This is a genomic window from Actinoplanes sp. KI2 (assembly GCF_025630775.1).
Taxonomy (GTDB): Bacteria; Actinomycetota; Actinomycetes; order Mycobacteriales; family Micromonosporaceae; genus Actinoplanes.
The window spans coordinates 55891-112665 of record NZ_JAOSZE010000033.1; the positions used below are offsets into that span (position 1 = coordinate 55891).

A 56775-nucleotide genomic window follows, 5' to 3' on the forward strand; every position below is an offset into this window, starting at 1 on the left:
CCGGCGCGCCGGGCAGGCCGTCCTCCTCGAGCAGCCGGCGCAGATCGCCGAGGACGACCTCGGTGTCGTGGGTGGACAGCCGGTCGGCCTGGTTGAGCACCACGATCGTCACACCGGTGTGCTCGCGGAACTGGGAGAGATAGGCCTGATGCAGGATCCGGTCGCCGTACTTCTGCGGGTCGACCACCCAGACCACCTGGTCGACCAGGCCGAGCAGGCGGTCGACCTCGAGCCGATGGCTGCGCTCGATCGAGTCGAAATCGGGCAGATCGAGCAGGACGAGCCCGCGCAGGGCGGCCTCGTCGTCGCCGTCCAGCGCGCTCTCCCGGATGAAGCGCTGCCGTGGCAGCACCCCGATCCAGTCGAGCAGCTGGTTGGCCGGCTCGAGCGGCCCCCAGACGCAGGCGTGCGCGGCGCCGGTGGTCGGCCGGCGCACCCCCACCGGCGAGAGCTTGAGCCGGGCGAGCGCGTTGAACAGGCTCGACTTGCCGCTGCCGGTGCTGCCGGCCAGCGCCACCACGGTGTGGTCGCGGGAGAGGGACAGGCGGTTGCCGGCCCTTTCGACCAGCGTGTGCGCGGCGACCAGGTCGGCGTCGGGCAGGTAGGGATCCACCAGACGCAGGAACTTGGCCAGCGCCTGGAGGCGCTGGACCAGCTCCTCGGCGTCCACCCGGCCGTCGGTACCGGTCAGCGCCCCACGCACCTTCTCAATCAAGCTCATGTCGCGCTCCCCGTCAACGCGAGGTCGGCCCGGGCGGCCTCCACGTCGCGCGCGGCCCGGCGCAGGTCCGCCGCCGGCGCCAGATCGATCCCGATCGCCGAGGTGCGGTCGGTGTAGCGGGCCGCCTCGGCGTCGAGCAGCTCGCCGATCCGGAACAGCAGGTCCTCCCGGGCCCGGTTGGCCAGCCCGCGGATGGCCTGGTCGCCGAAGACGGCCTCGAGCACCTTCTGCGCTGCGACGGTGGTGCCGACGCCCGCCGCGATCTCCAGCCCGGTGGGTATGAAGGCGGTCGAGGTGAAAACGGCGATCATGACGGCGAGCCCGGCGCCGTTGACCGCGTAGGCCGCGCCGCGTGCCACCACTCTCTTCTCCGCGCTCTGCTCGCGGACCAGGCCGAGCACCCACTGCTGCCAGTCACGGACCAGCCGGTCGGCGCGCTCGGGCAGATCGGCCGAGGGGCGCTGCAACTCGGGGGCGAGCAGCGCGGCGCCGGCCGGATGCGCCTGCCAGCCCGAATACGCCTGCTCGGCGGCGTCGGTCGCCACCCCGCGCAGCAGCGTGACCAGCTGCGACTCCAGGGCGGTCTGCAGGTTGCGGCCCGGCAGCGGGCGACCGGTGACCGCCGACACCAGCCGGTCGCGCAGCAGGCCCACCCGGTTTTCCAGGGTGCGCATGAACTCGCCGGTGCCGACGAACTCCTGCCAGCGGGCGAGCACCTCGCCGCGCAGCAGCCGGCCGTCGCGCAGGCCCTCGACCACGGTCTGCCGCGCGGTGCGGTAGGCGACCGTCACCCGCTCGTCCAGCGCGTGGGCGGCCACCGCCTGCTCGTCGGCGGCGTCGGCCAGGCCCTCGACGGCCGGCCCGAGCGCGGCGAGCGCACCGTCGAGCGTCTGGCGCACCACCGCCGACCGGGCTGTCGCGGAGGCCGCGAGCTGACCGAACCAGTCGTGCAGCGGCCCGATCACGTCCTCGGCGATCAGCCCCTGACCGTCCAGGGTGGTCTCCGGGAGCACGAACAGCGGGGCGGCGCCCAGGTTGCGTGCCGTCAGCATCTCCCGCAGGTGGGCGGTGACCTCGCCGGCCGCCTCGCCCGGCACCCGGTCCAGCACCAGCGCGATCACGGTGCCGCGCAGCCGGGCGGTGGTGAGCAGCTCCCAGGGCACGTTGTCGGCGTATCGGGCCGCCGTGGTGACGAACAGCCACAGGTCGGCGGCGGCGAGCAGTTGCGCGGCCAGCTTGCGGTTGCCCTCGACCACCGAGTCGATGTCCGGGGCGTCCAGGAAGGCGAGGCCGGAACCGAGCGCGGGGGCGGAGACGATCTGCAGCGTACGGGGGTCGGCACTGGACTCCGGCGTGCGGACCAGTCCCGGCAGCAGCTGGCCCTGGCGGAACCACGGCAGGTCGGACGGGTTGCTGACCAGCACCGGCGAGCGGGTCGTCGGGCGCAGCACGCCGGCCTTGCTGACCGGCGCCCGGACCAGGCTGTTGACCAGGGTCGACTTGCCGGCGCCGGTGGAGCCGCCGACCACCACCAGCAGCGGCGCGTCCAGCCGGGCCAGCCGGGGCAGAAGGTAGTCGTCGAGCTGGGCGACGAGCGCGGCGCCGACCCGGCGAGCCTCGTCGGCCGAGGGCATGACCAGCGGGTACGGCGCCCCGCCGATCGCGGCCCGCAGGTGGCTGAGTGCCGTGGCGAGCCGCCCGAGCGCGGCCGGCGGCTCGGCGATGGCCGGCTCGTCGACGAACGGCTCGACGGCGGTCGAGGATGCGGTGATCGTCGTCTCATCCGCGGCGGCGTTTTGTCCGCTTTCCGGGTCGGATGAATTCTCGGTTACCGGCGGGTGGTCATCGGGCTCGACGGTCGCTGCCGGTAACTCGATCTTGGAATCCTGATCACCCTCCGCGATCACGTCATCGGATGCGGACGACGCTTCGCCCGGAGGATCGGGCTGTGGATTATCAGCCTTTAGTCCTTTTTTGGGCGGCGGCTGGGGCGGTTGGATGGGGGACACGACGGCTTCCGTAGGATCAGTGTTGTCACCGGCATCGGTCGAAACCGTGCTCGTCATGCCGTTCTCGTCCGATCCGGCAGGCTCTTGCGTTGCGGCGCCCACGGCGGATAGGGCCGATGGACCGACCGCGTCACCGTGCGTCGTCACGGGTAAAGAGTGCCTGATCTATGCATGCAGGACAACAGGTGCCGGTATGCCGTGACCGGACAGGTATCTACCGAAGTGCTGGCGGCGAACGCACTTGCGCCGAGTTGGCTCAACTTCGGTTTGACGGTTGGCGGGCCCGTGGCATCATTGAGTCGGTTCCACTCAACCTTGTCCTGAAGTGAGGAACACCATGGCACGTGCGGTCGGCATCGACCTCGGCACCACGAACTCCTGCGTCAGCGTTCTGGAAGGAGGCGAGCCCACCGTCATCGCCAATGCGGAGGGCTCCCGGACGACTCCGTCGATCGTCGCCTTCGCCCGTAACGGTGAGGTGCTTGTCGGCGAGGTCGCCAAGCGCCAGGCGGTGACGAACCCGGACCGGACCATTCGCTCGGTCAAGCGGGAGATCGGCACCAACTGGTCGATCGACATCGATGGCAAGAAGTACACCCCGCAGGAGATCTCGGCGCGGGTGCTGATGAAGCTCAAGCGCGACTCCGAGGCGTACCTCGGCGAGCAGGTCACCGACGCGGTCATCACCGTCCCGGCCTACTTCAACGACGCGCAGCGCCAGGCCACCAAGGAGGCCGGCGAGATCGCGGGGCTGAACGTCCTGCGGATCGTCAACGAGCCCACCGCCGCGGCCCTCGCGTACGGGCTGGACAAGGGCTCCAAGGAGCAGACCGTCCTGGTCTTCGACCTCGGCGGCGGCACCTTCGACGTCTCGCTGCTCGAGCTCGGCGATGGCGTCATCGAGGTCAAGTCGACCTCCGGCGACAACCACCTGGGCGGCGACGACTGGGACCAGCGGATCATCGACCACCTGGTCAAGACCTTCCGCGGCGAGCACGGCATCGACCTGGGCGCCGACAAGATGGCCCTCCAGCGTCTGCGCGAGGCCGCCGAGAAGGCGAAGATCGAGCTGTCCGCCGCGACCACCACGAGCATCAACCTGCCGTACATCACGGCCGGCCCGGACGGCCCGCTGCACCTGGACACGTCGCTGTCCCGCGCCGAGTTCCAGCGCATGACGCAGGACCTGCTCGACCGCTGCAAGGGCCCGTTCGAGTCTGCGATCAAGGACGCCGACGTCAAGCTGTCCGACGTCGACCACGTCATCCTGGTCGGCGGCTCGACCCGGATGCCGGCGGTCGCCGACCTGGTCAAGAGCATGACCGGCAAGGAGCCCAACAAGGGCGTCAACCCGGACGAGGTCGTCGCCGTGGGCGCCGCGCTGCAGGCCGGCGTGCTCAAGGGTGAGGTCAAGGACGTCCTGCTGCTCGACGTGACCCCGCTCTCGCTGGGCATCGAGACCAAGGGCGGCATCATGCACAAGCTGGTCGAGCGGAACACGACGATCCCGGCGCACCGCTCCGAGGTCTACACCACCGCCGACGACAACCAGCCCTCGGTGCTCATCCAGGTCTTCCAGGGCGAGCGCGAGATGGCGGCGTACAACAAGAAGCTCGGCACCTTCGAGCTCAGCGGCATCGCGCCGGCTCCGCGCGGGGTACCGCAGATCGAGGTCTCCTTCGACATCGACGCGAACGGCATCGTGCACGTGTCCGCCAAGGACCTGGGCACGGGCAAGGAGCAGAAGATGACGATCACCGGCGGCTCGGCGCTGCCGAAGGACGACATCGAGCGGATGATGCGCGACGCGCAGGACCACGCGGACGAGGACAAGAAGCGCCGCGAGGACGCGGAGACCCGCAACCTGGCCGAGCAGCTGCAGTGGCAGACCGAGAAGTTCCTGGCCGAGAGCGGCGACAAGCTGTCCGAGGACAGCAAGAGCAAGATCAGTGACGCGCTCGGCGAGCTGCGCGGCGCGCTCGGCGGCTCCGACATCGAGAAGATCAAGTCGGCCCACGAGCGGCTCTCGCAGGTCTCCCAGGAGGCCGGCTCGCAGCTCTACTCGCAGGGCGGTGACGGGACCCAGGCGGCCACCGGCGGCGCCGACGGTACCCAGGCACCCGGGGGCGCGACCGGCGCCGGCCCGGCGGCCGGTGGTAACGGTGGCGACGACGTCGTGGACGCCGAGATCGTGGAGGACGACAAGAAGTGACTGCCGCGGACGACGAGAACGACGGTCAGGCGACCGAGCGGGTCGTCATCCGGGACCGCCGCAAGATAGATCCGAAAGCCGAGGTGAAGGCGAAAGGCACCGCCACGGTCAAGGAGAAGTCGACCGGCGGTGCCCACCGCGCCGCCGAACCGGAGGACGGCGCCGCGGTCCCCGCGGATGAGGAGCCCAAGCAGCCTGCCCTCGGGGCCGAGCTGGAGGCGTTGCGAGGCGAGCTGGACGAGCGCACGCACGACCTGCAGCGGATCACGGCCGAGTACGCCAACTACCGCAAGCGGGTCGACCGGGACCGGGCGGCCGCCGCCGAGCTCACCACGGGAGCGGTGCTCACCGCGCTGCTGCCGGTGCTCGACGACATCGACCGGGCCCGGGAGCACGGCGACCTGGTCGGTCCGTTCGCCTCGGTGGCGGAATCGCTCACCGCGGTGACCGGCAAGCTCGGGCTCATCGCCTTCGGCGAGAAGGGCGACCCGTTCGACCCGAACCGCCACGAGGCGGTCGCGCACCAGACGTCGGCCGACGTCACGGAGCCGACCTGCGTCGAGGTGATGCGCCGGGGTTACACGCTGGGTGAGCGGCTGCTGCGGGCCGCCCTGGTCGCGGTGGCCGACCCGGAGTGATCTCACAGGCTCGTCCCGCCCACCGCCATGCGGTGGGCGGGACTACCGCTAGGCGGAGGTGGACGAGATGAGCTCGAAGGACTGGCTCGAGAAGGACTTCTACGCCGTCCTGGGCGTGAACAGATCCGCCTCAACCGACGAGATCAAGAAGGCGTACCGCAAGCTTGCTCGCGATCTGCACCCCGACCGGAACCCGGACAACCGGGAGGCCGAGGAGAAGTTCAAGGCCGCCTCCGAGGCGTACGACGTGCTCTCCGACGACAAGAAGCGCAAAGAGTACGACGAGATGCGCTCGCTGTTCGGCTCGGGCGCGTTCCGTCGTGGGGCACGCTCCGGTGGTCAGCAGTTCGACCCGTCCGACCTGTTCGGCGGGTTCTCCAACGCGGGCGCGGCGGGCGGCGCGGGCGACCGGCGCTTCGGTGGCGCCGGCTTCTCGGACATCTTCAGCTCGATCTTCTCGGGTGGGGGTCCGGGCGGCGGCGCGGCCCGGCGCGGCCCTCGCCGCGGGCGGGACGTGGAGACCGAGGTGACCCTCGACTTCGTCCAGGCCGTACGCGGCACGACGTTGCCGCTGACGCTGCGGTCGGCCGGCGAGTGCGACACCTGCCACGGCAGCGGGGCGAAGGCCGGCACCTCGCCACGGACCTGCCCGCAGTGCCACGGCAGCGGCCTGATCTCGCGGAACCAGGGCTCGTTCAGCTTCTCCGAGCCGTGCCGGGAGTGCCAGGGCGCCGGGACGATCGTCGACGAGAAGTGCGCCGAGTGCCGCGGCACCGGCGGGGTCACCAAGACCCGCACGATCAACGTCCGCTTCCCGGCGGGCGTGGCCGACGGGCAGCGGATCCGGCTCAGCGGCCGGGGCGAGCCCGGCGACCGCGGCGGTCCGGCCGGCGACCTGTACGTGCAGGTCGGCGTGCGGCCGGACGAGATCTTCGGGCGCAGCGGGGACGACCTCACGCTGACCCTGCCGATCAGCATCGCCGAGGCGGTGCTCGGCGCCGACCTGCGAGTGCCGACGCTGGACGGCCCGGTCACCATGCGGGTGCCGCCCGGCACGCCGAGCGGGCGCAAGCTGCGGGCCCGGGGCAAGGGTGTGGCCCGCAAGAACGGACCACCCGGTGATCTGATCGTCACGGTCGACGTGCAGGTGCCGGATGGTGTCACGGGGGAGGCACGCGATGCGCTGGAGCGTTTCGCGAAACTGACCCCGCCGGCCGGGCGGGAACGGCTCGAAGCGCGTGTGCGCAAGGGCAGTTGAGACCTGATCGGGAGGTGGCACATGTATGAAGAGATCCACATCTCGGTGGAGCAGGCCTCCGACGCGAAGGTCTTGATCATCTCGGTGGCCGCGCGGATGGCCGGGATGCATCCCCAGACCCTTCGCCAGTACGACCGGCTCGGGCTGGTGCAGGCCGGCCGGGCGGGCGGCGGCGGCCGGCGGTACAGCGAGCGGGACGTCGCGCTGCTGCGTGAGGTGCAGCGGCTGAGCCAGGAGGACGGCGTCAACCTGGCCGGGATCAAACGGATCATCGGCCTCGAGCAGATGGTCGGTGACCTGCAACAGCAGTTGCACGAGATGCAGGTGCAGCTCGAGCAGGCGTACGCCCGGATCGCCCAGTTGGAGAGCCCGTACGCGGGCGGTGACCTGGTCCGCCAGGAGCGCCCGTCAACCGCCCTCGTGGTCTGGCGCCCGCGCCGAGCCGCGGACAAGTAGCCCTCAGCAAGCAAAAGGCGGCCCCACCGGGGCCGCCTTTTCGATCTCTGCTGATCAGCGCCCTAACGTGCCGCCGCCGGTTGAGCGGCCGAACATGGCCAGGCGCCGGGGGTGGCGGACCAGGCCGCCCTCGATCCACTCGGAGTAGTCGAAGGCCTCGGGCCGGCTCATCAGCACGCGGCAGTTGTGCGCCCAGATCGACATCGGCTCGTCGCCGACCTCCTCGGCGCGCTCGATGTATTTCTTGAGGCGGCGCTTGCGCTGGTTGGACGCGTTCTGCCGGACGCCGTCGGCGGCGTAGATGTACATGCAGTGCTGGGCGAAGCGACGCGCCGGGCACTGCCTGTCCATCGCCAGCTCGAAGAGAGTGGGCGCCAGGACGTCACCGGAGATCAACAGATCCCAGTCGGGGGGCATGGCGTCGAGAGGCACCGACTCGGGGTGATAAGCCCATGCCTGTAGCTCCTCCGGTCGAGGATCGACCGGGTTGGCAAACCCGTAGAAAGCCGACTCACGCACTGTCACGCCGCCGCCCCGCCGTAAAGTCCGAATAACACACAGTTTCCGGAGCCGAACGCTAGCGTGCCGCAAGGTACTTCGGAAGTGTTAGAGGGTCACAATCGGATACTACTTAGTAGCATTGAGCAGCCTCGCCCGTGGCGTCAGTCACCCGCGGGCAGGGGCTGCGTCGGCGGACGGCGTACGGTCGTCCTCCGGCGGACAATCTTTTTGAACCACCGGTAATCGGGCAGCCGTGCCAGCTGTGGACCCGCGATAACCGTGATCAACACGTACGCGGTCGCGAGCGGCGCGAGGCGGGGCTCGACGCCGGAGACCACGGCGAGCCCCGCGATCACCACCGCGAACTCGCCGCGCGGCACCAGCGCGAGGCCGGCGCGCAGCCGCCCGGGCAGCGCGATGCCCGCCCGCCGGGCCGCGAGATAGCCGGTCAGCACCTTGGTCGACATGGTCAGGACGGCCAGGCCGAGTGCCGGCAACAGCACCGGCGGGATGTCGGCCGGGTCGGTGGACAGGCCGAAGAAGACGAAGAAGACCGCGGCGAACAGGTCGCGCAGCGGCGAGAGCATCTCGGTGGCGTGGTGGGCGACCGGGCCGGAGAGCGCGATGCCGACCAGGAACGCGCCGACCGCCGCGGAAACCTTGAGCTCGGCGGCCACCCCGGCCACGAACAGGGTCAGGCCGAACACGCTGAGCAGCAGCGCCTCGGGGTCCTGCACCGAGATGAACTTGCTGATCGTGTTGCCGTAGCGGATCGCCACCACCAGCACCGCGATCACGGTGACCACCGCGACCGCGAGGGTCTTGGCGCCGCCGGCCATGCCCGCGCCGGCCAGCATGGCGGTGACCAGCGGCAGGTAGAAGGCCATCGCCAGGTCCTCGATGACCAGCACGGAGAGGATCACCGGCGTCTCGCGGTTACCGAGCCGGCCGAGATCGCCGAGGATCTTGGCGACGACGCCCGAGGAGGAGACCCAGGTGATGCCGGCCAGCACCAGCGCGGCCTGCCAGCTCCAGCCCATCAGGAACGCGATGGCGGCCCCGGGTAGGGCGTTGAACAGCGCGTCGAACACTCCGGCCGGGGCCGCGTCGCGCAGGTTGCCGATCAACTCGGCGGCCGAGTACTCCAGGCCCAGCATGACCAGCAGCAGGATTACCCCGATCTCGGCGCCGACCTGTATGAACTCCTCGCTGGCCGAGAGCGGGATGAGCCCGCCGCGGCCGAACGCGAGGCCGGCCAGCAGGTAGAGCGGGATCGGGGAGAGGCCGATCGAGCGGCCCAGCCGACCGAGCATGCCCAGCACGAAGAGCAGCGCGCCGACCTCGATGAGGAGGATCGTCGTCGTACTGTGCACCGTTTTTGGCCTTTGTCCGGGGTTCGCCGCGGCAATCAGTCGGCGGTGTCGCCGGCCAGGATGGCGGTGACGCCGTCCAGGCCCTGGCGCGTGCCGACGGCGACGACCACGTCGTTCGCCTCGAAGACGAAGGACGGCCCGGGTGAGGCGATCACCTCGCGGTCGCGCAGCACGGCCACGATCGACGCGCTGGTCCGGGTCCGCGTCCGGGTGGCGCCCAGGGGGCGGCCCACGAACGGCGACCCGGCCGGCAGCGCGATCTGCTCGGTGAGCAGGCCGGCCGCCTGCTGGCGCAGACCGGCGAGCTGGCCGAGCATCAGCGACGCGCCGAGCACGTCGGCGAGCGCCTCGGCCTCGTCGTCGGTCAGCGGGATGCTCGCCAGGCTGGAGTCCGGGTCGTCCACGTCGTAGAGGACCAGGTCACGGCGGCCGTTGCGATGGGAGACCACCCCGACCGTACGGCCGCTGGAGGTCACCAGGTCGTGCCGGACGCCGATACCCGGCAGCGGAGTCTGTTCCACCCGAACGCGCACGCCTGCCACCGTACTGGTCCTTTCCCGGGCCTCCTTCGACTATGCGAGATATGCCCGACCTATGCGGCGGAAATCGCCGGTTCCCGCGGGGCGATCCGTTGCTCGGGGCGAACCCGGCCGCTGGTGATCAGCAGGAGCAGGCCGGCCGCGCAGAGCACCAGGTTGAACGCGTACGCGAAGCGGAAGTCGAAGTGCTGGGCCAGGCCGAAGAGCGGTGCGGCCAGGATCTGGCCGAGCGGAAACGTGTTGGTGACCATGGTGGTGGCCCGGCCCGGGTGGGCGGGCATCAGATCCTGCACGTACGAGATGCCCAGCGCGCCGACCGTCGAAATGACCATGGCCTGCAACACCTGCGCGGCGGCCAGCGTCCAGACGTGCGTCGCCGACACCGCGATCGCGTGGTACGCGACCGCGCAGAAGATGCCCACGAAGATCAGCCGGCGCACCGGGACTCGGGTGGCGAGCCAACCCAGGGCCAGCATCATCGGGATCTCGAGCGCCGCGCAGATACCCAGGATCAGGCCGGCCTGGCGGATCGAGCCGCCCAGGTCGTCCTGCACGAACAGCGGCATGGCCTGGACGTTGAGCGTCGACGCGGTGCTGACCGCCACGAAGCTCCCGATGATCAGGAAGAGCCCGGCGGGGCGGGTCGTGGTGGCCCCCGACGGGCCCGGGTTCTCCGCGCCGTCCGTGGGACCAGGCGCCGGTAGCGGCACCGCCTTGGGCAGGGTGCCCACGATCAGGAGGGCGCCGAGCAGGTAGAGGACGGCGGCCAGGCCGTAGGTCCAGCCGAAGCCGTGTGCGGCGAGGATCAGGGCGGCCAGCGGCGGGCCGCCGACCCAGGCGGCCGAGAAGAGGGTGCGCAGCGCGCTGATCCCGAACGCGGCCCGGGACGGGTCGTTCCGGTGGAGGACCTGCCGCGCGTACGCGAAGCTCTGCGGAAAGAGTGACCCGGCAACCGCGGTGAGCGTGACGGTGACCGCAAGCACCGCCCAGTAGTCGCGCAGTACGGCCGTGAGCAGGGCGCCGACGGCTCCGGCGAGCGCCGCGACGATCATCAGTTGGCGCCGGATCGGACGGCGGTCGGAGGCGCGGCCGATCAGCCAGGACACCGCGACGCCGGCGATCGGCGTGACGATCAGGAAGGCGGTGGTGCGCACCGGGCCGGCGTGCACACCCTCGGTGAGGAAGAGGGCGAGGTACGGCCCGACGAACGACGTGCCGAGGCCGACCACAATGAAGATGAGGGAGAGCGGGAGAAGCCGGCGGGTCAGGGGTGCTACGGCCATGATTCTTAACCGTACGGCGAGACCGGGGGGCGGCCGGAAGCGTTGGTGTCCACCGTCACGGTCGTTCTACCAGTGACGTTGTCGAGGTGGACCTAGGCTCTTAGAGTTGAGTGGAAGTCGCTCAAGTCTTCCGATCAGGGGAGCGGATGAACGCCGAACGTTTGACCACCAAGAGCCGCGACGTCATCACCGGCGCGGTCGCCGACGCGGGCCGTCGGGGCCACGCCACGGTGGAGCCGTGGCACCTGCTTCTCTCGCTGCTCGACACCGGCGGGTCCACCGCGCCGGCCCTGCTGCGCACGGTCGGTGCCAACCCGGCCGACGTGCGCCGGGCCGCGGTGCGCGCCGTCGAGCAAATCCCATCGGCCCGCGGCGCCAGCACCGCCGAGCCGAGCCTGTCCCGCGAGTTCGTGAACGCGATCGGCGAGGCCGAGCTCATCGCCCAGCCGCTCGGCGACGAGTACGTGTCCACCGAGCACCTGCTGGCCGGCCTCGCCCGGGTCGGCGGCGCGGTCGGCCGGGCGCTCAAGGGCGTCGGCGCCACCGAGGAGTCGCTGGTCGCGGCGTTTCCCCAGGTGCGCGGCGGCGAGCGCCGGGTGACCACCGCCGACGGCGAGCAGACCTACCAGGCGCTGGAGAAATACAGCATCGACCTGACGGCTCTCGCCCGCGCGGGCAAGATCGACCCGGTGATCGGCCGCGACGCCGAGATCCGCCGGGTCGTGCAGGTGCTCTCCCGGCGTACCAAGAACAACCCGGTGCTGATCGGCGAGCCCGGCGTCGGCAAGACCGCGATCGTCGAGGGGCTGGCGCAGCGGATCGTGGCCGGCGACGTGCCCGAGACCCTGCGCGACAAGAAGCTGGTCTCGCTCGACCTGGGCGCGATGGTGGCCGGCGCGCAGTACCGCGGCCAGTTCGAGGAGCGGCTCAAGAGTGTCCTCGAGGAGATCCGCGGCTCCGACGGGCAGGTCGTCACCTTCCTCGACGAGCTGCACACGGTCGTCGGCGCCGGCAAGGGCGAGGGCTCGATGGACGCCGGCAACATGCTCAAGCCGATGCTGGCCCGCGGCGAGCTGCGGATGGTCGGCGCCACCACGCTCGACGAGTACCGCGAGCACATCGAGAAGGACCCGGCGCTGGAGCGGCGCTTCCAGCCGGTCGTGGTCGGCGAGCCGACCGTCGAGGACACCATCGGCATCCTCCGCGGGCTCAAGGGCCGGTACGAGGCGCACCACCGGGTGCAGATCACCGACGCCGCCCTGGTCGCCGCGGCTGCCCTCGCCGACCGCTACATCAGCGACCGGTTCCTGCCCGACAAGGCGATCGACCTCATCGACGAGGCCGCCTCCCGGCTCCGCATGGAGATCGACTCCCGGCCGGTCGAGCTCGACCAGCTGCAGCGCACGGTCGACCGGATGCGGGTCGAGAAGCTGGCACTGGAGAAGGAGACCGACCCGGCCTCCCGCGACCGGCTGGCCCGCCTCGAGCGCGACCTGGCCGACCGGGAGGAGGAGCTGACCGCGCTGAATGCCCGGTGGGAGCGCGAGCGTGGCGGCCTCAACCGGGTCGGCGAGCTCAAGAAGCGCCTCGACGAGACCCGCGCCGAGCTGGAGCGGGCGCAGCGCGACGCCGAGTGGGAAAAGGCGTCGAGGCTCCAATATCAGGAGATCCCCGCGCTCGAGCACGAGATCGCCAGCGCCGCGGCCGTCGACGAGGAGGAGAAGACCGAGCCGCCGATGGTCAAGGAGGAGGTCGGCGCCGACGACATCGCCGAGGTCATCTCCTCGTGGACCGGTATCCCGGCGGGCCGGATGATGGAGGGCGAGACCGCGAAGCTGCTGCGGATGGAGGAGTCGCTCCAGGCCAAGGTCATCGGTCAGCGCGAGGCGGTGGCCGCGGTGGCCGGCGCGGTCCGGCGAGCCCGGGCCGGCATCGCCGACCCCGACCGGCCGACCGGCAGCTTCCTGTTCCTCGGCCCGACCGGCGTCGGCAAGACCGAGCTGGCCAAGGCGCTCGCCGGGTTCCTCTTCGACGACGAGCGCGCGATGGTCCGGATCGACATGAGCGAGTACGGCGAGAAGCACTCGGTCGCCCGGCTGGTCGGCGCCCCGCCCGGCTACGTCGGCTACGAGGAGGGCGGGCAGCTCACCGAGGCGGTGCGGCGCCGGCCGTACAGTGTGGTGCTGCTCGACGAGGTGGAGAAGGCCCACCCGGACGTCTTCGACGTGCTTCTGCAGGTGCTCGACGACGGGCGGCTCACCGACGGGCAGGGCCGGACCGTCGACTTCCGCAACGCGATCCTGGTGCTCACCTCGAACCTGGGGTCGCAGTCGACCGACTTCACCATGGGCGACGAGGAGCGGCGGGACGAGGTGCTGGCCGTGGTGCGGGCGCACTTCAAGCCCGAGTTCCTGAACCGGCTGGACGACATCGTCGTGTTCCACGCGCTGACCAAGGAAGACCTCACCGCGATCGTGGACATCCAGCTCAGCAGATTGCGTACGCGGCTGGCCGACCGGCGGTTGCGGCTCGAGGTCACGCCGGCCGCGGTCGACTGGCTCGGCGAGCACGGGTACGACCCCATCTACGGCGCCCGGCCACTGCGCCGGCTCGTGCAGTCGTCGATCGGTGACTCGCTGGCCAAGGCGCTGCTCGCCGGCGAGATCCGGGACGGCGACACGGTGATCGTCGACATCGGCGCCCACAAGGAAGGGCTCATGGTCTCTCGCGCCTGACGCGAAACGGCCCCGGGGTTTCCCCCGGGGCCGTCTTCTTTACTGCTGCGTCTCTCGCTGCCGGTAGGCCTCCGTCATCAGGACGTCGGTGACGTGGTGCTCACCCTCCTCCGACCAGATCCGGATGCCGTCGCGGTGCAGTTGGTATCGGACGTCTTTGAACCTGGTGCGGGTGTCGTCATGGTGAACGACGGTCAGGGTGTCGGCGTGCGGCATGGGACTCACCGGTCCTTAACAGGTCTGAGGCGGCCGCGGTGTGGTCACGCGGCCTGCGTAATGGGTTGGGTGCCCGGATGCGGTCTGCCTCGGCCCCGGCTATGCGGTGGCGGGGCGGGCGACTCCTGCGGACACGGGGCGCCGGAGGACTGTGCTGCTCCGGGTGCGCCACGATGGGACAGTGTAGGGCTTCTCGGCCCGTGCGCGCCGCCCCTCGACCAGGCGACCCCTTTTCGGATATTTCGGCTATTGTCGCTCGATACTGCTCCAAACGCTGCCCGCGCGGCGCGGTCGCGAATGTGGCGGAACATCGATACCGTTAGTGGATCAAGATAGGGGGAACAGTGACCGTTCCGAGCTATGCGGCGCCCGGATTCCCGGCGCCCGCCCCCAAGACGCGTCCCGCGGTCGTGGCGGTCGCGTCCTACCTGCTCTACCTGGTGGCGGCCCTCGAGGTGATCAATGCGATCCTCGTCTTCGCCACGCTGAACGCGGTCCGGGACGCCCTCAACGACCTGTACGCCAACACGTCGCTCAAGGATGACGGCGGCACCGTGCTGGCGGTCGGGTACTCGATCGGTGCGGGGGTCAACGTCCTGTTCGCGGTCGGCTTCGTGATCCTCGGCCTGCTCGACAGCCGGGGCAAGAACCCGGCCCGGATCGTGACCTGGGTGGTCGGCGGCATCTCGCTCTGCTGCGTCGGGGCGGGGCTCGGCAGCGGCGCGCTCACCGGCTCGCTGGAGAGCAGCTCCGGCAGCCGCACCGGGCCGACCCAGTCGGAGATCCAGGCGCGACTGGACGGCGCGCTGCCGTCCTGGTATTCGCCGGTGTCCACGACGATCACCGTGCTCACGCTGCTCGCGATCCTGACGGCGATCATCCTGCTGGCGCTGCCGGCGTCGAACGAGTTCTTCCGCAAGCCGGCGCCGGGGTGGGAGGGGGCGGTGGGCTATCCGGGGTACCCGGCTCCGGGGCAGCCCGGTTACCCGGCTCAGCCCGGGTATCCCGCGCAGCCTGGCTATCCGGCTCAGCCTGGCTATCCCGCTCAGCCCGGGCATTCGGCCCAGCCTGGCTATCCGGCTCAGCCTGGGTATCCCGCGCAGCCTGGCTATCCCGCGCAGCCGGGTGGTCCCGCTCAGCCTGGAAATCCGGCGTATGGGCAGCCCAATCCGTATGGGCCGCAGGGGCAGCCGGGACAGCCGGCGCCCGGGCTGCCGGCCTATCCGGGGCAACCCGTTTCTGGCCAGCCCGCCTATCCCGTTTCCGGCCAGCCCGGCCAGCCCGGCCAGCCCGGCCAGCCCGGCCAGCCCGCGTCCGGGCCACCGAGCTATCCCGGGCCGGCGGCCGAGCCGCCCACCACGCAGCTGCCGCCGGGTCAGCTGCCGCCGGGTCAGCTGCCGCCGTATCCGAGCTCGGCCGAGCCGACGACGAACCTCGCGCCGGAGCAGGTCCCGCCCAGCGAGCCGACGACGAACCTGGCGCCGCCCAGCGAGCCCACCACCAACCTGGCGCCGCCCAGCGAGCCGACGACTCGGCTTTCGCCCGGCTCCGCGGATCCGACCACCAACCTGTCTCCCGGCCAGGCGCCGTCCGACGACGAGCAGCCGCCTCGGCCGCCCGCCGACCCCACCTGACCTGCTCGGCCCTGTGCCCCGCCCGCTTCGGAGGGCGGGGCACGGTTGTGTCGGTGGGCGGGTTCCGCCGCGATCAGGCGGCGGCGCGGGTAGGTTCGGGCGCAACGGAACACCGTGGGGAGTCGTCGATGTCGTACCCAACCATGCCGCCTCCGGCGATAACGCCGACCGCCGCACCGGCCGCGCCCGCCGGTCGCCCGCCGGTCGTGTCGGTCGCAGCCGTCCTGCTCTGGGTGATGGCCGTGGTCGGGCTGATCTACGGAATCGCGACGATCGCCGTGGTGCCGGGCACGATCGACCGCTTCCGGGCCGCCATCGACGGGACGACGAGCTCGTCCAACGGCGGCACCGACCCGGAGACCTACGTCGCCGTCGTCTGGCTGGGCGCGGCGGTCGGGCTGGCGCTCGGGGTACTCCTGTTCGCGCTCTACGTGATGCTCGGCATCGCCCTGCGCAGGGGCAGCAACGCCGCGCGAATCACCACCCTGGTCTGCTGCGGCCTGGGCGCGGTCGCCGGCGCGGGTGCCCTGATCACGGTGGCCGTGCTGCGAAGCGGCGACGCCTCGCCCCACTCGGTCGGCGAGCAACTGTCCCAGGCCTACCCGAGCGGCTGGCTCGGCCTGAACGTCACGCTCGCCGCGGCACAGATCGTCGCGTACGCGCTGGTGGCGGTCCTTATTCTGGCCGCGCCCAAGGTCTTCTTCCGACGCCCGGTGTCCCTGGGCGCGCCGTCGACCGCCCTCCCGCGATACGGCAGCGCCAACGCGTCGGCCCCGGGATACGGCGCGGCGCCCGGCTATCCCGCGGTCTCCGGCTATCCACAGCCCGCGCCGGCTCCCGGCTATGGTCCGACTCCCGTCTTCGGTGGCCCCGCCCCGGTTCCCGCCCCGCCGACCGTGGCTGGTTACGGCCCGGCGTCGGCACCGCCTGCCGTGGGTGGCTACGGCCCGGCCTCGGCTCCGCCTGCCGTCTCGGTGCCGCCCGCCCCCGGGGGAGAGCCTTACTCGCAGGCTTCGGGAGCCGCGCCCTACCCGCCCGCTCCTGGCTCCGGGCCCTATCCGCCGGCTCCTGGCTCCGGGCCCTATCCGCCGGCTCCTGGCTCCGGGCCCTATCCGCCGCAGGCTCCCGGCTATGGTCCGCCGCCGGTTGCCGGGCCGTGGGCGTCGCCGGCCGCGTATGGCTACTCCGGGCCGCCCGTCCCGCCGGCGCCAGCAGGTTACGGCCCGCCCGCCTACGGCCCCGGCTACCCGGTAGCTCCGTCCGGACCGGAAACGGGCTCGGATTGGACGCGACCGCCCGCGACCAATCCGGAGCGGCCCGCCGATCGGGCAGCGACCAATCCGGAGCAGCCCGCCGATCCGGTGGCGACCAATTTGGAACAGCCCGCCGCTGCGGCGGCGACCAATCTGGAGCAGGCGACCGTCCTGGTGGCGACAAGCGGCGGAATCAGCGCGGCCGTGGAAGAACCAGCGGGGGCTGAGGGTAGCTCGGTGGAGAGTGCGAGCCCTCCGGCGGCTGCTGCTGGTGCGGCACCATCAGCCGACGGCACGGTGAATCGCGAGAGCGGCCCCACGACAGGGGAGAGCGGCTCGGCGGCCTCGGAAGGCGGTTTGGCGGCCGGGAAGAGTGAAGCGGCCGGGAAGAGTGAATCGGCCGGGAAGGGTGAAGCGGCCGGGGAGAGTGAATCGGCGCCGGAAGACAGCTTGGCGGCGGTGGAGAGCGGCTCGGCGGCACCGGAAGACAGCTTGGTGGCGAGGGAGAGCGACTCGAGCTCGACTCAGGACAATGCGCAGGCGCCGGAGCCGGCCGAGGATTCGCCGTTTGCACGGCCCGCCGGGTTGGGCGCCGACCGGTCGTTCGCTCGGACGGGCGACACCGGGGCGGGCGAACCCCCGAACCAGACCGACGAGCCGGCCCGCCCGGCAGCGGCCGCGGACGAAGATTTTTGGGCCCGGCCGGCGGAGTAACTGCTCACGGGGCGTCTCGTATCGACCGCCGTGGGTCACCCGAACGGGTAACTTTCGCTGTGGGTGACGTCACTCTATCGGCTGTCCGGGCAGGTCTTACCCACCGGTCGGAGGGTGTTTTTCGCTGAATGGGTAAACGTCCGTTCGCGCGATTCACAGCACCCTCTCAGCGCCACGGTCGGGTGATCTGTCGGCTCGCCGACCTGCGACGGGGCACATAGGAGCTTTGAGCTGCATCGATGCTTCCCGGAACGGGCGAAAGGGACTGCGGTAATAGTTAGGTTTATTTTCAGATTCACCCAAAGCCGTGTGTCAATAGTCGCCTTCCGCCCCCGCGGGGCGAAAGGTGCGTGTTTCGTTCCAGCCAGTACGCTCGATGTATGGAAGCACGCCACGACCTGGGTAAATTCATCACTGAATTGCCCGTCGCGGAGCGTGGCGCCGTGCTTTCATCGGGTCGTGATGTTCTCGTGCCGGGCCGTCCCGGTCGAGAGATCGCGCAGCGTGGCGGGATGACAACGGCGAGGTTGGTGCGGATCTTGCCAAAAACGGATCAGCGACCCGAAACGGATCGACGAATTGACAATGTGGGGCACCTCACCCTGGGGGCGGGGATCGAGAGCCCGACACGCAGGGGCAGCGACCAGACGGCGGCTGAGGCGTTGCAGGAGGCAGAGACCGAAGTCGTGCCGCGGTAAAGGTCGATCGGGAGTTCGGGTTGTCGGCCCTCCTCGATCGACCGACAAGGTGATCGATATCGGCCTTCTGGCCTGAAAGTCAGCCGGTTCGTTCCTGTGTACATGCAGGAGAATCGATGCAGTTGGTGGAAGGATGGAGATCGTGGGAACTGCGTTGGCGGAAATGACAATGCCTCAGATCTCGCCGCTAGCCGGCGAGCCTATTGAACGTGCCGACGCCGAGCGGCTGGCGGGAGTGCTCAAGGCACTCGCCGATCCGGCCCGGCTGCGGCTGCTGAGCCTCATCCAGTCCGCGCCGGACGGCGAAGCGTGCGTCTGCGACCTGACGGCCCCACTGGGCCTCTCGCAGCCGACCGTGAGCCATCACCTGCGGATCCTCACCGAGGCCGGCCTCCTGGAGCGGGAGAAGCGTGGCGTGTGGGCGTACTACCGCCTCGTGCCCTCGGCGATCGCGACCATCGCCGACCTGCTGACCCCGCCGCGCAAGCGGGCCACCAAGAAGGCCCGCTGACCGCTCGAGAACAGCGGATACGCCTGGCGTCACCGTCATGGGGGCGTGGCGCCAGGCTGAAGTCCTCCGCCCCTCCAGTCCACCCCCGGACCCGAGGAGTCACGGATGAACTACGTTCCGGGTGATCTGCGCGACCAGCTCGCCCACGTGGGCTACGACGTGGTCCAGTCCGGCCTGGTGGTCGGATCGGGCGGCAACCTGTCGGCCCGGATTCCGGACGAGGACGCGATCTGGGTGACCGCGGGCGGCGCCTGGCTCGACCGACTCAGCCGGGGCACGTTCGCCCCCGTCCGGATCGTCGACGGCGAACCGGCCACGGTCGGCGCCCTGCCACCGCCGCGCGTCGTGCCCTCCAGTGAGCTCGCCCTGCACCTGGCGTTGTATCGGGCCCGTCCCGACGTGAACGCCGTCGTCCACCTGCACCCGCAGACGGCCCTGCTGCTCGACGCTCTCGGCGAGCACATCCGGATCGTCACCACCGATCACGCCTTTTTCCTGCGGCGGGTCTCCACGGTGCCGTTCCGGCTGCCGGGCGGCCCCGAGATCGCGGCGCTGACCGCGGCGATGGCCGCCGACGGCACGGACTGCCTGGTGCTCAGCCACCATGGCTGCGTGGTGATGGGCGATTCGGTGGAGCTGGCCCACAAACGGGCCCGCAACCTGGAAGAGGCGGCCCAGCTGACGTACCGCGCGCTCACCGCGGGCCGGCTGGAGAACCTGCGCGACTGCCCCGAGGAATTTCTCGACCGGTTGTCCGGTTCGGCCGCGGTCTCCGTCTGACGTCCAGACGCAACACGCCGGCGGGTCAGTCCCCGCCGGCGTGAAATGTTCGCGTACCGGGAGCGGTCAGTGCCGGCGGTGCGACCTCGGCGTACGCGGCTGCTCGTCCTCGTCGTCGTCGTGGATCGCCTCGGCGATGCCCGCGATGCTCGCCGCGGCCACCACGCCGATCGCCGCAGACGGTTCCGGCTCGCCGGAGTTGGCCGCGTTCTTCTTGTGCTTCCGCTCGCGGATGATCTCGATCAGGATCGGCAGCACCGAGATCAGCACGATCAGCGCGACCACCGGCAGGATGTAGTGGTCGATCTTGTCGCCGATGGTGTCGTAGATCTGCTGCGCGAGCACGTGCCCGATGATCAGGATGCCGTCGACCCACAGGATGGCGCCGACCACGTTCCACACGAAGAACTTGCGGGCGGGCATGCCCAGGGTGCCGGCCACCGGGTTGAGGAACGTGCGCACGATCGGGATGAAGCGGGCGAGCACCACGGCCTTGGCCGGGCCGAACTTCTCGAAGTAGTACTCCGCCTTCTCGACGTACTCCTTCTTGAAGAGCTTGGAATCGGGCTTGTCGAACATCCGGCGGCCGTAGCGGGCGCCCAGCCAGTGGCCCAGCTGGGCGCCGACGATCGCGGCGATCGGCGCGAGGATGAGGAGGCCGACGAACGAGACCCGGGTGTTCGCCCCGAAGATCGAGTCGGCCACCGGCGAGGACGCCACCCCGGCCAGGAACAGCAACGAGTCGCCGGGGAAGAAGAAGCCGGCCAGCAGGCCGGTCTCGGCGAACATGATCGCCACCACGCCGATGAGCCCAAAGGTGTGAATCAGGTCACTCGGGTCCAATGGGTTGAGGGCGAGCTGCTCGCTGAGCGCACGGATGTCCACGAGGAGCCAGGGTACCGGCAGGTGGGTAGCCCCAGCCTGTACAAGTCCTGTGGAAAACCTTTCACAACCGCGGGTCGACCGGCTCCGACTCGGTCGCGAGGATCGCGAACACCAGCTCGTGCACGCGCCACAGCGGCGCGCCCTCGGCCAACCGGTCGAGCGCGGCGAGCCCCAGCCCGTGCTCACGCAACGCCAGGTTGCGCTTGCGGCCCAGGTTGCGCTGCCGCAGGCCGGCCAGCTGGTCCGGCCGGGTGTACTCCGGACCGTAGATGATCCGCAGATACTCCCGGCCGCGGCACTTGACCCCGGGCTGCACGAGCCGGCCCCGGCCGTCGGTGACGGCCAGACCCTCGTACGGCTTGACGACCATGCCCTCGCCGCCCGCGGCGGTCAGCGCGAGCCACCAGTCGGTCGCGGCCGCCTCGGCCGCCGGGTCGCCGAGCTCGACGATCAACCGCCGGGTCGGCGTGAACAGCTCCGGATCGGCCGCGACCAGGCGGTCCGCCTGCGCGAGGTGCCAGCCATGGTCCTTCCCCGCGTACGAGACGCCGGCGCCGGCCAGCACCGCGAACGGCGCGAGCGTGACCCCGGCCAGGCCGTCGGTCGGCCGTACGTAGGCCCGATAGGCGGCCGAGTAACCGTCGATCTCCGAGGACCGCAGCTCGATCCGGTCGCGGAGCGCGGCCACCTCCAGCCCGCGGGCCGCGACCTGGTCGAGCACCGCGAGCGCGGCCGGCAGCGCGTGCCGTCCGGCCGCGCCTACCCCGGCGTAGCGCTCGCGGATCAGCCCGCCCGCCTTCGCCGACCAGGGCAGCAGCTCGGCGTCGAGGAGCAGCCACTCCGTGTCGAGCTCGTCGAACAGCGGGGTGGCGGCCACGCGCACCCGAGCCAGCAGCGGCTCGTCCAGCGAGGGGCCGAAGAACGGCCGCCCGGTACGCGTCCAGATCGCATCTCCCCGACCCGTACGCGAAACTCGGAGAACGGCTCGCGAGCCCATGTGCTTCTCCTCGCACACCACCTTCGCCACCCCGGCGGCGCGCAGGTCGGCCAGGGCGGTGGACGGGTGCTCGAGGTAGCCGTCGACCGTGGCGGTGGAGCACGGCGCCATGGTCGGGGGCAGCCAGACCAACGTCGCCGGGTCCAGCGCGAATCGGCTCATCACCTCCAGTGCGGCGGCCGCGTTCTCGGCGGGGACGGTGACCCGTCCGTACTCGTAGTCGATGTGCCGACGACCCGTCACGTCCGCGATATCCAGGCCATCATCCGGCCTGTCCGAAACATCAGAGAGAAGCGGTCGTACGGGCGCGTAGTACTCGCGAGCGGCCGGGACGGTGACGATCTCGCGGGAGGGCCAGCGCAGCGCGGTCAGCTCGCCGCCGAAGACGCAGCCGGTGTCCAGGCAGATCGTGTTGTTCAGCCACTCCGGCTTGGTGGTCGGCGTGTGGCCGTAGACGACCGCCGCCGACCCCCGATAGTCGCGCGCCCACGGGTAGCGGACCGGCAGCCCGTACTCGTCGGTCTCGCCGGTCGTCTCGCCGTAGAGCGCGAAGCTGCGCACCCGCCCGGACGCCCGCCCCTGGTAGGCCTCCTTGAGCCCGGCGTGCGCGACCACGAGCTTGCCGCCGTCGAGCACGTAGTGGCTGACCAGGCCCTCGATGAAGGACTTGGCCTCGACGGCGAACGACTCCGGCTCGCGGGCCAGCTGCTCGAGCGTCTCCGGCAGCCCGTGGGTGAGCTGCACGTTGCGCCCGTTCAGCTTGCGGGCCAGCTTCTGCTCGTGGTTGCCCGGCACGCAGAGCGCCGTGCCGGCCGCGACCATGCCCATGGCCAGGCGCAGCACGCCCGGCGAGTCGGGCCCGCGGTCGACCAGGTCACCCACGAAGATCAAGGTCCGACCTTCGGGGTGTACGGCGTTGACAGCGCGCCCGGCGTCGTCGCGTACCACCTCGTACCCGAGCTTGCCGAGCAGCGCCAGCAGCTCGGTCAGACAGCCGTGTACGTCGCCGACGATGTCGAACGGGCCGGTCAGCTCGCGCTTGTCGTTGAACAGCTTCTCGTAGCGGATCTCGGCGGTCGCGATCTCCTCCGGGCCACGCAGCACGTGCACCTTGCGGAAGCCCTCGCGGGTCAGCGAGCCGAGCGAACGCCGCAGGTCGCGGTGCATGCGGGTGAGCACCTGGCGGCCGAAGGTGCGGTCCGGCCGGTCCTGGGTGCGCTCCCAGGCCAGCGCCTCGGGCACGTCGAGGACGATCGCGACCGGCAGCACGTCGTGCTCCTTGGCGACCTTGACCAGCCCGGCCCGGGCGTGCGGCTGCAGGTTGGTGGCGTCCACGACGGTGAGCCGCCCGGCGGCCAGGCGCTTGCCGGCCACGTAGTGCAGCACGTCGAAGGCATCGGCCGAGGCACTCTGATCGTTCTCGTCGTCCGCGACCAGCCCGCGGAAGTAGTCCGAGGACAGCACCTGGGTGGGCTTGAAGTGCGTCCGTGCGAAGGTCGACTTGCCGGATCCGGAGATGCCGACCAGCGCGACGAGCGCGAGCTCCGGCACGTCGATCATGCCGTCACCTCCTCTTTCCTCGTGAAGATCGCCAGCTGGGTGGGCGCGCCGGTCTCCGCGTGCTCCTCGCCGACCGGGCGGAAGTCGACCGCGTAGCCATGGCGCTCGGCCGTGGCGGAAGCCCAGCGCTGGAACTCGGCGCGGGTCCACTCGAAGCGGTGGTCGGAGTGGCGCATCCCGGTCAGCCCCTCGTAGTGGATGTTGTATTCGGCGTTCGGCGTGGTCACCACGACCGCGCGCGGCCGCGCGTGGCCGAAGACGCTCGCCTCCAGGGCCGGCAGCCGCGGCGGGTCGACATGCTCGATCACCTCCATGAGCACGGCCGCGTCGTAGCCGCGCAGCCGGTCATCGCGGTAGGTGAGCGCCGACTGCCAGATCTTGACGCGGTCCCGCTGCCGGTCGGGCAAGCGGTCCAGCCGTAGCCGACGGGCGGCCATCTCGAGCGCCTTCGCCGAGACGTCGCAGCCGACGATCTCGGTGAACCGGCGGTCCTTGACCAGGGCGGTGAGCAGCGCGCCGCCGCCGCAGCCGAGGTCGAGCACCCGGGCCGCCTCGACGTCGTGCAGAGCGGCCAGCACCGCGTCGCGACGCTGCTCGGCGAGCGGCGCCTTGCGCGCGACCGGCAGCTCGGACTCCTCGTCGCGGACCGGCTCCTCGTCGATCTCCAGGCGCTCGAGGGCCGAATCGGCGTAGGCACGCTTGTGCGCCAGGTACCGGCGCGCGATCAGCACCTTCTCGGGATGGCCGGCCAGCCAGCCCTCGCCCGAGCGCAGCAGCTTCTCGATCTCGTCGGGCGCGACCCAGTAGTGCTTGCCGTCGTCCAGGACGGGCAGCAGTACGTACAGGTGGTTGAGCGCGTCGGCGAGCCGAACCGTGCCGGTCAGGCGCAGGTCGAGGTAGCGGCTGTCGCCGCCGACCTCCGGCTCGAACGGGATCGGCTCGGCCGTCACCTGCCAGCCCAGCGGCTCGAACAGGCGGGTGGCCAGCTCGGCCGGGCCGCGTAGCACCGGGACCCCGACCTCCAGCGGGATGGGCCTGGCGGCCAGCTCGGGGCGGTCCTTCGAGGCGCCACGCAGGGCACTGCGGAAGACCTTGGCGAGCGCGGCGGCGAGCAGGCTGGAGGCCGCGTACGGGCGGTCGTTGACGTACTGGCCCAGGTCGAACGAGTCACGCTGCGCGCGCAACCGCTGCGGGTCGACGTCGAGCAGCAGCGCCGCCGTGCACCGCTGCTCGGTCGCCTCCGGGTACATCACGTACGCCGTACCGGTGGGCACGTCGAACGAGTGCACCTTGCCGGGGTGCTTGACCAGGAGATAGCCGAGATCGGTGGCCGGTGCGTGGGTCGTCGTCAGGGTGAGCAGCACCCCTCGATGATCGGCCCACTAAATGCGTTGCGGCGAGCGATTTGTCAGCGGTACTCGTCCTCCAGCTCCACGACCCGGCTCTGCTCCTGGGCGTCCCACTCCGGGGTTTCGTCATCCAGGGCCGCCGTCGTGTCGGCCGCGGTGTCGGAGTCCGTGTCGTCCTCGAGGCGAGCGCTCGTGGCCTGCTCGGCGGCATCTGCCTCGGGCGTCTCCAGGTCGATGTTCTCCGGATATGTCATCTTGCGCTCCCCTCTTGCCGTCCTCCGACGCTTGTTCCCTCCAGCATGCGCCCCAATCGACCCTAGGGGTTCCGGGAGCAAGTTTCGGGGTGGTTTCCCCTCCCCCGACAGACTGCGGAATACTGCCTGCTGGAGGACAGCGCGGTCCTGCCCTCTGTCTTGATACGCAATTGAGCTAGGAGCGCACCGATGCCCATCGCTTCTCCCGAGGTCTACGCCCAGATGCTCGACCGCGCCAAGGCCGGCGCGTTCGCCTACCCGGCGATCAATGTGACGTCCTCGCAGACCCTCAACGCGGCCCTGCAGGGCTTCACCGAGGCCGGCAGCGACGGGATCATCCAGATCTCCACCGGCGGCGCCGAGTACGTGTCGGGTCCCACGGTGAAGAACATGGTCACCGGTGCCGTGGCGCTGGCCGAGTTCGCCCACGAGGTCGCGAAGAACTACCCGATCAACGTGGCCCTGCACACCGACCACTGCCCGAAGGACAAGCTGGACAAGTACGTCCGGCCGCTGCTCGCGATCTCCAAGGAGCGGGTCGCGAACGGCCGCGAGCCGCTGTTCCAGTCGCACATGTGGGACGGCTCGGCCGTGCCGCTGGAGGAGAACCTGCAGATCGCCGAGGAGCTGCTCCGGGACGCCGCGGCCGCGCACATCATCCTCGAGATCGAGGTCGGTGTCGTCGGCGGCGAGGAGGACGGCGTCTCCGCCGCGATCGACGACAAGCTGTACTCGACCGTCGAGGACGGCCTGGCCACCGCCGCCGCGCTCGGCCTGGGCGAGAAGGGCCGGTACATGGTCGCCCTGACCTTCGGCAACGTGCACGGCGTCTACAAGCCGGGCAACGTCAAGCTGCGCCCCGAGATCCTCAAGGAGATCCAGGACGCGGTCGGCGCCAAGTACGGCAAGGAGAAGCCGTTCGACCTGGTCTTCCACGGCGGCTCCGGCTCGCTGCTGTCGGAGATCCAGGGCGCCCTGGACTACGGCGTGGTCAAGATGAACATCGACACCGACACCCAGTACGCGTTCACCCGTCCGGTGGCCGACCACATGTTCAAGAACTACGACGGCGTTCTGAAGATCGACGGCGAGGTCGGCAACAAGAAGGCGTACGACCCGCGCGCCTGGGGCAAGCTGGCCGAGAACGGTCTGGCCAAGCGCGTCGTCGAGGCATGCGAGAACCTCCGCTCGACCGGAACCACTCTCTCGAAGTAGTACTTCGATCGCGGCCGGCCCCTTTAGCGGGGACCGGCCGCGTTCTTCTTGGCAGGTTACTCACAGGTATGTGTACGATCGTCCCTCCCAACCCGGAGGATCATGATCGTGTTCGGTATCGAGGGCTATGAGCCCGCGTGGCAACACGACGCGGAAGCCCTCGCGGCCGTTCACCGCACCAGGTTTGTGCGGCTCATCGGGCGTAAATTGCGATCAAGCTGGCTGATGTGGGACATGGCCGAGCGTGGCTGGTTCGCCGACGGCCCGGTGATCCTCGACTTTGGAGTCACGCACGTCGAGATCACGCACCGTAAGTTCGACGAGTGCGCGATCACCTGGGATCAGATCGATCTGAATGAGCCGATCGACTGGTACGAGCACTTCGACTGGCGGCCCGATCCGAACGCGGCGCTGCGCCGCGCCCGCGGCAGGATCCTCCAGGCGGTCAACGTGATCGAGCTGGTCACGGTGGCGCAGTGGCGACCGCGGATCCTGCATGCGATCGAGTTCCTGTTCGAGGGGGCCCGGCTCGCGATCTACAACGCGATGGACGAGAACGGCATCACCGACGTGCCGGAGGCCGACCTCCCCGCCACGAGCTGGCGCCGGGTACACATCGCCTGAGTTCCGACGCTGACCGGCTTTCGTCGGTGGACAGTGGCCGGAGAATGTCAGACCCGGCTGGTTGACTCGGCCCCACCCAACGAGGGTGGGGTGGGTCAGGGCCCGGTGGGGTGGGTCAGCGCCCGGTGGGGTGGGTCAGGGCCGGTCACTGCGACAGCGCGGCCATCGCGACGTCGAGCGAGTCGGTGACGACGATCAGGTGGGACTGGTCGCCGTGCGGAGATCGGGCCAGCAGCGGGCGCAGCAGGGCCTCCACCGGGAGGTCACGCCAATGGTCGACGCCGAGGAAGACGAACGCGCCCGACGGCCCGTCGGTCTGGTAGAACGTCTTCGTGGCGGCCTGAAAGATCTCCTGGACGGTGCCGGCCCAGCCGGGAGCGAAGACGATGCCCCCGCGGGACAGCCGCAGGATCGAGTCCTCGCGGACGGCGTTGGAGAAATACTTGCCGATCTGGCCGGCGAACAGATTGGCCGGCTCGTGCCCGTACAGCCAGGTGGGCAGCGCGAGGCCGCCGTGCCGCAGCTTTCCCACCACGTCGGACACCGCGGTCGCCGGGGCCGGATAGGCCGCCCGGACCGCCAGGGCCGCCGCCGTGTACGGCTCGTGGTCGGTGAAGTGCGGCGCCGCCGAGAGCCGGTCGATCGCCGCGGTCAGCTGGTTGGCCGGCCGGGTCGCGAAGTACGCGCCGAGGTTCGCCGCCTCCATCACGCCCGGACCGCCGCCGGTCACGATCAACCGGCCCACCGAGGAGAGCCGCCAGGCCAGCGTCGCCGCGGTCCGGTACGCCGCCGAGCCACGCGGCGCCGCGTGCCCGCCCATGATCCCGACCGCGGCCTTGGCGTCGTGGTTGGCCACCCAGGCGCGCAACGCCTTGCCGAGCGCGTTGTCGATGCCCGCGTCGTGCAGCCGCTGGGCGAGCGCCTCGCGGATGTCCGGGCCGGCTCCGCCGTGGTCGAGAAAGTGCTGGTAGACCACCGTGTCGTACATCCCGGCGAAGCCGTCCTGGGCGAACCCGAAGGACAGGTCGGCGGGGGTGTAGAGGGAGGCCGGGTGCGTCGGGTAGGGCCGTGCGTCGAACGGCGGCACCAGGTGTGCGCCGCGGCGGATCAGATCGATCTCCACGTCGTCGCTCGCCAGCCGGCAGCCGACGAAGAGCGCACCGCGCACGTCCACCCCGGTGAAGTCCGGCGGGTCGATGTCGAGCCGCAACCCGAGGATCACCAGATCGGCCAGCGAGCGCCTGACCAGGTGCGACTCGAACTCGGCGCGCGACTCGATCTCGAGCGGGCTGGCGTCGAACGGGAACTCCCCGCCGACCACGGGGTGCAGTGGATCTCCGGGCATCTACGAAGGGTAGTTGGATCGATCGCGAAGGTCGGCCCCGGCAGGAATCTATGGCGGTGTGCCCGGTTGAATGAGGTTATGCAGAATCTGCTTCCCGAGCCGCCGGCCACGCTCCTGCCCGCCGACGCCGAGGCTGAAAACGCGCTGGCCAAGGCCGCCGAGACCGGCACCCCCGAGGCCTACAAGGCGGTCGCGGCCGCCCACCCGGCATTCAGCGGGGGCTGGGCCGCCCTCGCCGCCGACTCGCTCGCCGACGGCGACCCCGTGGCCGCCTACGCCTATGCCCGTACCGGATATCACCGCGGCCTGGACGCGCTGCGCCGCAACGGCTGGAAGGGGCACGGCCCGGTGCCCTGGTCGCACGTGCCCAACCAGGGCTTTCTCCGCTGCCTGCACACCCTGTCGCAGGCCGCTGCCGAGATCGGCGAGGCCGACGAGGCGGCCCGTTGCGCTCAGTTCCTGCGGGACAGCGATCCGGCCGCGGCCGACGCCCTGACCTGACGTTCCCGCCCGCCGAGGGGCCTACAGCCCCTCGGCCACCGCGGCGGCGATCTTCAGCCAGGCGTCCTTGGTGTTGGCCGACAGTTGGCCGTAGCGCAGCGGCTCGCCCGAGTCGATCAGCTTCTCGTACGGCGCCATCACCACCGCCCGGGTCCGCGCCGCGAAGTGTCGCTGGATCGCCGGCAGGTCGATGTCCTTGCGGGTCGGCGGCATGGTCACCACCGAGATGGCCTGGCGGACCAGCCGCTGGCGACCGCTCTGCTCGAGATGGTCGAGCATCCGGGCGGCGGTCTCGGCCGAGTCGTTACGGGCCGACATGGTGATCACCAGCTGGTCGGTGGCGTCGATCGCGGCCTGCCAGTTCTGCGCCCGCACGTTGTTGCCGGTGTCCACGAAGATCAGCTTGTAGAATCGGCTGACGATCTCGCGAATCTCGGCGAACGCGCCGGCCGTCAGCATCTCGCCGGACATCGCGGACTCGTCCGAGGCGAGCACGTCGAACATGCCCTCGCCCTGGGCCCGCACGTACTGCGAGAGATCGCCGACCCGGCCGTGCGCACCCCGGAACAGATGCAGGTCGCGCATCATGTCGCGGACGGTACGGGCGTGGAAGTCCTGCTGGGCGCGCATGCCGAGGGTGCCCTGGGTCTCGTTGTTGTCCCAGGCCAGCACGTAACCGCCGCGCTTCTGGCCGAACGTCATGGCCAGCAACAGCACCGCCACGGTCTTACCGGCGCCGCCCTTCGGGTTGACGATGGTCACCTGGCGCAGCCCGCCGAAGTTGCGGCGGACCATCTCGACGTCCTGCTTGTACTCCTGCTCGCGCTTGCCCGGGGCGAGCTTGACCAGGCCCATCGCGGTCTTGTTGAGGATCGCGCGGGCGCCCATCGAGGCGGTCGGCTCGGCCGGTTTGGCCAGGCGGCGGCGGGCGAACTCCTCGGCCGTGGGGGTGCCGTCGGAGATCCAGGGCAGGTCCCGGAACGGGTCGACCGGCGGCGGGGCCGGGTGCTGCGGCGGCGCCGGGGCGTGCTGAGCCTGCGGCGGGAGGGCGCGCGGGTCCATGGTCGGCGGGTACGGGCCGGGCGGGGGCGGCGGCGCGGGGGCGTGCTGGGCCGGCGGCGGCATCTGCGGCGGCGGGGGCACCGAGCCCTGCGGCGGGACCGGACCGTGCGGCGGCACCGGACCGTGGGGCGGCACCGGACCGTGGGGCGGCACCGAGCCGTGGGGCGGCGGGACCGAGCCGTGGGGTGGCGGGACCGAGCCGTGGGGTGGCGGGACCGAGCCGTGGGGTGGCGGGACCGAGCCGTGGGGTGGCGGGACCGAGCCGTGGGGTGGCGGGACCGAGCCGTGGGGTGGCGGGACCGAGCCGTGAGGCGGCACCGGGCCCTGGGCCGGCGGCGCGGCGCCCTGCGGACCCGGGCGGTAGATCGCGCCCTCCGAGGGTTCGGCGGCCGGCGAGTGCGGGGCCGGGGCAGGCGGCTGCTGCTCGGGGCGGACCGTGCCGGGGACCGAGACCGAGGCGGACGCGCGGGCCGGCGGCGGGAGCGGGGCGGTCGCGGGCCGCTGCGGCGGCTGTGACCAGGGCGAATCCGGGCCGGTCTGCGCGCCGTTGCCAGTGGTGGGCGCGGCTGGTGCGTTGTCGCCGGAGGCGGTGGCGGCTGGTACGTCGCTGCCCGAGGTGGGCGCGGCCGGAGCGTCGTTGCCGCCCGAGTGCGCCACCGGCGGCTGCTCGCCGGCCGGCTGCGGGGTCGGCGGCCGCTCGAGGTTGGGCCACGGCTGGGTCGGTGGCGGCTGGGTCGGTGGCGGCTGGGTCGGTGGCGGCTGGGTCGGTGGCGGCTGGGTCGGTGGCGGCTGAGTGGGGAACGGCTGAGCCGGCGGCGCCATCGGCGGGCGCGGTACCGGGATGTGCGTCACCGGCGGAGGCAGGGGCACCGCCGGCGGGGGCGCCGGCACCGGACGATCCGGGCGATACACCCCCGGGTTGCCGGGCACGCCCTGCGGGACGGGCGGCGGGACCGGGCGCGGCGGGACCGCTACCGGCCGGCCGTGCACGGGCGCCTCGACCTCGTCGGGGTCCCACAGGGGTTCCACGTCCCGGTCGGGGGGCGTGGGGTTCGTCCCTGGGACGTAGACGCGGTCGGCGTGCTCGTCCTCCACGGATGGGCCCTCCCCGAACTGTCGTACTTCAGTACTACTTCTTCAGACTCGCACAGTAGGTCAGGTCGCGTACACCGCCCAGGCCCCGGCCTCGGTCCACCAGGAGCGCTTGCGACCGGTCGACCCGCCGACGCCGTCGTCGAGGAACTGCACCTCGCCGTCGCGAGGCCGCACCGAGACCGCGCGGCCGCGGGCGCGACGCACCTCCACCTGAACCTTCGTCCCGCGGAAGCGCTGCTTGATGATTTTCGGCACGGCCACCGCCACCTCGACCCGGCCGTCGGTCGGGTCGCCGTCGGCCAGCAGCCGCAGGCCGTCGAACTCGGCGTAGCCGCCGCCGTTGCCGATCACGCAGGCCAGGATCTGGTCCTCGCCGTCGGAGAGGACCGTGTCGTCCACCTCCACCCGGCCGCGCCACGGCACCGCGCGGCCGTCGTCGTCCGCACCGCCCAGCAGCGCGCCGTCCAGGGTCACCGAGCCGGCGTCGTTGCGCAGCAGGTCCACGCGCCGAACCTGGCCGGCGAGCACCGCCGCGGCGACCGCCGCCGGGGTGCGCGGCAGGCCGAGCTGGGCCGCCAGGTCGGTGGTGTTCGACACGTCGAGCGGCAGGAGGGCCACCGCGGGGAGATCCGGCACCGTGCGATCGGCCGCGAGGTCCGCCGGGCGTTTGCTGGGTGGCGGAGCGTACCGCCGAACCAGCCGGCGCAGGACGGCGCGCAACTGGCCGTCGACCGCGGTGGCGACCACCAGCCGGGCCTTGGTGTCCGGGTCGGGCCAGGTCAGGCCGTCCGGGCGCGGCTCGCCGTCGAAGCGGGCGAGGACCGCGTCGATCTCTGCGTCGGAGCCGGCGAGGACGGTCTCGACCCGCGCGCCCTGCGCGGTGAGGGCCTCGGCGCACTGGAGAACCGGCACGCGCGGGGTCGCGCAGGACGAGCCGCAGCCCCCGCAGCCGCCGCCGCAGGAGTCGCCGGCGCCCTCGGTCAGGCTCAGGATGACGACGTCGTACATCAGGCGTCGCCCAGCACCGAGTGGCGCTCGATGACGGCCTCCCGGCCCGGGCCCACGCCGACGATCGAGACCCGCGCGCCGAGCCGCTGCTCGACGAACTCGACGAAGCGCTGCGCGTCCTTCGGGAGCTCGTCGAACGTACGGCAGCCGGAGATGTCCTGTTTCCAGCCGGGGAGCGTCTCGTAGATCGGGATCGCGTGATGGAAGTCGGTCTGATTGATCGGCATCTCGTCGTGCCGGACGCCGTTCACGTCGTAGGCCACGCAGACCGGGATCTCGTCCAGTCCGTCGTAATTGTCCAACTTGGTCAGCGCGAAGTCGGTGACCCCGTTGATCCGTTGTGCGTAGCGGCCGATCACCAGGTCGAGCCAGCCGATCCGGCGCGGGCGGCCGGTGGTCGTGCCGTACTCGTGGCCGACCTCGCGCAGGTAGTCGCCGAACTTGTCGTGCAACTCGGTCGGGAACGGGCCCTCGCCCACCCGGCTGGTGAACGCCTTGAGCACCGCGACCACCCGGTCGATCCGGGTCGGCGGGATGCCCGAGCCGGTGCAGGCGCCGCCGGCCGTCGCGTTCGAGCTGGTCACGAACGGGTACGTGCCGTGGTCCACATCCAGCAGCGTGGCCTGGCCGGCCTCGCACAGCACGACCTTGCCGGCGTCGAGCGCCTCGGTGAGCTCGAGCGCGGTGTCCCCGACGTACGGGCGGAGGCGGTCGACGTACGACAGCAGCTCCTTCACCACGTCCTCGGGCTTCACCGCCTGGCGGTTGTAGATCTTCGACAGCACCTGGTTTTTGAAGGAGAGGGCGGCCTCCACCTTCTGCCGGAGGATCGACTCGTCGAAGAGGTCCTGGATGCGGACGCCCATCCGGTTCATCTTGTCGGCGTAGGTCGGGCCGATGCCGCGGCCGGTCGTGCCGATCCGGCGAGCGCCGAGATACCGCTCGGAGACCTTGTCGAGCGAGCGGTTGTACGACGGGATGACGTGCGCGTTGGCGCTGATCCGCAGGCGGGACGTGTCGATGCCGCGGGCCTCGAGGCCGTCGATCTCCTGGAACAGCACCGCGAGGTCGACCACCACGCCGTTGCCGATCACCGGGGTCACGCCGGGGGTCAGGATGCCGCTGGGGAGCAGGTGGAGGGCGTATTTCTCGCCGTTGATCACCACCGTGTGGCCGGCGTTGTTGCCGCCGTTGAACTTGACGACGTAGTCGAGCCGATCGCCCAGCAGGTCAGTGGCCTTGCCCTTGCCCTCGTCGCCCCACTGGGCGCCGACCAACACGATTACCGGCACTTCTTCTCCTGTACACGCCGCGTACTCGGCGATGCCCGGGTACTGCCGAAGTTTACGCGACCGACCTGCGGTGCGACGTGCGGAAGGAGGCCGCCGGTAGGATCGGCGGACGTGCGCGTACTTCTGATCGGATCCGGCGGGCGGGAACACGCTCTCGCCGTGGGCCTCGCCGCTGACCCGTCCGTCGACTTTCTCGCCGCCGCCCCCGGCAATCCGGGCATCGGGCAGGCCGCGACCCTCTACCCGGTCGAGGCGACCGACCCGGCCGCGGTGGCCGCGCTCGCCGTCGAACTCTCCGCCGACCTGGTCGTGGTCGGTCCCGAGGCGCCACTGGTGGCCGGGGTGGCCGACGCGGTGCGGGCCAAGGGGATCGCCTGCTTCGGGCCGAGCGGCGCGGCGGCGCAGCTCGAGGGGTCGAAGGCGTTCGCGAAGGACGTGATGGCGGCGGCCGGGGTGCCGACCGCTCGCTCGTACGCGTGCACCGATCCCGACTCGGTGGACCGCGCGCTCGCCGACCTCGGCGCGCCGTACGTGGTCAAGAACGACGGGCTCGCGGCCGGCAAGGGTGTGGTGGTCACCACCTCCCTGGACGAGGCGCGCCGGCATGCCGCCGATTGCGGAAAAGTCGTGATCGAGGAGTATTTGTCGGGTCCGGAGGTCTCGCTCTTCGTGGCCACCGACGGCACGGCGGCGGTGCCGCTGATGCCGGCCCAGGACTTCAAGCGGCTCGCCGACAACGACCAGGGGCCGAACACGGGCGGCATGGGTGCGTACGCGCCGCTGCCGTGGGCGCCGGCCGACCTGGTGCCGCGGGTGATGCGCGAGACGGTCGAGCCGACGCTGGCCGAGATGCGCAAACGGGGCACGCCGTTCGCCGGGTTGCTCTACGTCGGACTGGCGCTCACCCCCGACGGGCCGAAGGTCATCGAGTTCAACGCCCGCTTCGGCGACCCGGAGACCCAGGTCGTGCTGGCCCTGCTGGCGACGCCGCTGGCCGGCCTGCTGCAGGCGGCGGCGACCGGGAAGCTGGCCGAGCACCCGCCGCTGCGCTGGCACGACGGCTCGGCGGTCACGGTCGTGGTGGCCAGCAAGAACTACCCCGCCACGCCCCGCACCGGCGACGTCATCACCGGCGCCGAGGTGCCCGGGGTGATCCATGCCGGGACGGCCCGCCGCGCCGACGGCGCCCTCATCTCGGCCGGCGGCCGGGTGCTCAGCGTGACCGCGACCGGCCCGGATCTGGCGTCGGCCCGGGATGCTGCCTACGCGCTGGTCGACGGCGTACGCCTCGACGGCGCCCAGTACCGCACGGACATCGCGCTGGGCGCGGTCGAGGGCCGGATCACGCTCTGACCAGCTCGTTCTCGTTCTCGCTGACTCGCAGCAGGGCGAGGGACAGCCATCCGACCGCGACGGAGCCGATCACCAGGCCGGACAGGTAGATCGGCTCCGGTACCGAGGTGCGCAGGGCTGCGGCGGTCAGCCCGAGCACGTAGAGCGCCACGGCCGGGCGCGGGAAGATCGCGGCGCGCCACGAGGCGGCGCCGAAGAGCAGGACGCCGACCAGGAAGACCAGGGCAACCACCAGGAAGTACGGGCGGCCGGGGCCGGTCAGGGTCTGTTCGCGAGTGGCGGCGTCCTGGAACTGCAAGACGGCGTGGGTGAGGAACTCGATCGCGAACAGGCCGGTCAGGCCCAACTGGTTGAGGACGTAGCCGGCCAGCCCGAGGCGGCCGGCCTCGCGACGCTGGCGCAGGTAGAGCGCGGTCAGGGTGAACAGCAGCAGGGCCGACGCGGGCGGGGCGAGGGCGTGGGTCAGCGGGTTCTCCGGCACCAGGCCGGCGCGACGGGTGGCGGCGAAGAGGGTCAGCGCTGCGCCGAGCAGGCCGGCCCAGGCGGCGAGGCGGTAGAGGGTTCTCTCAGACATGCCGACAACGTCCCCTTCGGACGGGTCACGTCGACAGTGCCGGGCGGCCGACTTTGCCCGATAACGGCACATGACCTTTGGCCAGACTTTCGGTCGATGACCTGGGCTTCGCCACCGGCACCCGCATAGCCTGGCGAACATGGTTGTTCCGCTGCGGTGGATGGCCTCGGTGCTCTATGCCGCCGTTCTGGTCACCGGGGTCTACTACGCGCTCGCGGGCCTGGCGCCCGACTGGTCGACCGCCGCGCTGATGGTCTTCGTGGCCACGCTGATCGCCCTGCTCGGGCTCGAGCAGGTGGCGCGGCGGCACGCCACCGAGCGGCGGTGGGCGATCGGCCTGCTGATCGTCCGGATGGTGCTGTTCGAGGTGGCCACCGCGACCGACAAGGCGGGCTTCGCCCGGGTGCTCTACGTCCTGGTGCCGTTCTTCGCGTACTTCTCGCTCGGGCGGCGGTGGAGCATCGGCCTGGCCGGTGCCTATCTGGTGGCGGGCGTGGTGCGAGCGTCGTTCACGCCGTCCTGGTGGACCGATCCGGAGATCGTTTCGGACCTGCTGATGTTCTTCATCGGAATGTTGCTGTCGGTGGTGACCGCGGCGGTCGCGGCCGAGCAGCAACGCAGCCGGGAACGGGCCGAGCGGCTGGTCGGCGAGCTGAGCGCGTCGCAGCGCCGGCTGGCCGACTATGCCGGGCGGGTGGCCGAGCTGAGCGCGGCGACCGAGCGCAACCGGCTGGCCCGCGACATCCACGACAGCGTCGGCCACCACCTGACCGCGATCAGCGTGCAGCTGGCCAAGGCGGAGGCCTTCCGGGAGCGCGATCCGGCGGTGGCCGACCGCGCCGTCGGCGACGCACGCCGGGCGGCGGGCCGGGCGCTTCAGGAGGTACGCGAGTCGGTGGGCACCCTGCGCGCGTCGCCGTTCGGACTCACCACCGCGATCGCCGCGCTCGCCGACGGGCTCGACGACGCCGGCTTCCGGGTGTCGCTGGAGTTCAGCGGCAGCGAGGCGGGGCACGGGCGACCGGAACGGGAGGCGCTCTACCGGGTGGCGCAGGAGGCGCTGACCAACGCGCGCCGGCACGCGGGCGCCGACCTGGTACGGGTGGCGCTGCGTTTCGGGCCGGCGGCGACGCTCGAGGTCTGCGACAACGGGCGTGGCTTCACGCTCGGCGAGGTCGGCGCCGGCAGTGGCTTGGCCGGCATGCGGGAGCGGCTGGCCGCGCTGGGCGGGACCTTTCTCGTCGACTCGACGCCGGGTCACGGGACCCGGGTCACCGCGAGCATCCCGGGTGAGCGATGAGCGACGGGCCGGTTCGCGTGCTGGTGGCCGACGATCAGGCGCTGATCCGGGAGGGGATCGCGTCGCTGCTCGGGATCGAGCCGGGTATCGAGGTGGTCGGCACGGCGGCGGACGGGCGGGAGGCGATCGAGCTCGCCGTGGCCCGCGGCGCCGACGTGGTGCTGATGGACGTGCGGATGCCGGTGCTCGACGGGCTGCAGGCGGCCGAGACGCTGCGGGAACGGTTGCCGGGGTGCCGGGTGCTGATGCTGACGACCTTCGACGACGAGCAGTACGTGCTGCGTGCGCTGCGGGCCGGTACCGGCGGCTATCTCCTGAAGGACCTGCCGGCCCGGGAGTTGGCGCAGGCGGTGCGGCTGGCGCACGCGGGCGTCGACCAGCACGACACGGCGGCGATCCGGCGGCTGGCCGCGGTGCTCGAGCGGGACGTCCCGGGTGGCGGCGAGCCGCCGCGGCTCGACCTCACCGAGCGGGAGCATGACGTGTTGCGGCTGGTCGCGCGGGGCGCGACGAACCGGGAGATCGCGCGGGAGCTGTTCGTGAGCGAGGGCACCGTGAAGAACCACGTGTCGCACATCCTCGGCCGGCTCGGCCTGCGCGATCGCACCCAGGCCGCGATCTACGCGCGCGACCACGGCCTGCTCTGAAACGTGGGACGCGGAGACGCGAAAGGGCCGTCCGACGTGGACGGCCCCGCAGCGAACGCCTCAGGCCTTCGGGATGTCGAAGAGCTTGGCCACGTTGGCGGCCAGGCCGAGGTCGCCCTTTGCCTTGATCTTGCCGGTCATGAACATCATCATCGGGTTGCCGTCGCCCGAGACGATCTTGAGGAACGTGACCGCGTCCATGGTCATGGCGAGCTTGGGGTCGCGGGCCGGCTGGTTGGTGACCGTGCAGGCGCCGTTCTCGATCACGGTCTCGTAGGTGTCGCTGCCGCCGTCGGCCGCGCCCGAGATGATCCAGTGGATGACGGCCGAGGTGCCGCCGGCCTTCTCGGCGCGGAACAGGGTAGGCATCCGGTTGAAGACCTCGTCGAGGATCTTCGTGCGCGCGTCGCCGGACATGACCTCGGCGATCTGCGAGTCCGGCGTCGTCTTGACGAGCTGAGCGAACTCCTTCGGGCCGATCGAGGAGAGCGACTCGGGGTTGAAATCAGTCATCGGTGGACCTTTCGGTATCTACGCTGTACCTACTCGTCAGTAACCCTAGCGACAATGCCGCTTCATCGTGCAGTGTGCCACTCCCAAATGAATGTTGGACAGTCGGCACGCGGATCTCTAGACTCCCAAATATGTCTTTGGGGGATGGGCGCGAGGCGGAGTCGACGGCCGCGCTGCGTGCCATGGCTCATCCGCTCCGCCTGCGGATGATGTCGCTGCTGACGGCCGCGCCGATGACCGCGGCCGAGGTGGCCCGCGAGCTCGGGCTGACCCACGCGAACGCCAGCTATCACCTGCGCAACCTGCTCGCCGGCGGCCTGATCCTGATCGATGGCGAGGAAAAGATTCGCGGCGGCGTCGCCAAGCGTTATCGCTACGACGCGGGACACGATCTCGATCAGCAGAGCAGGCGCGGCCCCAAGCCCGACGAGCAGGTGCGGATCGAGTACGCCGCACTGGCCCACGAGCTGATCCGCCGTACCCGGCACGCGAGCTTTTCGGCCGGTCCCAAGCTGCTCGTCGACGCGGAGCTGTGGGTCGACCCGGAGAAGTGGGCGGAGCTGCGGCAACGGGTCGGCGACGCGTTGCTTGAGCTGCACCGGGTCGCCCGGCCGCCGCGTACGCCGGGCACGATCCGCACGAGCACGACGGCTGCGATGTTTCCCATGGGGGATGAGGCATGAGCGCCCTCGCGCCGCTGCGGTACCGGGGGTTCCGCTATCTGCTGGCCGGGCGGGCGGTCAACGCGCTCGGCAACGCGTTCGCGCCGATCGCGCTCGCCTTCGCCGTCCTCGACCTCACCGGTTCGGCCACCGACCTGGGCTTCGTGGTCGGCGCCCGCACCCTGGTCAACGTGGCCTTCCTGCTCTTCGGGGGCGTGCTCGCCGACCGGATGCCGAAGAGCCTGCTGATGATCGGCTCGAGCGTGGCGGCGGCGCTCACCCAGGGCGTCGTGGCCGGGCTGGTGCTGACCCACGCCGCGACGATCCCGCTGCTGGTCGGGCTCGCGGCGATCAACGGCATGGTGGCCGCGCTGGCCCAGCCGGCGAGCGCCTCGGTGGTGCCGCAGACCGTGCCCGCCGACGTACGGCAGCAGGCCAACGCCCTCGTCCGGATCTTCCTGAACGGCGCCGCGGTCCTCGGCGCGCCGGTGGCCGGCATCGTGGTGGCGGCGGTCGGACCGGGCGTGGGCATCGCGGTGGACGCGGCGACGTTCGCGCTCGCGGCGGTCTGCTTCGCCGGTCTGGGTGCGGCCGTCGCCGTGCGGCCGGGCGGGCCGGCGGAAAGCCTGGGAGAGCCCGGACTGGTGTCCGAGGCGGCCGCTCTTGGTGCGCCCGAGGTGGCCCTCGGCGTACCGGATGGGGAAGCGCAACCCAGCGCGCCACCGCGACCGAACGTCCTCGCCGACCTGCGGGCCGGGTGGTCGGAGTTCCGCTCGCGGACCTGGCTGTGGGTGGTTGTGGCCGGCGCGGCTCTGGGCAACCTGGGCTGGGGTGCGTTCCTGGTGCTCGGGCCGGTGGTCGCCGACCAGACCTTCGGACGCCAGGCATGGGGCTTCGTGCTGGCCGCGCAGACCGCCGGGATGATCGTCGGCGGCCTGGTGGCGATGCGGCTGCGGATGCGGCGCCTGCTCTTCTTCGGCACGGTATGCCTGCTGCCGTTCGGCGTCCCGCTCCTGCTGCTCGGCCTGTATCCGCACGTCTGGCTGCTGATCGCGGGTGGGCTCGTGGCGGGACTGGGGCTCGAGCAGTTCAGCGTCGCGTGGGACACCACGATGCAGGAGCACGTGCCGCCCGAGAAGCTGGCCCGGGTCTACTCGTACGACATGGTCGGGTCGTTCGTGGCGATCCCGATCGGCGAGGTGGCGGTCGGGCCGATCGCGCAGGTGGCTGGGCAGGAGGCGACGCTGATCGGCGCCGGCGTGCTCATGATGATCTCGGTCGTTGCCATGCTGAGCAGCCGGGACGTGCGCACGCTGCGGCACAAGCTGCCGGAGCGGGCCGTGGAAGAATCGCTCGCGTGACGATCCCGAACGTACTGGCCGCCCGATACGCCTCCGCCGAGCTCACCGCCCTCTGGTCCCCGGAGGAGAAGATCCGGATGGAGCGGCGGCTCTGGCTCGCCGTGCTGCGCGCCCAGCGCGATCTGGGCGTCGCGGTGCCCGAGGGTGCGATCGAGGCGTACGAGGCGGTGCTCGACCGGGTCGACCTGGCCTCGATCGCGGCCCGCGAGCGGGTCACCCGGCACGACGTGAAGGCACGGATCGAGGAGTTCGGCGCGCTCGCCGGCTTCGAGCAGATCCATAAGGGGATGACCTCACGTGACCTCACCGAGAACGTGGAGCAGTTGCAGATCCGGGCGTCGCTCGAGCTGATCCGTGAGCGGGTGGTGAGCGCGCTGGCCCGGCTGGCCGAGCGCGCGGTGGAGTATTCGGATCTCGTGCTGACCGGCCGGTCGCACAACGTGGCGGCGCAGGCCACCACGCTCGGCAAGCGGTTCGCCTCGGCGGCGGAGGAGCTGCTGATCGCGTACGAGCGGCTGGACGACCTGATCGGGCGCTACCCGCTCCGCGGGATCAAGGGCCCGGTCGGCACCGCCGCCGACCTGCTCGACCTGCTCGACGGCGACTTCGAGGCGCTCGCCACGCTGGAGCAGCGGGTGGCCGGCCACCTCGGCTTCAACCGGGTGCTCAGCAGCGTCGGCCAGGTCTACCCGCGCTCGCTCGACTTCGACGTGGTCGCGGCCCTCGCCCAGGTGGTCGCCGGGCCGTCGTCGCTGGCCACCACGATCCGGCTGATGGTCGGGCAGGAGCTGGTCACCGAGGGTTTCAAGCCGGGCCAGGTGGGCTCGTCGGCGATGCCGCACAAGATGAACACGCGCTCGTCCGAGCGGGTCAACGGGCTCGCCGTGATCGTTCGCGGCTACCTCTCGATGGTCGGCGAGCTGGCCGGCGACCAGTGGAACGAGGGCGACGTCTCCTGCTCGGTGGTGCGCCGGGTCGCGCTGCCGGACGCGTTCTTCGCCGCCGACGGCCTGTTCCAGACGTTCCTCACGGTGCTCGACGAGTTCGGCGCCTACCCCGCGGTGATCGCCCGCGAGCTCGACCGGTTCCTGCCGTTCCTGGCCACCACCAAGATCCTGGTGGCCGCCGTCCGCAAGGGCGTCGGGCGGGAGACGGCGCATGAGGTGATCAAGGAGCACGCCGTGGCGGTGGCGCTCGCCATGCGGGAGAAGGGCGCGGCGGTCAACGACCTCTTCGACCGGCTGGCCACCGACGGGCGGCTGCGGCTGAGCAGGGCGGAGATCGACACGCTGGTAGCGGACCGGGCGGCCTTCGTGGGGGCGGCGCCCTCGCAGGTGCGCGCGGTGGCCGACCGGGTCGCGGCGATCGTGGCGGCGCATCCCGGGGCCGCGCGGTACGCGCCCGCGCCCATCCTCTGATCGCGCGGCTCTCGATAGCGGCGCTCTGTGATGGCGCGGCTCTCGATAGCGGCGCTCTGTGATCGCGCGGCTCTCGATAGCGGCGCTCTGTGATCGCGCCGCTCTCGACAGCTGCGCTCCGTGATCGCGCCGCCGAGGCGCGGCGGAGCTCGACCCTCACGTCGCGCCTCGGCGGAACTCGCTCGAATCCTCCGGACCGGCGACAGCGGGGGCGCCGTCGCCGGCCTTTCCGGAGATCGATGTCACGACCGTAGGCGGCCGCGCGCCCTCCGCCAACACCTCGGATCGCCCATATCACCGTGTGATGACCCGGCCTTCAGTTGAAGCTTCCATCGACCGCGTGGTCGAGATCACCTCCGAGATTGCCTGCTCAGCGCCGCTGACGTCGCGTCGCCGACACCGGCCGATGGGTCCGTCACGGGCTTCACAAGGTAGGCTGCCCGTGCTTACACCTATCAGTCAGGAGTGCCCGTGGCTCGCGTCGTGGTCGACGTCATGCTGAAGCCGGAAATCCTCGATCCGCAGGGCCAGGCGGTGGCCAACGCGCTGCCCCGGCTCGGTGTCTCCGATGTCGCCTCCGTCCGCATCGGCCGGCGGATCGAGATCGAGTTCGCCGGCGAGGCCGATCTCGAGCGCGCCCGCGAGATCGCGGACAAGCTGCTCGCCAACCCCGTGATCGAGGACTTCACCGTCCGGCTCGACACCGCTGCGGCCGAGGTCGCCTGACCATGCGCATCGGTGTGGTCACCTTCCCTGGCTCGCTCGACGACGGGGACGCGGCCCGCGCCGCGCGCATCGCCGGCGCCGAGGCCGTCCGCCTCTGGCACGGCGAACCCGACCTGCACGGCGTCGATGCCGTGGTGCTGCCCGGCGGCTTCTCCTACGGCGACTACCTGCGCTGCGGCGCGATCGCCCGGTTCGCCCCGGCCATGGAGTCGATCATCGACGCGGCCCGCGGCGGCCTGCCGGTGCTCGGCATCTGCAACGGCTTCCAGATTCTCTGCGAGGCGCACCTGCTTCCCGGCGCGCTCACCCGCAACCAGCACCTGCACTTCCGCAACCGCGACCAGCACCTGCGCGTCGAGTCCACCGGCACCGCCTGGACCAACGGCTTCACCCCGGGCCAAGAACTGGTGATCCCGGTGAAGAACGGCGAGGGCTGCTACGTCGCCGACGAGCGGACCCTGGACGCGCTCGAGGCCGAGGGCCGGGTCGTCGCCCGCTACATCCGCGGCAACCCGAACGGCTCGCAGCGCGACATCGCCGCGATCACCAATGAGGCCGGCAACGTCGTCGGCATCATGCCGCACCCGGAACACGCGGTGGAGGAGCTGACCGGCCCGTCGCTGGACGGCCTCGGCTTCTTCACCTCCGTCCTGCGTGCCCTGGCCGGGGCGTCCGCGGGCGGACAGGACGCAGGGGGACAGTAAGAATGACGACGCAGCCGGAAAAATCAACCGGCTTCGCCGCGACCGATGTGCTCGTCAACGAGTTCGATGGCGGGCCAGACACGGTTCAGCGGGCGCTGAGCACGGCGGACGAGCTACAGCCGCACACCGAGCTCGGCCTCAAGGACGACGAGTATGAGCGGATCCGGCAGATCCTCGGGCGGCGGCCGACCGCCTCCGAGCTGGCGATGTACTCGATCATGTGGAGCGAGCACTGCTCGTACAAGTCGAGCAAGGTGCACCTGCGGCAGTTCGGTGAGAAGGCGCCGCCGAACACCCGGATGCTGGCCGGCATCGGCGAGAACGCCGGCGTCGTGCAGATCTCCGACGATCTCGCGGTGACCTTCAAGGTGGAGTCGCACAACCATCCGAGCTTCGTCGAGCCGTACCAGGGCGCGGCGACCGGCGTCGGCGGCATCGTGCGCGACATCCTCGCCATGGGTGCCCGGCCGATCGCGGTCATGGACCCGCTGCGGTTCGGCGCGGCCGACCACCCGGACACCGCTCGGGTGCTGCCCGGCGTGGTGGCCGGCATCGGCGGCTACGGCAACTGCCTGGGCCTGCCGAACATCGGCGGCGAGATCGTCTTCGACCCGACCTATCAGGGCAACCCGCTGGTCAACGCGCTGAGCATCGGCGTGCTGCCGGTCGCCCGCCTGCAGCACAAGGAGGCCGCGGGCGTCGGCAACGTCGTGGTTCTCCTCGGCGCGCGTACGGGTCGGGACGGCATCGGCGGCGTCTCCGTGCTGGCCTCCGCGACCTTCGACGAGGAGGCCGAGCAGCGCCGCCCGTCGGTGCAGGTCGGCGACCCGTTCATGGAGAAGCTGCTGATCGAGAGCTGCCTCGAGCTGTACGACGCCGGCCTGGTCGCCGGCATCCAGGACCTCGGCGGCGCCGGCCTGACCTGCGCGCTCACCGAGACCGCGGCCGCGGCCGGCACCGGCATGCGGGTCTGGCTCGAGCGGGTGCCGCTGCGCGAGGCCTCGATGTCGCCCACCGAGATCCTGGCCAGCGAGTCGCAGGAGCGGATGCTCCTGATCGTCACCCCGGAGAACCTGCCGGCCGTGCTGGCCGTCGCCGAGAAGTGGGGCGTCTGGGCCACCGCGATCGGCGAGGTCACCCCGGCCGAGGCGGACGGCTCGCCCGGCCGTCTGGTGATCAGCTGGAACGAGCACGTCGTGGTGGACGTGCCGCCCGGCTCGCTCGCCGACGACGGCCCGGTCTACGCCCGGCCGATCCGCGAGCCCGCCGACCTGATACTGCTGCAGGCCGACAAGGCCGAGACGCTGCCGCGGCCGGTCAACGGGGACGAACTGCGCGAGACGGTGCTGCGGATGGTCGGCTCGCCGAACCTCTGCGACAAGACCTGGGTCACCGAGCAGTACGACCGGTACGTGCTCGGCAACACCGTGCTGGCCCAGCCCGAGGACTCCGGCGTGCTGCGCATCGACGAGCGCACCGGTCTCGGCGTGGCGCTGTCGGTGGACGGCAACGGGCGGTTCGCGCGGCTCGACCCGTACGAGGGGGCTCGGCTCGCGCTGGCGGAGGCGTTCCGGAACGTGGCGGTCACCGGCGCCGAGCCGGTGGCGGTCACCGACTGCCTGAACTTCGGCTCGCCCGAGGACCCGGCCGTGATGTGGCAGTTCGCCGAGGCCGTCCGCGGTCTCGCCGACGGTTGCCAGCAGCTGGGCACCCCGGTGACCGGCGGCAACGTCAGCTTCTACAACCAGACCGGCGCGGCGGCGATCCACCCGACCCCGGTGGTCGGCGTGCTCGGCGTCTTCGACGACGTGTCCCGGCGGATCCCGATGGGCTTCGCGAAGCTGACCGGCGACGGCGACCAGATCTTCCTGCTCGGCGAGACGGCCTGCGAGCTGTCCGGCTCGGAGTGGGCGTGGGTCACCCACGGCCATCTCGGCGGCCGGCCGCCCAAGGTCGACCTGGCGCGCGAGCAGCGGCTCGGCGCGCTGATGTCGCGGGCCTCGCAGGTCGGGCACGTCAGCGCCGCGCACGACCTCTCCGACGGCGGTCTCGCCCAGGCGCTGGTCGAGAGCTGTCTGCGGCACGACGTCGGCGCCCGGATCGCGCTGCCCGACGATGGCACCACCTCGTTCGTCTACCTGTTCAGCGAGTCGGCCGGCCGGGCGCTGGTCGCGGTGCCCCGCGGGCGCGACAAGGCGTTCGTGGCGCTCGCCGCCGAGTACGGCGTGCCGTGCACGCCGATCGGCATGACCACCCGGGACGCCGTGCTCGAGGTGCGGGACGAGTTCAGCATTCCGCTGCCGGAGCTGCGCGAGGCCTGGTCGTCGACGCTGCCGCGGCTGTTCGGCGGCACGGCGGAGATCGCCGGCCGGATCGGCGACCCGGAGCACGTGGCCGACCCGTCGACCGCGTCCGGCGACCGTGGTGTCGCGGCGCCGGCGGTGTCGCCGGCCGTGTCCGCGACTTCGGCGGCGTCGGCAGTCGAGGCGGCGGCGCCGGTCGACGCGGACGGCGGGTCGGCGGCCGCGCCGCTCTCCGTCGAGCTGGAGATCTCCGAGCAGGAGGGCACCCCGCCCGGCGGGTCGTCCGAAGACTGATCCACAACCGACGGTAAAGCCGGTCAGCGTCCACGCTGACCGGCTTTCGTCGTTCTTTGGTAAAGCAGATCGGCCCCGCATCGTCAGACGCGGGGCCGATCTGCACTGCTACCGGTTTCTAGCCGTCCCAGTCGGACGAACGGCGCTGGCCGGGGTGCGACGGCTGGGCCTGACCGCGGCGGCTCGGCTGCTCGTTGTAGCCGCCCCGCTGGTCGTCGTAGCCGCCCTGGTCGTAACCGCCCTGGTCGTAGCTGCCGCCGCCGTACTGCTGGCCGCCACCGTACTGCTGGCCGCCACCGTAAGCGCCGCCCTGGTCGTAGCCGCCCTGGTCGTACTGGCCGCCGCCGTAGGCACCGCCGCCGCCGGAACCGTAACCGCCGCGCTGGTCGCCGTAGCCGTCCTGGTCGTAACCGTCCTGGTCGTAGCCACCGTTGCCGCCGTACTGGCCCCCGCCGTACTGCTGGCCGCCGTCGTACTGACCGGTGCCGCCGCCGTACTGGCCGCCGCCGTACTGCTGGCCGCCGTTGCCGCCGTACTGGCCGCCGCGCTGGTCGTACTCGTCGTAGCCGCCCTGGTCGGCCTCCGGCCGGTACATGCCGGTGGGCTCGTCGTACCGCTGGGTGCCGCCGCCGTACTGGCCGCCGCCGGCCGGGGCCGCCGCCGCGCCGTAGGTGCCGCCGCCGTAGCCCTGGTCCTGCCCGCGGCCGTACTGGGCGGGCTCCTCGTACTGGGTGGGCTCCCCGTACTGGTTGCCGCCGCCGTACTGCTGCGTGCCGCCGCCGTACGCGGGCTGCGGGTCGTCCCAGCCGCCGCCGTACTGGTTGCCGCCGCCCTGCCGCGGGACCGGTGCGCCGTACGGGTCGGGGAACTCGTCCTCGACCGGCCGGTGAAGCATGGTCGGCGCGTCGGACATCGAGGACGCATCGGGTCGCGACGTCACCATCGTCGGGCTCGCACCCGCGCCCATCGGCGAAGCCACCCGGGTCGCGTCGTTGAACCGGCCCTGGCTCGGCGGCACCATGCCACCACCGCCGCCCATCGCGGTCGGGTCGTCGTCCGGCCCGTTGCCGCCGTTCTTGCGTCGCATCAGGACCAGCACGATCGCGCCCACGCCGCCGGCCACCAGCAGGCCGCCGAGGATGAGCAGCAGCTTCGAGCTGAAGCTGCTGCTCTGGCTGGCCGGGGCCGTCTTGGTGGTGGTGTCGGCCGCCGCGGTGTCGCCGGTGGTCGGGTCGTCGGTGGCCGGGTCGTCGGTCGCCTCGAGGCTGGCGGCGGCCGACACCGTCGCCGACGGGGTGGCCGTCGCGGTGGCCGCCACCGGCTTCAGGATCAGCGATACGGTGACGCTCTTGCCCGCCGAGGCTTGGACCGACGCCGTGGCGGTGGCGTAGCCGTCCTTCCGGGCGCCCACCGAGACGTTGCCGGGCGTGATCGGCTGCGAGTCCGAGGAGTTGAACGAGTACCCGCCGGAGCCGTTCGTGGTCGTCGAGTACGAGTGGCCGGCGTCGTCCTTCATCGCGACGTCCGCGCCCGGAATCGGCTTGTTGTCCTGGTCGCGGACCTTGCCGGAGACCGACGTGACGGTCTGCGGCTTGTCCGGACCCTTCACGTTGACCGAGGCGCTTTTCTCACCCGGGTTCTCGCCCTGGACGGTCGCGCGGACGGTGATGTTGATGCTCTTGGTCGCGCCGGCCTCGACCGTCGGCGCGGTCAACTGCGCCGTGAAGGTCTTGTCCTGGCCGGTGATCGTGGAGATCTGACCGCAGCCGCTGTTGCACCTCATGTCGCCGCTGTCGATCTCGATCGTGACCGGGACCGTGTCGTTCCCGTTGCCACCGACCGTGCGCACCGTGTACTGCATCGTCACCTGGCCGCCGGATACCACATCGGTCGGCAGTCCGGTGATCTGCACGCGAGGTGGGTCGGCCAGCGCCACCGCGGGTGCGACGGCCAGGCCGCCGACGACAACCGCCAGTAACGCACCGGCTTGGGCCCATCGGGCTCCTAGGTGCGTTGTCACGTCCACCGCCTTCCGGTCGCACGGTCTTCCCGGACTGTCCTTGGGTGCCGGTTACGTCCCGCGACTAAAAACACCGTCGGCCACTATGCCTTGTCGCACGCCCATTGCGCGACCCAGGGGCGCGTACCAATCTCGGCAGGTCGGGTCGTATCGTCCCGACGTGTCCCCTGCGCACAATAAATCCGAGTCCGTGAAACAGGCGTTGGACGCGCTGGATCAAGGCGTGGAACCCGAGCGTACGGTCCTGCGTGACGCTGTGCGAGCACTGCTGGCCGAGTTGTCCCGTCGAGCACCTGGCCGTTCGGTGGAGGTGCGAGTTCCACCTTTCGGTGCGATTCAGTGTGTCGCCGGTCCCCGGCACACCCGCGGCACACCCCCCAATGTGGTCGAAACTGACCCGGTCACCTGGGTGCTGGTCGCCACGGAGCGTGTGAGCTGGGCGGATGCGCTGCGTGACGGACGCCTGCGGGCGAGCGGCATCCGCACCGATCTCACGGAATTTCTGCCGCTGGGCGCCGAGCCTCCACCGGGCTGAGCCCGAGCCGACGCCCGCGGCCTCGCGTACACTTGGCGATCGGAGCGGACCAGCGGTTTCGAGCAGCTGAGTTCCGTTTGGAGACGATCACAGGGAGCGACAGGTGCCCCGAGGCGACGGCCGGTTGACCGACGATCTCGACCCCCAGGAGCGCGGCCCCCAGGATGCCTGCGGCGTCTTCGGCGTCTGGGCGCCCGAGGAAGAGGTAGCCAAACTTACCTATTTCGGGCTCTTCGCTCTCCAGCACCGCGGGCAGGAGGCGGCCGGCATCGCGGTGAGTGACGGCTCGGGAGTGGTGGTCTACAAGGACCTCGGCCTCGTCTCGCAGGTCTTCGACGAGCCCACGCTGGCGAGCCTGCGCGGCCACCTGGCCATCGGGCACACGCGGTACTCCACGACCGGCGGCTCGAACTGGGAAAATGCCCAGCCCACCATCCGTGCCACCACGGCCGGCACGACGATCGCCCTGGCGCACAACGGCAACTTGGTCAACACGGCCGAGCTCGCCCGCGAGGTCGCCGAGCGAGGCCTCGAGGCGGGGGGTTCGTCCGAGATCGGCGCCACCAGCGACACCGCCCTGGTGACCACCCTGCTGGCCGGCCGCCCCGATCTGTCGGTCGAGGCCGCGGCGCTCGAGGTGCTGCCGCGGCTGCGGGGCGCCTTCAGCTTCGTCTTCATGGACGAGAACACGCTGTACGCGGCGCGCGACCCGCAGGGCGTACGCCCGCTGGTGCTCGGCCGGATGGAACGCGGCTGGGTGATCGCCAGCGAGACGGCGGCCCTCGACATCGTCGGCGCCAGCTTCGTGCGCGAGGTCGAGCCCGGCGAGATGCTGGCGGTCGACGAGCACGGCCTGCGATCCAACCGGTTCGCCGCGCCCGAGCCCAAGGGCTGCCTTTTCGAGTACGTGTACCTGGCCCGCCCCGACACCACGATCGCCGGCCGGAACATGTATTCGGCTCGCGTCGAGATCGGCCGCCGGCTGGCCAAGGAGCACTCGGTCGAGGCCGACCTGGTCATCCCGGTGCCCGAGTCGGGCACACCGGCCGCGATCGGGTACGCGGAGGCCTCCGGCATCCCGTACAGCGCCGGGCTCACCAAGAACGCGTACGTCGGGCGGACCTTCATCCAGCCCTCGCAGACCATCCGCCAGCTGGGCATCCGGCTCAAGCTGAACCCGTTGCGCGAGGTGGTCCGCGGCAAGCGCCTGGTCGTGGTCGACGACTCGATCGTCCGCGGCAACACGCAGCGCGCCCTGGTGCGGATGCTGCGCGAGGCCGGCGCCCTCGAGGTGCACGTGCGCATCTCCTCGCCGCCGGTCCAATGGCCCTGCTTCTACGGCATCGACTTCGCCACCCGCGCCGAGCTGATCGCGAACGGGTTGGAGATCGACGGGATCCGGCGCTCGATCGGCGCCGACTCCCTGGGTTATGTTTCCCTGGACGGCCTGGTGCAGGCGACCGAGCAGCCGAAGTCGCGCCTCTGCATGGCGTGCTTCGACGGGCGGTACCCGATCGAGCTGCCGGCCGGCAACCTGATCGGCAAGCACCTGCTCGAGGGCGTCGGCAAGCGGGCGTCGATGCCGTCCGCGTCCGCCGAGGCGGCCACCGCGGCGGTGGCCGAGCTCGAGGCGGAGTACGACGACCGGGCGGCATCTCGCCTGGTCAGCAGTCCGGGCGGCAGCAACGCCCTGCAGCACCCGTGATCTTCACAAACCGCGTAGCTCCAAGGAGAAAACCGTGACCCACGTGTCCGAGCGCAACAGTGCCGGATCCAACGGCGCCGAAGGCGATCGCCGGCCCTGGACGGCGGGTTCCGGCCGAGGCGCTCGCAAGCGGTCGGTCACGTACGCGGAGGCCGGCGTCTCGATCGAGGCCGGCGACCGCGCCGTGGAACTGCTCAAGTCGAAGGTCAAGAAGACCACCCGGCCCGAGGTGATGGGCGATCTGGGCGGTTTCTCCGGCCTGTTCCGGCTGAACACGCAGAAGTACAAGAGCCCGATCCTGGCCTCGTCGACCGACGGCGTCGGCACCAAGCTGGTCATCGCCCAGCAGCTCGACATCCACGACACGATCGGCATCGATCTGGTCGCCATGGTCGTCGACGACCTGGTGGCGTGCGGGGCCGAGCCGCTGTTCCTGCTCGACTACATCGCCTGTGGCGAGGTCGTGCCGGACAAGGTCGCCGAGATCGGCGCGGGCATCGCCGACGGCTGCCGGTACGCGGGCTGCGCCCTGCTCGGCGGCGAGACGGCCGAGCACCCCGGGGTGCTGCGCCCCGACGAGTACGACGTGTCCGCGACCGGCGTCGGCGTGGTCGAGGAGAGCGAGATCCTCGGCAAGGAGCGGGTCGAGGTGGGCGACGCGGTGATCGCGATGCGGTCGTCCGGCCTGCACTCGAACGGTTACTCCCTGGTCCGGCACGTGCTGCTGGGCGCCGGCCGGATGCGGCTCGACTCGGTCGTCGACGACTTCGGCACGCAGCGCACCCTCGGCGAGGAGTTGCTTACCCCCACCAAGATCTACGCGAAGGACTGCCTGGGCCTCATCGAGGAGACCGAGGTCCGCGCGTTCTCGCACGTCACCGGCGGCGGCATCCCGGGCAACCTGGTGCGCGTGCTGCCCGAGCACGTCGACGCGGTGGTCGACCGCTCGACCTGGCGGCCCCAGCCCATCTTCGACCTCATCCAGGCCAAAGGCCGGATCGAGGACACCGAGATGGAGGCCACGTTCAACATGGGCGTGGGCATGTTCGCGGTCGTCTCCTCCGACGACGCCGACCGTGCGATGGCCTACCTGACCGGCCGGGGCGTCGAAGCCTGGCAGGTCGGCGAGATCATCGACGGCACCGGTGAGGTGCAGATGATGGGTCAGTACACCCGCGGCTGACCGATTCGATGGAAGAATCCGCGCGTGTCTATTTGTGACGCCCGCGGATCTTTCATGTACGGGCTGGATCGGGCGGCCTAGCCTCTAGGCGGACGCACGACGGGGGTGCACATGGCCGAAAAGTGGAGCGGGATGCGCGGAATCGCCGCCGTCCCGACCTACGTGGTGATGCAGCCCAACACGCTCTGCAATCTCGACTGTTCCTACTGTTACCTTCCGTTCCGCTCGACGGACCACCGGATGTCGGTCGCGGTGGCCGCCGCCGTCGCCGAGTCGGTGTCGCCCTTCGCCCGGGCCGGCCGGTTCTCGGTGGTGTGGCACGGCGGCGAGCCGCTGGCTACCGGGCGTGACCACCTGGCCGCGCTGCTCGCCCCGTTCGACCCGGCGGTCGAGCACCACGTGCAGACCAACGCGACGCTGATCGACGACGCCTGGTGCGAGTTCTTCGCCGAACACGACATCCGGGTCAGCGTCAGCGTGGACGGGCCGGAGGCGCGCAACGGGGAGCGGATCAACCGGGGCGGCAAACCCGCGTACGACCGGATTCTGCGCGGCATCGAAACGCTTCGCCGGCACCGGATCCCGTTCTCGGCGCTCTGCGTCGTCGGCGACCCGCGGCCGGGCATCGCCGCGGAGCTGTACGCGTACTTCCTCGACCTGGGCTGCGAAGTCCTCGGGATCAACGTCGAGGAGCGGGAGGGCGTGAACAATCGGGCCAACCGGCACGACGCCGCGGCGGTAACCGCGTTCTGGGCCGAGCTCGTCGGCGCCTGGCGGCAAGATCCGCGGATCCACCTGCGCGAGGTGGAGTGGTCGCTACGGTACGCGGGCGCGGTGCTCGACGGCACTGCCGACGAACTGCTGCCACGCCGCCTCGACCCCATCCCGACAATCGCGTACGACGGTTCGGTGGTGCTGCTCTCGCCCGAGCTGGCCGGCTTCCACGATCCCCGCTACGGCGACTTCACCAGTGGCAACGTGCTCAGCACGCCGCTGGGGGAGATCCTCGCCGGCGCCGCCGGGACGCCGTGGATCGCCGAGTTCCAGCGCGGGGTCGAGGCGTGCCGGGAAAGCTGCCCGTACTTCGGATTCTGCGGGGGCGCCCACGCCGCGAACCGCTACTTCGAACATGGCCGGTTCGACGTGACCGAGACCGACCACTGCCGCAACAGCAAGATTCGCCTATTGGAGGGAGTGCTGGACCATGCCCGAGATCACCAACCCACGGCAGTCTGAGGCTGTGCAGCCAGAAACCGTGGGAGTCGATCCGGTGACGGCACGGGTGCGAGACACCCGGGCCGGGTTGGCCGCCCTCATCGCGGAGGCGGAAGCGGCCCGGGAGAAGCGCGAAGAGAGCGACGGGTCTGCGGTGTGTGCTTGGAACCATTTTGAGAACATCCCGACGTTTTATAACTGGAACAATCGGCCGCGTTAGGTGGGCTGGTCCCGCGCGGGGTGCGGCTGGGTGAGCTGGTCTTGCGCCGGGTGCGGCTGGGTGAGCTGGTCTTGCGCGGGGCTTGGCTGGGTGGGTTGGTTTTGTGCGGGCTTGGCTGGGTGAGCTGGTCTTGCGGGGGGCCTTGGCTGGGTGGGTTGGTTTTGTGCGGGGCTTGGCTGGGTGGGCTGGTTTTGCGGGGGCTTGGCTGGGTGGGTTGGTTTTGCGCGGGGTGCGGCTGGGTGGGCTGGTCCCGTTCGGGGTGAGTTGGCGCTTTTGGGGTCCCGTGCGGCTGAGCTGGCTGGCTCCGCTTCGCTCCGCGGGCGATCGCCCCTTCGGGTGCTGATGAGGAGGCAGCCGATTTTCGGCACCGCAAACCCCGCGGCGACGAAAATCGGCTGCCTCCTCATCAGCGGGGCGATCGCGGTGGCTGGACTGGGCGGGAGTCACCGCAGGGACAAGGCTGCATCGGTCAGCTGACGTGGTGAGGGTCCCCGCAGGGACGAGGCAGCATCGGTCAGCTGACGTGGATGGGAGTCCCCGCAGGTATCGGGCAGCATCGGTCAGCTGACGTGGATGGGAGTCCCCGCAGGTATCGGGCAGCATCGGTCAGCTGGCGTGGTGAGGGTCCCCGCAGGTATCGGGCAGCATCGGTCAGCTGACGTGGTGGGAGTCCCCGCAGGAACAAGGCAGCGTCGGATGGCTGGCGTGGTGGGGGTTTCGCAGGGCGCGGCTGGCTGACTGGGCGGAAGTTGCCCGAGTTGTGGGTGGCGGCGGCCGGCTGGGCGCGGTACGAGTCGCGGCTGGATGTGGGCGAGCGGAAGCGCGCTGGGGGTTTGGCGGTTCGGAGGACACTGCGCCGGGGGCCGGCTTCGAAGCCCACGCGGGTGGCGAACCCGCGTGGGCTTCAGTGTTGTTTGAACCGTGGGAAGTTGACCGCGACACACGGGAGCACGCGGTCAGCCGCGTGCTCTGTGCAATACGGGTCAGTCAGCGCCTTGTTGGCGACCAGGAGTCCTGGTCGTCGTCCGCGTCGTCCTCGTCGTCGTCGACGAACTCATCGTTGTCGTCGTCGAAATGACGATCGGACTTACTGGCACCCGCCAGTTCGCGCTGCAAGGCGGTGAGGTCGGTGTTCGGGGAGTGATATTTCAACTCCCGGGCCACCTTCGTCTGCTTGGCCTTAGCACGGCCGCGCCCCATGGCTCGACCCCCTCGCACAGAATTCGGGGCAGCCCAAAGGCGGGCCCCGATGACGTCAGGCATCTCTCGTGGGTCTTACGGTACATGGACGATGCCGCCTTCGGCACCTCGGGTTGCGTGTGACACTGCCGCGCGTCGCCGGTTTTACACCGCGGAACGCGCGGCAGCCACTTCCACCGCACCGCTCGTTCCCCTAAACGGGACTAAACGGTTGTTCCGCCGGTATCTCAGCCGAGGTAGATCGTGCGCAGCCGGCCGACCTCGGCCATCCGCTGCTCGGCCAGGCGATCGGCCGCGACGGCGGGCGAGACACCCTCCTCGTCGGCGAGCGCGAGGATCCGCTTGGTGGTCTCGAAGATGCCGGTGGCGCGCAGCTTGGCCCGCTCGAAGTTGAAGCCCTCGATCTCGTCGGCCACCTGGATCACGCCGCCGGCGTTCACCACGTAGTCGGGTGCGTAGAGGATGCCTCGTTCGGCGAGTGCCTTCTCGATGCCGGGGTGGGCCAGCTGGTTGTTGGCGCCGCCGGTCACGACCCTGGCACGCAGGGCGTGGACGGTGTCGTCGTCCAGAGCGCCGCCGAGGGCGCAGGGCGCGTACACGTCGATCGCGGAGGTGATCAGCGCCTGCGTGTCGGGCACCAGCTCGATCTGCGGGTGCGCGGCGCGGGCCCAGGCCAGCGCGGCCTCGTTGACGTCGGTGGCGACCACCGTGGCGCCGTCGTCGATCAGGTGGCCGGCCAGGTATTTGCCGACCTTGCCGAGGCCGGCGATGCCGACCGTGCGGCCGCGCAGCGTCGGCGAGCCCCAGGTGTGCTCGGCGGCGGCGCGCATGCCCTGGAAGACGCCCCAGGCGGTCAGGATCGAGGAGTCGCCGGCCCCGCCGTGCTCGACGCTGCGGCCGGTCACGTAGCGGGTCTCGCGGGCGATGACGTCCATGTCCGGCACGTACGTGCCGACGTCGCAGGCGGTGTAGTAACGGCCGTGCAGCGACTCGACGAACCGGCCGTACGCGCGCAGCAGCGCCTCGGACTTGGTCCGGCCCGGGTCGCCCCAGATGACCGCCTTGCCGCCGCCCAGGTCGAGCCCGGCGAGAGCGTTTTTGTACGCCATGCCCTGGGACAGCTTGAGCACGTCGGCGAGGGCGTCCGCCTCGCTCGCGTACGGATAGAAGCGGGTGCCGCCGAGGGCCGGCCCGAGGGCCGTGGAATAGATTCCGATGATCGCCTTCAGACCGCTCTGCCGGTCTTGACAGAAGACGACCTGTTCGTGCCCGCTGGCGTCGGTGCCGTCGGTGTCGAACACGCCCATCGCTGCTCTCCTGATCTGGTCGTGGCCCTTGTGGGGCCGGTGCTCCGGCTGGGGTCTTGCCGGACATAGCGAGCGTAGTCGGACTGACTCGCAACGGGGTTGCAGCCGTGGGGCGGCTTAGTCCGTGATTACGCCCGCACGGGAAGTTCGCGGCGGCGAAATTCGTGAAAGGATCGCGCCGTGCCGTCACTGTTCGCGTCGTACCTTCGGGTTTACGAACCGCTGACCGCCTTCGACCGGGAGCGCCAGGTTTTCTGGCGCCGGTACGCCCGCGAGGGTCGTGCCCTGGGCCCGGTCGACGGCCCGGTCAAGCAGCGCACCGCCGTGCTCGAGGCGCTCGGCGCGGGGTGGACCCGCCTGCCCGACCTGCCCGACGAGGCGTACGTGCTGGAGTGGGGCGACACCCTGCTGGTCTGCCCATGGAACCTGCGCCTGCGGGTGGCCGAGGCGGCGCTGAACGCCCGGGACGGCGTGCCCAGCGTGCTGGCCGACGCGTTCGTGCCGCCGGTCCTGGCCGGCCAGGCCCGGGCGATCGTCGAGGACTGGCGCAGCGGGGCCAAGGTGCTCGAGCACGGCGTTCCCCGGGTGCACGAGCAGATCGCGACCTGGGGCGTACCACTGCGCTGGTTCGTCTTCATCGACCTGGACGAGCGGGAGATCGAGCTGGCCGCCGGCCGGCGCACGCTGCGTTACCGCACCGAGATCTCCAAGGCCCGCCGCCGGGCTCACCGCGGCGTCTCGGTGCTGCGCAAATCGCTGGGCGACGCGCCGATCACCGAGGCGGTCGAGGAGGGCACCCGCTGGCTGGAGGAGTTCCATCCCCGGTCGATCGTGGAGCTCGACTACGGCGGCCTCGTCAACCTCCTCCCGAATGACGACCTCGCCGAGGACGATTCCCCCGGACTCGTGGCAGCCGGACTTTCCGCCCTATCCCGGGGCGACGCGGACGCCGCCTCCGAGGCGTACGAGAAGCTCGTCGATCGATGGCGCAAGGTGCAGCTTCTGGAGCGCTGTAACTGACCCGCCAAAAGCGGACTTGTCCCGATAATGCGACGGCCGTGGGAACGCTCCCGAGGCGAATACTCTTCGTAATCACGGCTCGCCGAAGCGTGATAATCGGACTAAACGCGGCACTATCTGGCGTAGAAAACACGGAAAAATCGGGCATGCTTCATCCGTCTATCTGGGGACGTTCGTCCGTTCGGCCCATGTCGGACATCGGGGACTAGCCGGACCATGAGAGACGCACCGGCCGGCGGGACCCCGGCCGATGTCTATAGGTACCTGTGGAGGAGTGACCGATGGCATCGCGTACGCATGATCCTGAGCCGCTACTAACGCCGGCCGAGGTGGCGTCGATGTTCCGCGTCGACCCGAAGACCGTCACCCGGTGGGCGAAGGCCGGCAAGCTCAGTGCAATCCGCACGCTGGGCGGCCACCGCCGTTACCGGGAGTCGGAGGTTCGCGCCCTGCTGCAGGGACAGATTCCCACGCAGCGTCAGGGTGACTGAACGGACTTCGGTCGAGACGTAGCATCGTTGCAAGGGGCGTGCGCTGGGGAAGGCGACCGCCCCTTCTTCGTATCCTCGAACAGTGGATCAGCCTCCGATCGGCGACGTCTTCGGCGAAATGATCAGGGACGCGTACGCGGTGCGGACCGGCGTAGGGCCGCGACCGCTGGCCGGCGGCCGGGTGCCGCGCCCGGTGATCGAGGTGATCGAACGGGACGACGGCCTGATCAACGGCGCACCGGTCGACCATTACCTGGCCGAGCCGGACGAATGGCAACCGCACGATCACCGGGCCCTGCGCCTCTGCCGGGGCCAGGTGCTCGACGTCGGCGTCGGCGCCGGCCGGACCGCCGTCGAACTGCAGCGACGCGGCATGGCGGTCACCGGCCTGGACACTTCGCCGGGCGCGATCGAGATCGCCAGGCGACGCGGCTTGCGCGACACCGTGGTGACAACCATTGACGTGTACGCCGAGAAAGCCGCCACCAGATACGACACCTTTCTGCTGCTCGGCAACAACCTCGGTCTCCTGGAGAGCGCCGAGCGCGCCCCCGTCTTCCTGGCCGCCCTCGCCCGCCTGGCCAAGCCGGGCGCCCGGATTATCGCCCAGGGCACCGACCCGTACGGCACCACCGATCCGGTGCATGTGGAGTACCACCAGCGCAACCGCGAGCGCGGCCGGATCGGTGGCCAGCTTCGGCTTCGGTTGCGCTACCGGCGGCTGGCCACCGACTGGTTCGACTACCTGAATTGCTCCCCCGAGGAGTTGGAGAAACTGCTGGCCGGGACGGGGTGGCGGCTGAAATCGGTCGACCTGGAAGACCGGCCTTACTACCTTGCCGTCATGGAGCTGATGACATGACGGAACTGAGCCGCGACCAGGTCCGGCTCAGTCGGCGGATCTCGCTGGTCCTGCGGCACCGGCCGGAGTCGGCGCGCCTCGCCCTCGACGCGAACGGCTGGGTGCCGGTCGCCGACCTGATCGGCGCGCTGGGCATCACCCGCGCCGAGCTCGACCTGATCGTGGAGAACAACGACAAGGCCCGATTCGCGATCGCCCGCCGCGACGACGGCGTGGACTGGATCCGGGCCAGCCAGGGGCATTCCCGCCGGGTCGAGGTCGACCTCGGACTGCCGCCGGCCGAGCCGCCCGCGGTGCTGTTCCACGGGACCCCGCGGGAAAACGTCGAGGCGATCCGGCGGGACGGCCTGCGCCCGCGGAGCCGGCATCACGTACACCTCTCGAAGGACGTGCCCACCGCGCTGGCGGTCGGCCGGCGGCGCTCGGCCGACGTGGTGGTGTTCG

51 protein-coding genes (2 of these 51 cut by a window edge) are annotated in these 56775 nt (G+C 71.0%); 31 read left to right on the top strand and 20 right to left on the bottom strand.

What is annotated here, in order from left to right; all coding sequences use genetic code 11:
- Together ODJ79_RS31380 and ODJ79_RS31385 are read right to left on the bottom strand one after the other, a co-directional pair.
- Window positions 1–721, bottom strand: the 5' portion of a protein-coding gene (locus ODJ79_RS31380; protein ID WP_263027236.1) for a GTPase. Its footprint begins 962 nt before the window's first position; 721 of the gene's 1683 nt are visible here — the first part of the coding sequence; its start codon is at window positions 719–721; the stop codon falls past the left edge of the window.
- Window positions 718–2355, bottom strand: coding sequence for a GTPase domain-containing protein (locus tag ODJ79_RS31385; RefSeq protein WP_263027301.1), 1638 nt, complete (start codon window positions 2353–2355; stop codon window positions 718–720). Before ODJ79_RS31385 ends, ODJ79_RS31380 begins: the two co-directional genes overlap by 4 nt.
- A 712-nt stretch (window positions 2356–3067) precedes the next feature.
- Between ODJ79_RS31385 and dnaK the strand changes: the two genes are divergently transcribed.
- The 4 genes from dnaK to ODJ79_RS31405 all read left to right on the top strand — a co-directional run bounded on the left by dnaK (window position 3068) and on the right by ODJ79_RS31405 (window position 7294).
- A complete protein-coding gene (gene dnaK / locus ODJ79_RS31390; protein ID WP_263027237.1) occupies window positions 3068–4942 on the top strand; it encodes a molecular chaperone DnaK in 1875 nt (624 codons plus the stop codon).
- Window positions 4939–5580, top strand: a complete 642-nt coding sequence (gene grpE, locus ODJ79_RS31395) for a nucleotide exchange factor GrpE (protein ID WP_263027238.1) — start codon at window positions 4939–4941, stop codon at window positions 5578–5580. Before dnaK ends, grpE begins: the two co-directional genes overlap by 4 nt.
- A gap of 67 nt (window positions 5581–5647) precedes the next feature.
- Window positions 5648–6838, top strand: coding sequence for a molecular chaperone DnaJ (gene dnaJ, locus ODJ79_RS31400; protein ID WP_263027239.1), 1191 nt, complete (start codon window positions 5648–5650; stop codon window positions 6836–6838).
- A gap of 21 nt (window positions 6839–6859) precedes the next feature.
- Window positions 6860–7294: a heat shock protein transcriptional repressor HspR gene (locus ODJ79_RS31405; RefSeq protein WP_263027240.1), complete on the top strand. Its 435-nt coding sequence runs from the start codon at window positions 6860–6862 to the stop codon at window positions 7292–7294.
- 54 nt (window positions 7295–7348) lie between these two features.
- Here ODJ79_RS31405 and ODJ79_RS31410 read toward each other — a convergent pair whose 3' ends face one another.
- From ODJ79_RS31410 to ODJ79_RS31425, 4 genes are all read right to left on the bottom strand, one after another.
- Window positions 7349–7819, bottom strand: a complete 471-nt coding sequence (locus ODJ79_RS31410; RefSeq protein ID WP_263027241.1) for a hypothetical protein — start codon at window positions 7817–7819, stop codon at window positions 7349–7351.
- Between the two features lie 137 nt (window positions 7820–7956).
- Window positions 7957–9168 carry a cation:proton antiporter gene (locus ODJ79_RS31415; RefSeq protein WP_263027242.1) on the bottom strand — a complete coding sequence of 404 codons (1212 nt, stop codon included), beginning with the start codon at window positions 9166–9168 and terminating at the stop codon, window positions 7957–7959.
- 35 nt (window positions 9169–9203) lie between these two features.
- Complete coding sequence (locus ODJ79_RS31420) at window positions 9204–9701, bottom strand: cation:proton antiporter regulatory subunit (RefSeq protein WP_263027243.1); 498 nt, start codon at window positions 9699–9701, stop codon at window positions 9204–9206.
- Between the two features lie 59 nt (window positions 9702–9760).
- Window positions 9761–10990 carry a sugar efflux transporter gene (locus ODJ79_RS31425; RefSeq protein ID WP_263027244.1) on the bottom strand — a complete coding sequence of 410 codons (1230 nt, stop codon included), beginning with the start codon at window positions 10988–10990 and terminating at the stop codon, window positions 9761–9763.
- A 146-nt stretch (window positions 10991–11136) separates the two neighbouring features.
- On the opposite strand from ODJ79_RS31425, the gene clpB reads away from it, so the two are divergent.
- On the top strand, window positions 11137–13725 hold the full coding sequence (gene clpB, locus ODJ79_RS31430; RefSeq protein WP_263027245.1) for an ATP-dependent chaperone ClpB: 2589 nt from the start codon (window positions 11137–11139) through the stop codon (window positions 13723–13725).
- Window positions 13726–13764: 39 nt separating this feature from the next.
- Here the strand turns inward: clpB and ODJ79_RS31435 are convergent, their stop codons facing one another.
- Window positions 13765–13941 (bottom strand): hypothetical protein, encoded by a 177-nt coding sequence (locus tag ODJ79_RS31435; RefSeq protein ID WP_263027246.1) that lies wholly within the window; start codon window positions 13939–13941, stop codon window positions 13765–13767.
- Between the two features lie 344 nt (window positions 13942–14285).
- Here ODJ79_RS31435 and ODJ79_RS31440 point away from each other — a divergent pair, with 344 nt between their 5' ends.
- The 5 genes from ODJ79_RS31440 to ODJ79_RS31460 all read left to right on the top strand — a co-directional run bounded on the left by ODJ79_RS31440 (window position 14286) and on the right by ODJ79_RS31460 (window position 19531).
- A complete protein-coding gene (locus ODJ79_RS31440) occupies window positions 14286–15575 on the top strand; it encodes a hypothetical protein (protein WP_263027247.1) in 1290 nt (429 codons plus the stop codon).
- A 128-nt stretch (window positions 15576–15703) separates the two neighbouring features.
- Window positions 15704–17542, top strand: a complete 1839-nt coding sequence (locus ODJ79_RS31445) for a hypothetical protein (protein WP_263027248.1) — start codon at window positions 15704–15706, stop codon at window positions 17540–17542.
- A 380-nt stretch (window positions 17543–17922) separates the two neighbouring features.
- Window positions 17923–18240 (top strand): hypothetical protein, encoded by a 318-nt coding sequence (locus ODJ79_RS31450; RefSeq protein ID WP_263027249.1) that lies wholly within the window; start codon window positions 17923–17925, stop codon window positions 18238–18240.
- 133 nt (window positions 18241–18373) lie between these two features.
- Window positions 18374–18751 (top strand): ArsR/SmtB family transcription factor, encoded by a 378-nt coding sequence (locus tag ODJ79_RS31455; protein ID WP_263027250.1) that lies wholly within the window; start codon window positions 18374–18376, stop codon window positions 18749–18751.
- Window positions 18752–18856: 105 nt separating this feature from the next.
- A complete protein-coding gene (locus ODJ79_RS31460; protein WP_263027251.1) occupies window positions 18857–19531 on the top strand; it encodes a class II aldolase/adducin family protein in 675 nt (224 codons plus the stop codon).
- Window positions 19532–19597: 66 nt separating this feature from the next.
- Here ODJ79_RS31460 and ODJ79_RS31465 read toward each other — a convergent pair whose 3' ends face one another.
- From ODJ79_RS31465 to ODJ79_RS31480, 4 genes are all read right to left on the bottom strand, one after another.
- Entirely contained in the window at window positions 19598–20416 is an 819-nt protein-coding gene (locus ODJ79_RS31465) for a DedA family protein (RefSeq protein ID WP_263027252.1), read from the bottom strand.
- 61 nt (window positions 20417–20477) lie between these two features.
- Complete coding sequence (locus ODJ79_RS31470) at window positions 20478–22973, bottom strand: polynucleotide kinase-phosphatase (RefSeq protein WP_263027253.1); 2496 nt, start codon at window positions 22971–22973, stop codon at window positions 20478–20480.
- Window positions 22970–24337, bottom strand: a complete 1368-nt coding sequence (locus ODJ79_RS31475; protein ID WP_263027254.1) for a 3' terminal RNA ribose 2'-O-methyltransferase Hen1 — start codon at window positions 24335–24337, stop codon at window positions 22970–22972. The genes ODJ79_RS31470 and ODJ79_RS31475 overlap by 4 nt, the downstream gene beginning before the upstream one ends.
- A 44-nt stretch (window positions 24338–24381) precedes the next feature.
- Window positions 24382–24576: a hypothetical protein gene (locus tag ODJ79_RS31480; protein ID WP_263027255.1), complete on the bottom strand. Its 195-nt coding sequence runs from the start codon at window positions 24574–24576 to the stop codon at window positions 24382–24384.
- A gap of 189 nt (window positions 24577–24765) precedes the next feature.
- Between ODJ79_RS31480 and fbaA the strand changes: the two genes are divergently transcribed.
- Together fbaA and ODJ79_RS31490 are read left to right on the top strand one after the other, a co-directional pair.
- Entirely contained in the window at window positions 24766–25791 is a 1026-nt protein-coding gene (gene fbaA / locus ODJ79_RS31485) for a class II fructose-bisphosphate aldolase (RefSeq protein ID WP_263027256.1), read from the top strand.
- A gap of 102 nt (window positions 25792–25893) precedes the next feature.
- Window positions 25894–26415 (top strand): hypothetical protein, encoded by a 522-nt coding sequence (locus ODJ79_RS31490; protein ID WP_263027257.1) that lies wholly within the window; start codon window positions 25894–25896, stop codon window positions 26413–26415.
- Between the two features lie 145 nt (window positions 26416–26560).
- Here ODJ79_RS31490 and ODJ79_RS31495 read toward each other — a convergent pair whose 3' ends face one another.
- The gene (locus ODJ79_RS31495) at window positions 26561–27760 is read right to left on the bottom strand and encodes an LOG family protein (RefSeq protein ID WP_263027258.1); all 1200 of its coding nucleotides are present in this window, start codon (window positions 27758–27760) and stop codon (window positions 26561–26563) included.
- A gap of 78 nt (window positions 27761–27838) precedes the next feature.
- Here ODJ79_RS31495 and ODJ79_RS31500 point away from each other — a divergent pair, with 78 nt between their 5' ends.
- Complete coding sequence (locus ODJ79_RS31500; RefSeq protein ID WP_263027259.1) at window positions 27839–28261, top strand: DUF3151 domain-containing protein; 423 nt, start codon at window positions 27839–27841, stop codon at window positions 28259–28261.
- 21 nt (window positions 28262–28282) lie between these two features.
- Here ODJ79_RS31500 and ODJ79_RS31505 read toward each other — a convergent pair whose 3' ends face one another.
- From ODJ79_RS31505 to ODJ79_RS31515, 3 genes are all read right to left on the bottom strand, one after another.
- A complete protein-coding gene (locus tag ODJ79_RS31505) occupies window positions 28283–30145 on the bottom strand; it encodes a MinD/ParA family protein (RefSeq protein WP_411267388.1) in 1863 nt (620 codons plus the stop codon).
- 333 nt (window positions 30146–30478) lie between these two features.
- Window positions 30479–31426: a hypothetical protein gene (locus ODJ79_RS31510; protein WP_263027261.1), complete on the bottom strand. Its 948-nt coding sequence runs from the start codon at window positions 31424–31426 to the stop codon at window positions 30479–30481.
- On the bottom strand, window positions 31426–32718 hold the full coding sequence (locus ODJ79_RS31515) for an adenylosuccinate synthase (RefSeq protein ID WP_263027262.1): 1293 nt from the start codon (window positions 32716–32718) through the stop codon (window positions 31426–31428). The genes ODJ79_RS31510 and ODJ79_RS31515 overlap by 1 nt, the downstream gene beginning before the upstream one ends.
- Window positions 32719–32829: 111 nt before the next feature.
- Between ODJ79_RS31515 and purD the strand changes: the two genes are divergently transcribed.
- On the top strand, window positions 32830–34071 hold the full coding sequence (purD, locus tag ODJ79_RS31520; protein ID WP_263027263.1) for a phosphoribosylamine--glycine ligase: 1242 nt from the start codon (window positions 32830–32832) through the stop codon (window positions 34069–34071).
- Here the strand turns inward: purD and ODJ79_RS31525 are convergent.
- Complete coding sequence (locus ODJ79_RS31525) at window positions 34061–34645, bottom strand: hypothetical protein (RefSeq protein WP_263027264.1); 585 nt, start codon at window positions 34643–34645, stop codon at window positions 34061–34063. The genes purD and ODJ79_RS31525 overlap by 11 nt on opposite strands.
- Window positions 34646–34784: 139 nt before the next feature.
- Between ODJ79_RS31525 and ODJ79_RS31530 the strand changes: the two genes are divergently transcribed.
- Both ODJ79_RS31530 and ODJ79_RS31535 read left to right on the top strand, forming a co-directional pair.
- Window positions 34785–35945 (top strand): sensor histidine kinase, encoded by a 1161-nt coding sequence (locus ODJ79_RS31530; RefSeq protein WP_263027265.1) that lies wholly within the window; start codon window positions 34785–34787, stop codon window positions 35943–35945.
- Window positions 35942–36592: a response regulator gene (locus ODJ79_RS31535; RefSeq protein WP_263027266.1), complete on the top strand. Its 651-nt coding sequence runs from the start codon at window positions 35942–35944 to the stop codon at window positions 36590–36592. The genes ODJ79_RS31530 and ODJ79_RS31535 overlap by 4 nt, the downstream gene beginning before the upstream one ends.
- Before the next feature lie 60 nt (window positions 36593–36652).
- On the opposite strand, the gene ODJ79_RS31540 is transcribed toward ODJ79_RS31535, so the two are convergent.
- On the bottom strand, window positions 36653–37105 hold the full coding sequence (locus tag ODJ79_RS31540) for an SCP2 sterol-binding domain-containing protein (protein ID WP_263027267.1): 453 nt from the start codon (window positions 37103–37105) through the stop codon (window positions 36653–36655).
- A gap of 131 nt (window positions 37106–37236) precedes the next feature.
- Here ODJ79_RS31540 and ODJ79_RS31545 point away from each other — a divergent pair, with 131 nt between their 5' ends.
- The 6 genes from ODJ79_RS31545 (at window position 37237) to purL (ending at window position 44573) form a co-directional block, all read left to right on the top strand.
- The gene (locus ODJ79_RS31545; RefSeq protein ID WP_263027268.1) at window positions 37237–37788 is read left to right on the top strand and encodes an ArsR/SmtB family transcription factor; all 552 of its coding nucleotides are present in this window, start codon (window positions 37237–37239) and stop codon (window positions 37786–37788) included.
- Complete coding sequence (locus ODJ79_RS31550; protein WP_263027269.1) at window positions 37785–39128, top strand: MFS transporter; 1344 nt, start codon at window positions 37785–37787, stop codon at window positions 39126–39128. Before ODJ79_RS31545 ends, ODJ79_RS31550 begins: the two co-directional genes overlap by 4 nt.
- Entirely contained in the window at window positions 39125–40546 is a 1422-nt protein-coding gene (gene purB, locus ODJ79_RS31555) for an adenylosuccinate lyase (RefSeq protein WP_263027270.1), read from the top strand. Before ODJ79_RS31550 ends, purB begins: the two co-directional genes overlap by 4 nt.
- A 471-nt stretch (window positions 40547–41017) precedes the next feature.
- Complete coding sequence (gene purS, locus ODJ79_RS31560) at window positions 41018–41272, top strand: phosphoribosylformylglycinamidine synthase subunit PurS (RefSeq protein WP_263027271.1); 255 nt, start codon at window positions 41018–41020, stop codon at window positions 41270–41272.
- Window positions 41269–41976, top strand: coding sequence for a phosphoribosylformylglycinamidine synthase subunit PurQ (gene purQ, locus ODJ79_RS31565; RefSeq protein ID WP_263027302.1), 708 nt, complete (start codon window positions 41269–41271; stop codon window positions 41974–41976). Before purS ends, purQ begins: the two co-directional genes overlap by 4 nt.
- A gap of 2 nt (window positions 41977–41978) precedes the next feature.
- On the top strand, window positions 41979–44573 hold the full coding sequence (purL, locus tag ODJ79_RS31570; protein ID WP_263027272.1) for a phosphoribosylformylglycinamidine synthase subunit PurL: 2595 nt from the start codon (window positions 41979–41981) through the stop codon (window positions 44571–44573).
- Between the two features lie 118 nt (window positions 44574–44691).
- On the opposite strand, the gene ODJ79_RS31575 is transcribed toward purL, so the two are convergent.
- Window positions 44692–46593, bottom strand: a complete 1902-nt coding sequence (locus tag ODJ79_RS31575) for a carboxypeptidase-like regulatory domain-containing protein (protein WP_263027273.1) — start codon at window positions 46591–46593, stop codon at window positions 44692–44694.
- 160 nt (window positions 46594–46753) lie between these two features.
- Between ODJ79_RS31575 and ODJ79_RS31580 the strand changes: the two genes are divergently transcribed.
- The 5 genes from ODJ79_RS31580 to amcA all read left to right on the top strand — a co-directional run bounded on the left by ODJ79_RS31580 (window position 46754) and on the right by amcA (window position 51451).
- A complete protein-coding gene (locus tag ODJ79_RS31580) occupies window positions 46754–47128 on the top strand; it encodes a sterol carrier family protein (protein ID WP_263027274.1) in 375 nt (124 codons plus the stop codon).
- A 103-nt stretch (window positions 47129–47231) separates the two neighbouring features.
- The gene (gene purF / locus ODJ79_RS31585) at window positions 47232–48833 is read left to right on the top strand and encodes an amidophosphoribosyltransferase (protein WP_263027275.1); all 1602 of its coding nucleotides are present in this window, start codon (window positions 47232–47234) and stop codon (window positions 48831–48833) included.
- A 34-nt stretch (window positions 48834–48867) separates the two neighbouring features.
- Window positions 48868–50016 carry a phosphoribosylformylglycinamidine cyclo-ligase gene (gene purM, locus ODJ79_RS31590; protein ID WP_263027276.1) on the top strand — a complete coding sequence of 383 codons (1149 nt, stop codon included), beginning with the start codon at window positions 48868–48870 and terminating at the stop codon, window positions 50014–50016.
- Between the two features lie 132 nt (window positions 50017–50148).
- On the top strand, window positions 50149–51252 hold the full coding sequence (amcB, locus tag ODJ79_RS31595) for a cyclophane-forming radical SAM peptide maturase AmcB (protein WP_317620719.1): 1104 nt from the start codon (window positions 50149–50151) through the stop codon (window positions 51250–51252).
- On the top strand, window positions 51221–51451 hold the full coding sequence (gene amcA, locus ODJ79_RS31600; RefSeq protein WP_263027278.1) for a multiple cyclophane-containing RiPP AmcA: 231 nt from the start codon (window positions 51221–51223) through the stop codon (window positions 51449–51451). The genes amcB and amcA overlap by 32 nt, the downstream gene beginning before the upstream one ends.
- A gap of 987 nt (window positions 51452–52438) precedes the next feature.
- Here the strand turns inward: amcA and ODJ79_RS31605 are convergent.
- Window positions 52439–52651, bottom strand: coding sequence for a DUF3073 domain-containing protein (locus ODJ79_RS31605; protein ID WP_030438447.1), 213 nt, complete (start codon window positions 52649–52651; stop codon window positions 52439–52441).
- A 227-nt stretch (window positions 52652–52878) separates the two neighbouring features.
- Window positions 52879–53958: a Glu/Leu/Phe/Val family dehydrogenase gene (locus tag ODJ79_RS31610; RefSeq protein WP_263027279.1), complete on the bottom strand. Its 1080-nt coding sequence runs from the start codon at window positions 53956–53958 to the stop codon at window positions 52879–52881.
- 180 nt (window positions 53959–54138) lie between these two features.
- Between ODJ79_RS31610 and ODJ79_RS31615 the strand changes: the two genes are divergently transcribed.
- From ODJ79_RS31615 to ODJ79_RS31630, 4 genes are all read left to right on the top strand, one after another.
- Window positions 54139–54978 carry a hypothetical protein gene (locus tag ODJ79_RS31615; RefSeq protein WP_263027280.1) on the top strand — a complete coding sequence of 280 codons (840 nt, stop codon included), beginning with the start codon at window positions 54139–54141 and terminating at the stop codon, window positions 54976–54978.
- A 281-nt stretch (window positions 54979–55259) separates the two neighbouring features.
- On the top strand, window positions 55260–55469 hold the full coding sequence (locus tag ODJ79_RS31620) for a BldC family transcriptional regulator (RefSeq protein WP_014687221.1): 210 nt from the start codon (window positions 55260–55262) through the stop codon (window positions 55467–55469).
- 118 nt (window positions 55470–55587) lie between these two features.
- Complete coding sequence (locus tag ODJ79_RS31625) at window positions 55588–56331, top strand: class I SAM-dependent methyltransferase (protein ID WP_263027303.1); 744 nt, start codon at window positions 55588–55590, stop codon at window positions 56329–56331.
- Window positions 56328–56775 carry the 5' portion of an RNA 2'-phosphotransferase gene (locus tag ODJ79_RS31630; protein ID WP_263027281.1) on the top strand. The gene runs 131 nt beyond the window's last position, so only the first 448 of its 579 coding nucleotides appear in the window; it begins with the start codon at window positions 56328–56330; its stop codon lies off the right edge, out of view. Before ODJ79_RS31625 ends, ODJ79_RS31630 begins: the two co-directional genes overlap by 4 nt.

Bases quoted from the DNA above. Each gene is read 5' to 3' on its own strand.
- ODJ79_RS31385 (WP_263027301.1), bottom strand. From the start codon at position 2,355: ATGCCCTCGGCCGACGAGGCTCGCCGGGTCGGCGCCGCGCTCGTCGCC.
- dnaK (WP_263027237.1), top strand. From the start codon at position 3,068: ATGGCACGTGCGGTCGGCATCGACCTCGGCACCACGAACTCCTGCGTC.
- dnaJ (WP_263027239.1), top strand. From the start codon at position 5,648: ATGAGCTCGAAGGACTGGCTCGAGAAGGACTTCTACGCCGTCCTGGGC.
- ODJ79_RS31405 (WP_263027240.1), top strand. From the start codon at position 6,860: ATGTATGAAGAGATCCACATCTCGGTGGAGCAGGCCTCCGACGCGAAG.
- ODJ79_RS31425 (WP_263027244.1), bottom strand. From the start codon at position 10,990: ATGGCCGTAGCACCCCTGACCCGCCGGCTTCTCCCGCTCTCCCTCATC.
- clpB (WP_263027245.1), top strand. From the start codon at position 11,137: ATGAACGCCGAACGTTTGACCACCAAGAGCCGCGACGTCATCACCGGC.
- ODJ79_RS31435 (WP_263027246.1), bottom strand. From the start codon at position 13,941: ATGCCGCACGCCGACACCCTGACCGTCGTTCACCATGACGACACCCGC.
- ODJ79_RS31445 (WP_263027248.1), top strand. From the start codon at position 15,704: ATGTCGTACCCAACCATGCCGCCTCCGGCGATAACGCCGACCGCCGCA.
- ODJ79_RS31450 (WP_263027249.1), top strand. From the start codon at position 17,923: ATGGAAGCACGCCACGACCTGGGTAAATTCATCACTGAATTGCCCGTC.
- ODJ79_RS31455 (WP_263027250.1), top strand. From the start codon at position 18,374: ATGGAGATCGTGGGAACTGCGTTGGCGGAAATGACAATGCCTCAGATC.
- ODJ79_RS31460 (WP_263027251.1), top strand. From the start codon at position 18,857: ATGAACTACGTTCCGGGTGATCTGCGCGACCAGCTCGCCCACGTGGGC.
- ODJ79_RS31470 (WP_263027253.1), bottom strand. From the start codon at position 22,973: ATGATCGACGTGCCGGAGCTCGCGCTCGTCGCGCTGGTCGGCATCTCC.
- ODJ79_RS31480 (WP_263027255.1), bottom strand. From the start codon at position 24,576: ATGACATATCCGGAGAACATCGACCTGGAGACGCCCGAGGCAGATGCC.
- fbaA (WP_263027256.1), top strand. From the start codon at position 24,766: ATGCCCATCGCTTCTCCCGAGGTCTACGCCCAGATGCTCGACCGCGCC.
- ODJ79_RS31490 (WP_263027257.1), top strand. From the start codon at position 25,894: ATGATCGTGTTCGGTATCGAGGGCTATGAGCCCGCGTGGCAACACGAC.
- ODJ79_RS31495 (WP_263027258.1), bottom strand. From the start codon at position 27,760: ATGCCCGGAGATCCACTGCACCCCGTGGTCGGCGGGGAGTTCCCGTTC.
- ODJ79_RS31500 (WP_263027259.1), top strand. From the start codon at position 27,839: ATGCAGAATCTGCTTCCCGAGCCGCCGGCCACGCTCCTGCCCGCCGAC.
- ODJ79_RS31505 (WP_411267388.1), bottom strand. From the start codon at position 30,145: ATGGCGCCGCCGGCTCAGCCGTTCCCCACTCAGCCGCCACCGACCCAG.
- ODJ79_RS31510 (WP_263027261.1), bottom strand. From the start codon at position 31,426: ATGTACGACGTCGTCATCCTGAGCCTGACCGAGGGCGCCGGCGACTCC.
- ODJ79_RS31525 (WP_263027264.1), bottom strand. From the start codon at position 34,645: ATGTCTGAGAGAACCCTCTACCGCCTCGCCGCCTGGGCCGGCCTGCTC.
- ODJ79_RS31530 (WP_263027265.1), top strand. From the start codon at position 34,785: ATGGTTGTTCCGCTGCGGTGGATGGCCTCGGTGCTCTATGCCGCCGTT.
- ODJ79_RS31535 (WP_263027266.1), top strand. From the start codon at position 35,942: ATGAGCGACGGGCCGGTTCGCGTGCTGGTGGCCGACGATCAGGCGCTG.
- ODJ79_RS31540 (WP_263027267.1), bottom strand. From the start codon at position 37,105: ATGACTGATTTCAACCCCGAGTCGCTCTCCTCGATCGGCCCGAAGGAG.
- ODJ79_RS31545 (WP_263027268.1), top strand. From the start codon at position 37,237: ATGTCTTTGGGGGATGGGCGCGAGGCGGAGTCGACGGCCGCGCTGCGT.
- ODJ79_RS31550 (WP_263027269.1), top strand. From the start codon at position 37,785: ATGAGCGCCCTCGCGCCGCTGCGGTACCGGGGGTTCCGCTATCTGCTG.
- purL (WP_263027272.1), top strand. From the start codon at position 41,979: ATGACGACGCAGCCGGAAAAATCAACCGGCTTCGCCGCGACCGATGTG.
- amcB (WP_317620719.1), top strand. From the start codon at position 50,149: ATGCGCGGAATCGCCGCCGTCCCGACCTACGTGGTGATGCAGCCCAAC.
- amcA (WP_263027278.1), top strand. From the start codon at position 51,221: ATGCCCGAGATCACCAACCCACGGCAGTCTGAGGCTGTGCAGCCAGAA.
- ODJ79_RS31605 (WP_030438447.1), bottom strand. From the start codon at position 52,651: ATGGGGCGCGGCCGTGCTAAGGCCAAGCAGACGAAGGTGGCCCGGGAG.
- ODJ79_RS31610 (WP_263027279.1), bottom strand. From the start codon at position 53,958: ATGGGCGTGTTCGACACCGACGGCACCGACGCCAGCGGGCACGAACAG.
- ODJ79_RS31620 (WP_014687221.1), top strand. From the start codon at position 55,260: ATGGCATCGCGTACGCATGATCCTGAGCCGCTACTAACGCCGGCCGAG.
- ODJ79_RS31625 (WP_263027303.1), top strand. From the start codon at position 55,588: ATGATCAGGGACGCGTACGCGGTGCGGACCGGCGTAGGGCCGCGACCG.